Source organism: Echinimonas agarilytica (genome assembly GCF_023703465.1).
Lineage (GTDB): Bacteria > Pseudomonadota > Gammaproteobacteria > Enterobacterales > Neiellaceae > Echinimonas > Echinimonas agarilytica.
The window spans coordinates 57,672-115,342 of sequence record NZ_JAMQGP010000009.1 but is presented as its reverse complement, the minus strand read 5'-3'; the positions used below and the strand labels follow the sequence as shown (position 1 = coordinate 115,342).

The following is a 57,671-nucleotide window of genomic DNA, read 5'->3' as shown; positions in this document are numbered from 1 at the left end:
GGGATTCGAAGAATCCAGATAGCTTGTTTAACATTCGAATGTCCTTTTGATCGCTTCACTGTAGCCTGAACGAAAGTCAGGATACTTAAAAACGTAACCTGTTGATTTCAGTGCTGCGTTGATACAACGTTTGCCTAAGTTAGAGGGCGACTGATCGATAAAGTTTACTTTATTTTCAAGACCAAGTTCATGTTCGATAAAACCGTATACTTGAGCTTTGTCGGCTCCGTTGTCATCAACAGCAATGTATAGCTTCGCTAAATCGGCATTTCGTTCATCTTGGGCAATGATATGGAGTAATACTCCAGCGCAGTCATCTTCATGTATTCGGTTTGTCTTCGCCGCAGGGTTATTTGGAACTTCCACACCTTTGCGTACCTGTCGAATTAACATGTTACGGCCATTGCCATAGATACCGCCAAAGCGAATGATAGAGCAGGGGAGTAGGCTATTCAGTAATATCTGTTCACCTTCTAATATTGCCTTCCCGCTAAAGCCTGTCGGAATGGTCAAGCTTTTCTCTGTGACATCTTCACCTTCACTTTGACCGTAAACACTCGTGCTCGACACCAAAATGAAGCGTTTAAGTGACGACTTATCAACAGCTCGAATTAAATGTTGAAGGCCTTCTACATAGGTTTTTTTGTACGATTCTTCAGTTCTTTGATCGGGAGTTGCTGTATATACAATGTAATCAATTCCATTTAAATCAATATCTTGAGCTAATTCATTCAAGTCTGCACTAATATGATGCAAAACGTCTGAGGTTCCTGAGCGATTAAGGCTTATCCACAAGCACTGTTTGGCTTGCTTCACCATGTTCTTACCAATCGCACCATAGCCTGCGATTAAAATTCTTGATTGATTAGAGGGGACAGTTTGGGTCATTCCATTTCCTATGGCATTTGTTTCTTGATCATTGTTGTACGTAACAATAACGGGAATTATGCATGATTGTGAGTAATAATTTTGTATAGCCGATTAAGTGGAGCGCATGAAATGAAAATAGTTGTGTTAACAGGGGCGGGGATTTCCGCTGAGTCCGGTATTAGAACCTTCAGGGCAGCCGATGGTCTCTGGGAGGGGCATTCAGTTGAAGATGTCGCAACCCCTGAAGGTTATGCTGCCAATCCTCGACTTGTACAAAATTTTTATAATGAGCGCAGGGCGCAATTAAATTCAGATTCGGTTTCGCCAAATGCAGCCCATGACGCGCTAGTAGCATTAGAAAACTACGCATCTGAATTTCTGCTAGTGACCCAAAACGTAGATAATTTACACGAGCGGGCTGGCTCAAAACAATTGCTACATATGCATGGCCAATTACAACAGGTATGCTGTACCCGTTGTGGGGCCAGCTGGCAAGAACTGGATGATATTAGCGTTCATACGGTTTGCCAACACTGTAGCGCAAAAGGCACAGTTCGCCCCGATATTGTTTGGTTTGGTGAAATCCCCAAATATATGGAAGAAATCTCTCTAGCTCTGAGTCAATGCGACATGTTTATTTCAATTGGAACATCTGGGCATGTTTACCCAGCTGCAGGATTTGTGCAGATTGCCAGTTCTTATGGTGCACAAACATTAGAATTGAATCTGGAGCCTTCTCAAACTAATACACAGTTCGACCAGCACGTATACGGTTCTGCCTCGAAGATTGTCCCTAAATTCGTGGGCGAACTCATTGCACATAAGCTCTGAATAATCGCTCATGCAAAGCAAATGAAACTAAGTTGAGTCACCATGATTCTATCCGAATTTATCGCAATCGCAGGGATCCACTTTTTAGCGGTTGTCAGTCCAGGTCCAGACACCGCAATCGTAATAAACAATTCAGTTAAGTTTGGCCGCTCTGCTGGTATCCTAACCGCTGCTGGTGTGGGGTGTGGCATCATTATTCACGTACTATATTCGGCACTTGGTATTGGTTATATCGTTCAGCAGTCAGTGCTTTTACAACAGGTGATGATGACGATAGCGGCTATTTATCTGGGCTATTTAGGAGTAATGGGATTAAAAAGTTGGGCGTCAGCATATGATGCCGACTTTGATTCACCGCAAGGTCAAATATCGAAACGAAAACCTTTCCTAAACGGATTTATCACCAATGGCCTGAACCCAAAGGCCACTCTGTTTTTTATCGCTCTATTTACCGCAGTTGTTTCAGAACAAACCCCTTTGTTGGACAGGCTCGGTTACGGGGTATATTTGGTATTTGCTACCTTTGCTTGGTTCGCATTTTTGGCCTCAGTGATAGGGCACCCTCGAATACAAAAACAGCTCCAACAAAGTTATAAGGTTGTGAATGTAGTTATGGGTCTGTTGCTACTGCTGATTGCTTTTAGGTTAGCTTGGTCAATAGTGTATGAAATGTAACCAATAGCGCTTGAGTTCAATGTTAAGAGTCGTATACTCCCGCCTTAGTGAAGCGATAGAGGTGGATTCATTGAACTCTTTTTTCCCAGTATTAGTCATGTTCGCAACGAGCATTCTTGTAGGTTGCTCCCACTCAGATGGTAAACTTAAAAAAGCTACAAACGCTAAGGTGAATCCTCATGTTCTGGAGTCAGCAATTGTAGAACCCATCACCATGAATAGTTGGCAATACCCTATGCCAAATTTTGAGTCAATGGATAATGTCGGCCACAAAAAGTTGCTGTTTGCACAGTATTTGATGCCGTCTATTGAACGCGTGAACAAAGCAATAGTGGCACAACGAGTATGGGTCGAAGAGATGAGTCAAAAGCTCAAGTCTGGCCAAACACTCCCTGAGCAATCGATAACGCAATTAAATACTCTTGCTAAAGAATATCAAATTGACCATGCAAAACCGCGAGATATTATTGCAGAACTAGAACTTCGAGTTCACCCCATACCTGCTGAAATGGTATTAGCTCAAGCGGCTTTAGAGTCGGGCTGGGGCACATCGCGGTTTGCAAAAGATGAATTCAATTTCTTTGGCATTCGATGTTTTAAAATTGGCTGCGGTGTCAAAGCGAATCAGGCGAATGGCAATTTTTATGTACGAAGTTTTGATTCACCTTTAGATTCGGTGACAGCTTATGCAAATGCGCTTAACACACACTTAAATTACGTCGAATTTAGAAATGTTCGTAGACAACTCCATCAAGATAATCATAATGACGTCACTCAATTGATTGCTGCATTGGAAGGTTATGCTGAACATTCTGAATATCAAAAACTCGTTGCACGTGTTGTTCGACAAAATCAGCAGATTTTCGAACAAGTTATTCGTCAAGTCTAAGTTCAAATATGCTTTATATGGCGGGTTGTTGTTGGCGGCATTGCCTGGCAGCAATGCTCATGCGCTAACGTTGGAATATCACGGCTTTTACCAGTATTTGAAACCGGCAGATTCTATTGAATACAGCTACGTTCGCCCCGCATTTTTTTTAAAAAACGCAAATGGTAGTGTCAGTGACTGCGTATCTGATTCTGCAGAGATCATTACACCAAATGCGTCTTATCCATTAGTCTTTGACCGCATTAGTGGTGAGTTCTTTGTTCCTTACGATAAACGCTTAAAAGACCAAAGGGCGCGCCTACACTTTGGTGGCGATGATCATTGCACGTTAGCAGTTGCTGTGGCGGGCCGCATTGCATCCAACCAAATTTCTGCTGACGAGTTGGCGCTTATCAGTACGCAAATGTATGAATTAATGCGCGAATACGCAGGAATGATGAAGTACATGATGCCCGACTGGAGTGCCATGGTATTCCATTTTAAAAACGGCGAACAACAAGCAATTAGTAAGGTCCAGCTCCACGAAGGCATAACCTTTGATCGCACACCTTCATTTGCCACCTTACAGATGGCCCAAGAAAACTAGAGCGGGCTACCGTCAGCGCAGCGCAAAAGCTATTTTACTTCAATAATGTCAAGCTGAAGCGCTTCATCCGGTACGGATGGAATTTGTTCTAATGTAGGCGGATCAAACGCCTTGTCGCCATTTTCATCTGCAACGCCCGTTGGCTTTAGGTTTACAAAATCAAATAACTCCCGGTCAACTAGATGACTGGGAACCACATTTTGCATCGAACGGAATATTGACTCTGAGCGTCCAGGAAAACGCTGATCCCATTCATTGAGCATCCCTTTAATCGCTTGACGTTGAAGATTCTCTTGAGAGCCGCATAAGTTGCACGGAATGATTGGGAAATTTTGCAAATCTGAATACTTAATCAAGTCTGCTTCTTTGCAATAAGCTAACGGGCGGATGACCGTGTGGCGACCATCGTCAGTCACTAACTTAGCTGGCATAGATTTCAAACGACCACCGTAAAACATATTTAGAAACAGAGTCTCGATCATGTCGTCACGGTGGTGGCCCAACGCTATTTTGGTTGCGTCTAGTGCACTTGCGGTGTTGTAGAGAATCCCTCTGCGTAATCTTGAACACAGCGAACAAGTCGTTTTGCCTTCAGGGATTTTATCTTTCACGATTGAGTAAGTGTCTTCTTCAATGATTTGGAAGTCGACGCCTAAAGAGGACAAGTAATCGGGCAAAATATGCTCAGGAAAACCGGGTTGTTTTTGGTCGAGATTAACCGCGACAATATCAAAAGAGATGGGAGCTACGCTTTTGAGTTTGAGTAAAATATCGAGCATTGCGTAGCTGTCTTTGCCACCACTCAAACACACCATAACTTTATCGCCATCTTCAATCATATTGAAGTCGTCAATCGCTTTTCCGACATTGCGGCGGATACGTTTTTCGAGTTTGTTAGCGTTGTATGTAGCTTTGCGAGTCATGGCGTTTACCTAACGTAAAAATCGAGCGTATTATACGCCCGAAATGCGTGAAGTAAACGCCGGTTGGCGTATCAATCAATTGCAATAGGGCAATCAAACTCTGTCGGTTTGATGGCCAGCACATCGCAATTGAGTTGATCGATCACATGCTCCGCAGTATTACCGATTAACGCAGCAGAAATACCGGTACGCCCAATGGTGCCCATAACGACCAACTCTGCGTCTACATTGCGCGCAATTGATGGGATCACATCTTCCGGAAGTCCTTCTTTAACATGACGATTGGTTTTAGCGATACCAAATTCTTCGCCCAGCAGGTCGACTTGCGTGGTGTGATACTTCTCTACGGCTTCGGTATAGGAATCAGGATCGAAATCAGGAATTTCCACTGCAATATTAAGCGGTGTTCCCGGAAAGCTATTTACCAGGTGGACTTCCGCTTGAACCAACGCGGCCACACTTTGTGCTTTGGAAATAATCTCTTGGTTTAGGCCTTTGTGGGAGTCGTCGTCATTTCCTGCATCAATAGCAGCAATGACGTTACCATGCTCTGGCCATTCATGCTCCTTGACGAGTAAAACCGGCATCGGGGCTTTGCGAAGCAAGTGCCAATCAGTCGGTGTAAAAATAACCGACTTGAGCGAATCGTGCGAGCGTGTGGCTTTAATGATTAAATTCATCGAATGTTCAAGACCATAGCGGATAACCGCCTCAAATGGTCGATTGTGCCATTCAACATGGGTGGTCGCGGTGACGGGTACTTTGTGCGCTTCAAGTACATTTTCAAGCCATTCACTACGTGAAGAAATGACGGCTTCGCGCATCACTTCACGCTCTTGAACCGAAAGCATAGTCGTCATTTCATAAGAGAAATCATAAATACACATCAATGCATGAATTTCAGCGCCGGTCTTAGATGCTAAGTGAACCGCGCGAGTTAAAGCTGGCTGATGATCAGTGGTGGGATCGATGACGACAAGCAAACGTTTGTATTTATTCATGGCCGAGCTCCTAAGTATTGCTAGGTGTCTGCATTAACCATAGCAAGAAATTAAATAAGAGTGGCAGGAGACGGTTGAGGCGGATCAAAAAAGGCGCGAACTATGCGCGCCTTTTGTATCTAACTGTGACTTACTTAGCCAACTTGTGCTTTGTCATCAAGTGTTTGACCTGCGGCTACGCCAAGTGAGTCGAGGTCTAATACAGTAATATATTTACCTTGAACAGCAATCATGCCGCTCTTCTGGAAGCGCCCTAACAAACGGCTGATGGTTTCAACTGTGAGGCCAAGGTAGTTACCAATATCCCCACGAGTCATCGTCAATCGGAATTCGCGAGGTGAGAAACCACGTTCGCCAAATCGGTTTGAAAGCTCGAAGATGAAGGATGCTAAACGCTCTTCAGCACTCTTTTTGCTGAGTAACAACAACATGTTTTGATCAGAGCCAATCTCATCGCTCATCAAACGCATTACTTGCTGACGAAGTTTTGGCATTTTTCCGCACAAATCGTCGAGAGTTTCGTAAGGAATCTCGCACACCATTGACGTTTCTAGTGCTTCAGCAAAGCTCAAGTGGCTTTCTGAGGAAATAGCATCGAAGCCGACCAAGTCACCCGCCAAATGGAAACCAGTGATTTGTTCTTCGCCTTGCTCGGTAATTGTATAAGACTTGATAGAGCCTGAACGGATAGCAAATAAGCTGCGTAGCTCATCACCCGCTTTAAAAAGCTCGTCACCTTTATGGATAGGCTTTTTACGCTCGATGATGTCATCAAGTTGATCTAACTCATTATTGTTTAACGAGAAAGGAATGCATAAATTACTAATGCTGCAATTTTGACAATGAATCGCGCCACAGCCGCCAGCAAAAGGACGTTTATTAGTTGCAGTCATACATGTTATCCGTATTGTTTGGTTATATTCGACCCAGATCAATAATAACACAAAAAAAGGTGCATTAGAAAATGCTCAATGACATTGTAAGTATTTGGTATAGGGCGTAAATGACGAGTAAACAGCCTGATAACATCCGGAAAACAGCATGCCTTAACAGTGAATGTATGGAAGCCCCTGCGATGCCAATTCCCCACACAGCGGGGATTGTACCTGCACCAAATGCCATCATGCTCATGGCACTGAGCCAAGGATCAGCTGCTGTAGCTGAGGTAATAAGCGCACTGTACACTAAGCCACATGGTAGCCAGCCCCATATAAATCCAACAATAAGGGCTTGGTAAGCATTTTGAAATGGGATGAAGCGCTGTTGAATCGGTTTGAGTCGTCGCCACAGCGGCACTGCTAAACGTTCAACTTTCTTTAGCCCAAACCACCAACCGCCGACATACAGCCCCATTGCCAACAGCATAAAACTCGCAAAGAAACGTAATACAATAAGGCTTGATTTAGTGTCTAAAAATGATTGCGCAAACGCCAGCGAGCCACCAAACAACAATCCAATGCACCCGTATCCAACAATTCGTCCCAATTGCGCGACTAAAATTAACCATGACCGTTTAGCTTTACTGCCTTGGGTGTTCATACCAAACGCAGAAGCAAGTCCACCGCACATCGCCAAGCAATGACCAGAACCCAACAATCCAATCACAAACATGAGCAAAGGCAATGGCAGATCATTCATCGATGCGATTCGTTTCTTTGCGCTTAGTCTGATTTTCACTGTCAAACAAAACACTTGTGCCATGACGTTCTAAATCATCAAACTGCTGAGTTTTGACTGCCCAAATGAAGATGCCTATGGCGATAAACACAAAGATAATCGCAATTGGGATCAATATATAAATAATACTCATGATTGAGTTGCCACCGTTTTTCGACCAACACGTAGGGCATTTACAACAACAATTAAACTAGAACTCGACATGCCAATCACCGCAATGTAGGGAGGCAATAATCCACTCACTGCAAGTGGTAGAACCAATACATTGTATCCCAACGCCCACGCTAGATTTTGTTTGATAATCGACTGCGTACTCTTAGAAATTTGAATTGCTTTGCTAATACTCACCAATTTTGGGTTAACCAAAACGCCATCAGCACTGCGTTTAGCGATGTCAGTGCCGTCTGCAATAGCCAACGACGCATTGGCCTGCGAAAGCACGGGTCCGTCATTAATGCCATCGCCAATCATCAACACCTTTTTATGTAGACGCTGAGATTCTCGAACCCAATCCAGTTTAGTTTGTGGCGTCCGATCACCTAAAGCCGTTTCAATACTCAATGTGTGTGCAAGCGCGTCAACATGGCGCTGCTGATCACCACTGAGTAACACGGGTGTCAATGACAGCATTTTTACTTGTTCAATAGCTTGTGGTGCGTCGCCTCTGAGACTGTCCTTAAAGTCAAAGCCTGCAATGACCTGGCCTTGTTGGGCCAATACAACTCGGTGTTGGGTGTCACAGCTAACATGGCACATGGTTTCAACCCAAGCGGCTCCACCAATGACAAATTTTGAGCCATCAATGGTGCCGTAAATGCCTAGGCCTTCAACATGTTGAATATCCGTTGCGCAACTCTGCCAATTTTGTTCAGAATCTAACTGATTGATGGCATGGGCGAGTGGGTGGGTCGAGGCCTGTTCAAGCGCTTTGGCGATTGCAATGACCTTTGCGTGTTCGATCTGGGAATAGTAAGTCACATCAGATACGGTGGTTTTTCCGTGTGTAAGTGTCCCTGTTTTATCAAACACGACGGTGTCGACTTTGGCTAATTCGTTGAGTAAATCGGCGCGCCGAGCAATCACACCTATTTCACTTAACCGGCTCAGTCCGACTGTCATCGCCGTCGGTGTTGCGAGAGACAACGCGCAAGGGCACGTTGCAACCAACACTGCCAGCGTGATCCACAACGCATCGTCCGGCGATTGAAACCACCAGAACAAAGCCGTACTAACGGCGATGATGAGCAATGCCAATACAAAGTATCGTGCAATGGAATCAGCGAACGAAACTGATGCAGAGCGCTCTGCCAAGGCTTGCTCTTGTAGCCTGACTATTGATGCAACCAAGGTTTCTTTGATCTCAGTGACTTGAATCTCAAGCGGTTGGTCAAGGTTAATGGCGCCAGCGTAAATAGTTTCGCCGGTGGCCATGCGTATGGGTAAGTGTTCACCGGTCAACACCGACAAATCAACATGACTATCTCCGCTGAGAACAATTGCATCAACAGCCATTGTTTCGCCGGGTTTGAGCAACAGAGTATCGCCCACAGTAATGGACTTTACCGGCACAGTTTCTAGTCTGCCATCAACGCGGCGGTGCACCACAGCGGGTAATAATTTAACAGCATTGGCACTTTTAGCATTGGCCTTGTAGCGTGCCATTAACTCAAAGTAGCGACCCAGCAGCAGAAAAAACACGAACATCGAAATTGATTCGAAGTATACTTCGCCAGTTTCATACAGCGTAGCCCAGGCACTTGCAACGTAAGCCACAACCAGCGCTAACGACACTGGGACATCCATATTTAGCTGACCGGAGCGCAGCGCTATCAGCGCGTTTTGATAAAATGGTAATGCCGAATAAATGATGACTGGTGTTGCCATCAATAATGACACCCAGCGCATATATGCAACGTGCTGCGGTTCCATATCCACCACACCAAAGTACAAGGCTACTGCAAACATCATCACTTGCATACTGGCAAGTGCCGCGACGCCCAAGCGAATGAGATAGTTTTGTTTTTGATGCTTGTACCGTTGATCTTCATGTTCGCTATCGTACGGTAGCGCTTGATAGCCGAGCCGAGCAAGGGCAGAAAGTAAGGTGCTAAGCTGGGTTGTGTCGTTGTGCCAACGCAATAATAGGCGGTGCGTAGAAGCATTGACGGTTGCTTTGACTACGCCTACTTGTTTATACAAGGTAGTTTCAATCAACCAAGCGCAAGCGCCACATTTAACGCCGTCTATCGACAATAAGGCTTCGCGCTCGGCACCTTCAGATGTACAAAATTCACGCTGAACATCATCAATATCCAGCTGGGAAAACTGAGTTTTGAGCGCATCTGGAATAAGCTCGCCTTCAATTTTTAGCGCAACGTCGGTGCGGTGGCGGTAATAGTCTGATAGCCCTGAATCAACAATCGATTCTGCCACTGCTGCACATCCTAAACAGCACATTGAGCGAGGTGCGTTAAGAACCTCTACGTTTAAAGTGAAGCCATCGGGTATAGGCTCGTGGCAATGATAGCAATGCTTACTTTGGGACATTAGTGGCTAAGTGGATCGATATGAATCGTTTGTTCTAAAGGAAGTTTAAGCGTCTTTCTCAAACGCCATTGAGCGTCATACGGTTCAATAGTGACACGCCATTTACCTGTAATTTCTTGTGTCAGTGGAGCTTTGTATTGTCCCCGAGCATCCTTTACAGCCAACACTGTAAAATCTTTGGAGGCCAGTGTCGTGTGATAGAAGTTCACCTCGAGTGCACTGCCGTCTAAGCTAGACGCACCCGTGACAAAATCGATTGCAACGGCATCAGGTTGCAGTGCTAAATCCACCGACAACTTAAGCGCCATTGCGGCATTCTGTTTGTCTTTTTGGAAGTTAATCGCCTTACCTTTCTTATAGTAATCATCCACCACCATGTCTTGCTGCGCGCCAATGGCAATATATAACGTTGTAAAACTCGCTACCACTGCGCACATAGGTAAGAAGATAAGAAACCAAGGCCAAAACTGCTTATACCAACGACGAGTCACAATATGCTCCAATTAAAATAACGCGGCTATTGTACTGCTTTCCAAAAAAAAACGCCCCTTAATAGGAGCGTTTTTTCAATCTATAAGTAGACTTACTGATTCGGGTGAGACAAACGATAAATGTACGACGTTAAAACGTGTACTTTATCTTCACCTAAACGCTCTTTCCATGCAGGCATGACGCCAGCGCGACCATTGCGGATGGTGTCTTCAATCGCTCGACGCGAACCACCATACAACCAGGTCTGGTCAGTCAAATCTGGAGCACCGAACACTTTGTTGCCAGTACCGTCAGGACCATGGCAAGCGGCACACAACACAAACTTTTGCTTGCCTTGCTCAACTAGCTTCACGTCCAAACCACGACGGCCTGAAAGAGATAATACATATTCGATAACAGCTTTAACACCGTCGTCTCCCAATGTTTCTTCCCAAGCAGGCATGGCAGCAACACGACCTTCAAGCAACGTGTGCTTAATGTCTTCAGGCGTTCCACCCCAAAGCCATTTGTCATCAGTCAAGTTAGGGAAGCCTGTTGTACCACCGGCATCAGAACCATGACATTGAGAACAGTTTTGCAAAAATAAACGACGACCAATTTTTACAGCGTCTTCGTTGTAAGCAAGTTCCTCAACGGGGATATCTGCAAAAGCTTCAAATATAGGCGCATATTTAGCATCTGCTGCGCGAACTTCAACATCGTATTGAACGATACCCACTTCTGCGGCAGCAGCTGCTTTAGATTCAGCAATCGATTGAACGTTTTTATTGGCTGATTTCCAGCCTAAAACGCCTTCATAATTACCTAATCCTGGATACAGAACCAAATAGCCCAAGGCGAAGACAATGGTCATGTAGAACATGTATGTCCACCATTTTGGTAGACCATTGTTTAGCTCTTCAATGCCGTCAAATGAATGACCCATTGATTCGCCTTCTTCTTTGCCCATTTTATCTTTTGAGCACCAATACAGCAGAAATGTGAATGCTGCGATACTTCCAATTGTAATCAGCGTAACTGCGACGCTCCAGAAACTATTCATGCTGGGCTGGCTCCCGCTTGTGTTTGTGTTGTTTATCCTGTTCGTCGGCGAATACTAAATTCGCGGCCTCATCAAACGCTTTTTTGCGTCTGTTGCTGTAGGCCCACAAAACGATGCCAATGAAAATTGCCATTAACACCAGTGTAATTACGCCTTGAAAATCACCGTAACTCATAGCTTTTCCTTACTTAAGGGCTGTGCCTAGAGACTGTAAATAAGCAATCAGAGCTTCCATTTCAGTCTTGCCAGCAACAGCTTCTTCAGCAGTAGCAATGTCTTCGTCAGTGTATGGCACACCGAAACGATCACGGAACAATGCAAGTTTCTTCTGCGTTAACTCGCCATCGAGCGTGTTTTCCGCAAGCCAAGGGAAACCTGGCATGTTGGATTCTGGCACAACCGCACGAGGGTCGATCAAATGTACACGGTGCCATTCATCACTATAACGTCCGCCAACGCGGGCTAGATCAGGGCCAGTACGTTTTGAACCCCACAAAAACGGGTGTTCCCAAACACTTTCACCGGCTACCGAGTAGTGGCCGTAGCGTTCTGTTTCTGCACGGAATGGGCGAATCATTTGACTGTGACAGTTATTACAACCTTCACGGATATAAATGTCGCGTCCTTCCATTTGCAACGCAGTGTAAGGCACTAAGCCTTCAACAGGCTCCATTACCTCATCGCTGTAGAGCAGTGGGGTGATCTGCGCTAGGCCACCCCAAGAGATAGCAATCACAATAAAGATTGCCAAAATGCCTACATTCTTTTCTAGAAATTCATGGCTCAATTTCATCGCTAAACTCCTTACGCCGGTTGAGCAGTCATTTCTGACTCTTCAGGAACATCGTCCAAGCTACCTTTAGGCGCAGCGATGGTTTTGAACATGTTGTAAGCCATCAGCAGCATTCCACCTAAGAAGAACAAGCCACCAATAAAGCGAACTAAATAATAAGGTTTAGTTGCTTCTAACGCTTCAACAAAGGAGTAAGTTAATGTGCCGTCGGCATTTACCGCACTCCACATCAAGCCTTGCATCACACCCGCGATCCACATCGCCACGATGTATAACACAACACCAATTGTTGCCAGCCAGAAATGCGTATTGATGAGCGATACGCTATACATGCGCTTGTGACCAAACAACACTGGAATGAGGTGGTAAATAGCACCGATTGAAACCATTGCAACCCAGCCTAATGCGCCTGAGTGAACGTGTCCAACTGTCCAGTCTGTGTAATGCGACAGTGCATTGACGGTCTTGATTGCCATCATCGGACCTTCGAAGGTCGACATGCCGTAGAACGACAGAGAAACAATCAAGAAACGCAAAATTGGGTCGTGGCGAAGTTTATGCCACGCGCCTGACAAGGTCATAATACCGTTAATCATGCCGCCCCAAGAAGGTACGAACAAGATCACTGACATCACCATACCGAGTGACTGAGTCCAGTCTGGTAGGGCGGTGTAATGTAAATGGTGTGGACCTGCCCAAATATAAATCGACACCAACGCCCAAAAGTGAACGATAGACAAACGATAGGAGTAAACAGGGCGACCCGCTTGTTTAGGCACGAAGTAGTACATCATGCCCAAGAAACCAGCAGTTAAGAAGAAACCTACAGCATTGTGTCCGTACCACCACTGAACCATGGCATCAACCGCCCCGGGATAAATGGAGTAGGACTTCCAAAGCGATACAGGTATAGCAGCAGAGTTCACTATGTGTAACACAGCAACTGTGATGATAAATGCACCGTAGAACCAGTTAGCCACATAAATGTGAGACGTTTTACGCTTCACAATCGTGCCAAAGAACACAATCGCGTAAGAAACCCAAACAAGGGTGATTAAAATATCAATTGGCCACTCAAGCTCGGCATATTCTTTCGATGACGTTAGACCCATCGGAAGAGTAATGGCGGCTGCCAAAATGACTAACTGCCAACCCCAAAATGTGAAAGGTATCAACCAACCACCAAACAAACGTGTTTGACAAGTGCGTTGAACCACATAGTAGGAGGTTGCAAAAAGGGCACATCCACCAAACGCAAAAATAACTGCATTGGTGTGAAGTGGTCGGAGTCGACTGAACGTCAACCAAGGGGTGTCAAAATTTAATGCCGGCCAATATAATTGCGCTGCAATAAATACGCCGACTGCCATGCCTACAATGCCCCAGATTACGGTCATTACCGAAAACTGACGGACAACATTGTAGTCATAGTCAACGTTTGCTGACTGTGTCTCACTCATAGCTCTGCTTCCGCTGCCTGTGATTTAGTTGTTAAAATAAAAAACGGATTACCGCTGCGACCTCTCCAAACTTTTACGGTTACAATACCGCGCCGGTTCGCAATGCAGTATCAAATATAAAATTGATTCAGCACGTGCCGCTTAAAGGCGACGTGATTCTACTCGACTACACAGTAAAAAGATAGCTGAGCCACACTTTGTTTACACATGTTCTAAAGTTATTAAAAGCGTTATTTATGAACCACATGAATTCGATAACTCGTACTTTTTCGATTTGCTCCTTGTTTGTAATTATGGCGTGCCAGCCAGAAAGTGCGAACATGCAGAGCGAATACTGCCTAAATAATAAGTTAGAGTGTGTTGCGCGGGATCAACCCAATGTTGTAATTATGTTGCAACAAAGCATAAAACTTGAACAGCCTATCAGTTTTGAAATTCAGTTCCCCGAAGACTGGAATTTAGCCGAATTCGATGGACGTTTGGTCGGGGCCAATATGTATATGGGGCGGATTCCAGTCACGCTCATTCAATCGTCGTCCAATAATCTAAGTGGCGAAATGATCGTGGTGGCTTGTACTCATGCAAACATGGTGTGGAAGCTTGAGGTTGAGGTACTATTAGACAATGGCCAACGCAAGGTGATCCATTGGCCTTTTGCAATGAATGATTAGGAGTAGATGAATGCCATCGTTTGACATCGTTTCAGAAGTAGATGAAGTAGAAGTAAATAACTCAGTTGCTAACGCCTCTCGAGAACTAGAAACTCGATTTGATTTTAGGAACGTTGAAGCGTCGTTTAACTACAAAGATCTCGTAGTGACAATGAAGACCGAATCAGACTTTCAGTTACGCCAAATGGAAGATATCCTTAGAAAGAACCTCGCCAAACGGCACGTCGATCCGAATGCTATTTCACTTGGCAGTATTGACCATACTGGAAAAACTTACTCACAGCCGGTCACATTTAAGCAAGGACTAGAACAGCCTTACGCTAAAAAGCTAGTGAAACAAATTAAAGAAAGTAAGTTCAAAGTTCAGGCCAGTATTCAAGGCGACAAGCTTCGGGTAACGGGAAAAAAACGTGATGATTTACAACAGGTCATCGCTTTTTTCAGGAGCGAAGAAACAGAGCAACCGCTACAGTACGAAAATTTTCGCGATTAACGAGTTTTGATTTCAGCGTGAAAAGAAGCCAGCAGTAGCTGGCTTTTTTGTACCACATCTTTTTTCACGGCCGATTATTTCGTAGCCACATTTGTAATGGCAAATGAACAGGAAGGCTGCACTTGCATTGCTGTTGCAGGTTGTAATTACAACTGTTTTACTTAAAGTTGATGGAAATATTTCTATTGCCATGTGCCGTAAATGAATAAGCTCCTCTTTTTAGTCGCTACATTTTGGGTCGGGAATGCCTTTGCTATGACGCCTGTATTGCCCATCGAACGTATCTACTCCGACCCCGCGCTCGTGGGCAAGAGTCCTCGTCAATTGAGTGTGTCTCCTGATGGTTCACGAGTGACGTATTTACAAGGAAAGACCGAAGATTACGAACACTATGATTTGTGGGAATACAATATTGCCGCTAACCAAAGGCGTCTGCTAGTCGATTCAGCAACACTAATTAAAGGCGAGGAATCCCTTTCTGACGAAGAAAAAGCGCGCCGCGAACGTCAGCGTATTTATGGCAAAGGGATCATGGAGTACTTTTGGTCTAATGATGGAAAGTCGCTTTTATTCCCGTTAAACGGCGATATTTACTATTACAACCTTGAGCGAGGCGAAGCATCTCAGCTGACCAAGACCGATGCTTTTGAAACTGATATACGGTTTAGTCCGAAAGGCAACTACGTATCCTACATTCGCAACCAAAATATCTATATTTACCATCTAAAATCTGGTCGTGAAGAGGCCTTAACGACAGATGGCGGTGGGCTGATTAAAAACGGCATGGCCGAGTTTGTCGCCCAAGAAGAAATGGACCGAATGACCGGATATTGGTGGGCGCCTGACGAATCTAAAATTGCCTTTACGCAAGTCGATGAAAGCGCAGTAGAAGAAATTATTCGAAACGAAATATACGCTGAAGAAATCAAGCTGGTGTCGCAACGATACCCATCAACGGGTACCGCGAATGCACGCATAAAGCTAGCTGTCATGGACATCTCTAGTCAACACATTGATTGGGTCGACTTAGGCAACAATCACGATATTTACTTGCCAAGAGTTGACTGGTTCGAAAATTCAATTGAGGTCTCTTATCAATGGCAAAGTCGCGATCAGAAAACACTCAAGTTATATGCATTTAATACGATTACGAAGGCACAACGCCTGATATTGCAAGAAGACTCAAATACTTGGATTAACCTGCATCATGATTTAACTTTTTTAGAACACCAACCTGATTTTGTTTGGGCATCGGAGCGTGATGGATTTAAACACCTTTATTTGTACAGTAATAAAGGGACTCTGAAGCAGCAGCTTACTCATGGGCAATGGGTGATTGATCAGGTCGAGAAAGTTGATGAAGCATCGAAGCTTGTGTACTTCACTGGCCGTAAGGATAGCGTGTTAGAACGACATTTGTATGCGGTTCACTTAGAAACTAACATCATCTCTAAAATCAGTAAACGGCCCGGTTTTCACAGCATTAACTTCGCCAAAAAAGGCCGTATTTATGTGGATGATTTTTCATCGACGAGTGTACTGCCGCAAGTGAGTGTGCATCACCAAGATGGTCAGCGTATTGCTTGGTTAGAACAAAATGACGTGAATGAAAGCCATCCTTATTATCCATTTCAAAAGCATTATATTGGGCCTGAATTTGGTCAGCTCAAAGCCAAAGATGGCCAAGCGCTGCACTATGCGTTATACAACAATCCAAATGTTGCGGCTGACCAAGCTAAGCCCGCAATTGTGTTGGTTTATGGAGGCCCTCATGCGCAAATGGTGAAAAATAGCTTTGCGCGCGACCAATTCTTTATTCAGCACTTGGTGAGCAAAGGTTACGTTGTATTTCGACTCGATAATCGTGGCTCATACGGTAGGGGAGTTGCGTTTGAATCTCCCATTTACAAGCAACTTGGAGACGTTGAAGTTGAGGATCAAATCGCGGGTGCTAAGTTCTTACAAACATTGCCGTTTGTGGATTCATCTCGCATCGGTGTATTTGGTCATAGCTACGGTGGTTACTTAGCTCAAATGCTCATGTACAAAGCTGGCGATTATTTCTCAGCGGGGGTGAGCGGAGCCCCGGTCACCGACTGGCTTCTATACGATACTCATTACACAGAACGTTACTTAGGCCACCCCAAATCGAACGCTATCGGGTACCGAAATTCGTCGGTATTTCCCTACCTAAAATCTCTCGAAAAGCCTTTGATGATTTATCACGGCATGGCGGATGACAATGTTTTGTTTACCCACGCAACGAAGGTATTCAAAGCATTACAAGATGAAATGAAACCCTTTGAAATCATGACATACCCGGGCAGCAAGCATTCTATTCGCGGAAAAAATACGCGGATACATTTGGACAATACAGTGCTTCACTTTTTTGATCGCCATTTTGCGATGACGCCGCTTAGCAATTAACGGTGTATTGAACGTATGCCCGCACGAATGCGGGCATTTTGATAATGATGATCGAGCACCTTAAGTTGATTCGGCTTTTCGCACATCCAATGCTGATTGAATATCATTCATCGCTTTTTCATCCAGACGATACCAATACATAGCAAGGGCACCAAACACAGCTAACGCACCTGGAACTAAGGTGAACATCCATTGAATACCGGTAATCGCACTTTCTGATTGCTCAACATTCGGCTCATAGCCGAAGAATGCGAGTAAGAATCCGGTTGCAGCACCACCCACAGTCCACCCCATTTTCTGCGAGAAGGATGCACCAGCAAACACTAGTCCAGATGTACGTACACCTTTATTCGCTTCTTGGTAGTCAACAATGTCTGCGTACATCGCGAAAACTATAGGAATCGTGGGGCCAGACAACAAAGAGCTTGCGAAGTGAATCACGTAGAGCAGTGGCAGGTTGTTCGCCCCAATTAGATAAATTGAACCCATCATTATTGCATTAATAAATGCCAATACGATGTACACGTTTTTCTTGTCCCAATAACGCGTCAGCCAATTCGTGGCTCCAGCACCTATGAGATTACAAATAGAACCCCCTACTAGAAACCATTTTGCCGAAGCCTCATCGTTTAAAAAGTACTTAAAGTAGTGCATGGTGATGCCGTTTCTCATCGCAACAAACGACAATGAAAATATTCCCACAATAAATAACACTAAAAATGGGCCGGTAGAAATGAGTATCTTAAGTTCTTTCCAAAATGATTTGTGACCGGAATTCACCGGTTTAATGCGCTCTTTAGTGGTCGCAAATGTGACCATCAGCATCGCGGCTAACACACAGCCATACAACGCCATTGTGCGTTGAAACCCGAGCGCCTGATCGCCCTGTCCAAAACGTTCAACCAAATCAAATGTGAAGTGCAATACTAAAATACCTGCGCCATAAGCCCCCACAAAACGCCAAGATGAGAGCGAAGCGCGCTCCTTGGGGTCGTTGGTCATCACGCTCATCATAGAGGAATAGGGGATATTGAGTGCGGTGTATACCATGCCCACTAAAAAGTACGTGACATAAGCGTATATAAGTCGGTTCTCTGGGCTCATGTTCGGCGTAGTAAACGCAAGCGTTGCCGCAATTCCCAAGGGAATGGCACCAAACAATAAATATGGGCGAAACTTTCCCCAGCGAGTATTGGTTCTGTCGGCAAGCATTCCCATAATCGGGTCGTTCACCGTATCCCAAACTCGGGTGACTAATAACATGGTGCCAATGGCAGCGGCAGAGATCCCAAACACATCGGTATAGAAGAATATTTGGAAGTAGATAAACGTCATCCAAACAAAGTTAAAAGCAGCATCTCCCAAACCATAGCCAATCTTTTCACTGAGTTTGAGCTTTTCAGTCAGCGCCATTCGTGTATTCCTTAAGCGTCATGATAACGTTTACATAATGTGGCAAAATAGGGTGGTTAGATAGCGCCATATGATAGAGATGTGAATTAGATCAGGGATTAAATCTATGAACTTTCAGCAGAATGCCCCGCGCTAGAGCACGTTTAGCGCGGGCCACTGCGAGGTTAAACCGTGTAACGACGGCGGACCAAAAGTATGAATCAAAACAATACTTGATGGCGCTGGAACCGCCACAGCGATACCTAAAAACTCGATATCGTCATTGCCACCAGACGTCCCAATCATAAAGGCCGATCCGCTAAATGTCGGGTTAAGTTGAAACACAGCCTCTCAATGAAAAGCCGGACCTTTAATACCAAATTCAGTGTCTCCGAGCTCAAGTTGGCCAGCACCTAGTACGTCCACATATGAAACATTGAAGTCATCATTACTACTCAAATCGCCCACAAAAATATCAAACAAGTTAACGCGTCTATCAAATACAAACAGTAGGTCTTCATTAGGATCAGTGGCATATTCATTGGCATCACCAGCATCTAAATCGTTGCCGTCTGTGTCATTGGAAATAACGCCTAAACCGTCGTAGCTCGATGTCCAAGCAGTCACCGACAATGACAAATCACCATCGGTCAGATTCAGCTTTTGTGAGATGGTTGTGCCGAAGTTGTCCCATAACGGGAAAACACGTAATTCACCAGCACTGGCGTTAAACGATAGGAGCATGTGAAACATGGTTAACAATGCAGATACTGCAATTTTCATAAAATACTACCAATTGGATTTAGAACAAGAAAATCTCTTCGAAAGCTTGGTGAGCAAGCTTTAATCTACATAGATATATGTAATATTTATCAATCCATTAGAATGATAAGTAACGGCAATGTTATGGATTGTGTAAATAAAGCAGACGCAGGAATTTTAACCCGTTGATACACTCTGCTACTAAATAATCCGTTAAAATATGATTATTACGGATTATTATTTCCGGATTATGGTACCCTGTTTCGGTCATGACTCGAATACTTGGTTTACTATGTGTGTGACTAAACAAACCTGTATTTTGAAATCTGAGGCTCTGTGGCTTCAAAACTTCTCAGATTTTAATGTAACGCGCGATCAACCACTAAATACGTCATACAATCTCATTAATTCACTCAACTTTATTTGGATGTTTGCGGTATGGCTAAAAAATCAGGACAAGCTCGGGTTCCAACATTAGAAGCGCAGCGCCGTCTGTTCGATGCGATTCAAGAACACCGGCATCCTGAAAAAAATACCGCAATTATGCGGATATCGTTTTGCTTAGGTTTACGTGTACAAGAAATCTCGTTATTGCAGCTCAAGGAAGTCTGCAAACTTGCACCGTTTAAAGTCGACCAGAGCCGAGATTTTAAGTTGTATGAAGTGATGAGCTTACCTGCGGCCTACACCAAAGGCGCTAATGCGCTTAAACGCTCCCGTTCCGAATACAAGCGAACCAAAATCAGTTTTACCGTCACAGAGTTTGAACGCGTCGTTCAGCAAATCGAAAAGTTGGCCAAAGCTGGCGCAGACATTAACGCCACGGATTTCCATCCTGATTTAGTATCACACAAAGGCAAATCTCGAGACTTACCTATGGTGGATGAATCATTACGCCAAGCACTCATCGACTATATTGAAGTTAGATTGGCTAAAGATCCGTCGGCATTGCCATCTGATCCCTTATTTATCACACAAAAAGGTGGTAGTTACAGCCCCAATACTTTGCAAGAACACATGGCGTTAATGCTGCGTGATTGGGCGGGAATTGAGAAGGCAACATCTCACAGTGGTCGACGCACCCTACTCACCGACATCATTCAGAATCAGAACGAAGGGCTCAAAGTTGCGCAATTAGTGGCGGGACATGTGAGTCCTGCAACAACGGTCATTTATTCGCAGCCCACCGAAAAAGCTGTCAGCCGAGCACTAAAAAATAGAAGTAAGGAATAAGCGAATATTCAACTTGTTAGCTACACTGGAATATAGAATATGCGTTAAAGCTCTAGTTGTGTAGATGCCACTGAGAGACATTAGCAACACCCAAAAGTCGATAGCCACACGATTATTCCAAGTGATTTTGGTTTCCGCCTTGTTGCTCATCAGTACTTTTATAGGTGTATTAATTCAGGAACGTTATACACAAAATCAGCTCAAAAACTTTGAAGACAACTGGTTTCCCGCCGCCACACAGGCAAATACACTGCTCCAAGAAATCAACGAACTTTCTCTTCTACAACACTCATCGTCCGATGGCAATCCAGTTGCCAGTGACATTTATACCGCCAAAATCACACTCATAAGAGAGCATCTCAACCGGTTAATTCAGACCGCAGGGTCTGAACAAGTGTTATCCAGTGCAGAAGCTCTCAAGATGTTGATTGACGATTACGAATATCATACCCATAAACGTATTATTGAAGAGCATCGCATCAAGTCTATTTCGAGTGCGATACAAATTTTGATAGATTCTATTAAAGTGAAAGCTGTTCACCACGTTGTAGAGACGCCAACGCAGGAATCTTTGAGCAAATTGACTAGACCTAGGCTTTGGTCAGACATCAGAAGAATACAATTTGCATATCAAAATGAGGCTAACAGCGCGGTAAAATTGGCGATGCTAAGAGCTGCTCACAAACTCGTCCATCAATATCGCACCGAAGACGGACCTCGGTTGTTTGGCGTTGATGAAAACGGAGAGCCGAAACTCGTCATGTTTTTCGTACACCTCATCGACCTAACTATCGATAGCACTATCAGCAAGTTAGCTCATGAAAATAGCACTAAATTGATTTCTGTAGAGATCCATAATCATATGTTGTTGATGATGAAGGAATACGAAAAGCAACAAAACGAACACTTTTCGGTGCTTCAGAATGCATTCGAATATTCGTTTTATGCCATCACGATGATGCTATCTATTTCGGTCGTGGTTGGGCTAATTTTGTATTGGATTATTCATCGCACACTCATTTCGCGATTGAAGCGGCTAATTGAATACCTCTATTTAGACCCAAACCAGCACGATCAGGTCAAATGTCGTGTTCAAGGAGATGACGAATTGAGTCTAATGGCGCGAAAACTTGAACAGCTAAGATCGTATCAAGTTAAAATTACTGAGCAATCAGTAGCACTCAAACAATTGACTGAATTACAAAAGGACCTCATTAGTATTTCCAGTGAGTCTCATTTTGAGCTAGACCACGATGATATACTCATCACTTTGTATGCCCGCGAAGGTGCTGACTCAGTAAGCGATATCTTAGGCCTTCACATAAATGATGCAACCCGACTCGCAATTCACCCTAACAGCCTAAGTCAGGCTGAACTATTTATGGCGCTTATCGCCCAGCGGCAACCGGTTGTTGATTTGAAACTGCAAATTGCTCGAGATAAGTTTCCTATGCTTGGCTGGTGTATGCTTCAGGCAAAGCCATGTTTTGACGAAAACGGCGACTATAACGGTTATCGCGGTATCATTCAGGACGTCAATACACGCCACGAATTAGAGCGCCGCCTTGAAGCCGAAGCCACAACAGACTTTTTGACGGGTATCAACAACCGGCGTGCGTTTCTTAGACAATCGAAGGCGTATTTTAGCCGCATGAAACGCCAAAACACTGCAATGTGCTTTGCAATTTTGGATATCGACAACTTTAAAAGAGTAAACGACACTCATGGCCATGATGTGGGTGATGTAGTGATACAACATTTGGCTAACTTTCTCGTAGAACACTTTAGAGCGTCTGATCTGGTTGCCCGTTTTGGCGGAGAGGAATTTGGGGTTCTACTGCCTGACACGGCCAAAGATGCTGCCTTCAATATGCTCGAACAAAGACGTCGCCAGCTCGAAGCGGAAAGTGTGACACTCGGCAAACAACAAACACTTAAATATACTGTAAGCATAGGCGTGAGCGAAGTCACTCCAATCGAAACAACGCTCGATGATGTATTTAAACGAGCAGACAGAGCGCTCTATATCAGCAAACAAAGCGGCAGAAATCAAACCACTCTGTTTGATTAATGGAAAGATAAAAGTTACCAAATTTGTCTAAAGAAACACAACAACGAGCCGATATGTGTCACAAAGGTCCGTCATTCGAGGTATACAGTGACAACAGTTAGTAGTGAATTATCAGCTCAAACAGCGGCTATTCAGTCTGCTCTGGCGCAAAGCCAGCAACTCCAGCAAGGGCAATTGTCGCTCGCCCTCATCGCTTCTGCCACAATTACACCCCCGAGCGAGAATAGCGTAGCGCCAATTTCCGATAGAATCGGGCAAACCATATCAACATCAGCGTAGATGTGCGCTCATTTCTAATAAAACACCAATTAGTGCTATATATCCCGTTGGTTTTTAGGCAAAATTAGTGGTTAGTTTCTATCATTGTCTTGACGCTAACTTTTCTATTGAATTTGAGAATGTAATGCCAGCTCTACTTGTAAATTTCCGCTTATCGAAGCCTACGACTGATCCCGATTACGCTAAAATAATAGGGGTCATCAAGCAATACAGTTACAGTATGTTGGGTGAAGGAGCGGTTGCAATTGCGACCAACGAAAGTCCAGCGATGGTGTTTACTAAGTTCAAGCCTTACCTAGGTGAACGCGATATTTTGCTTATCACAAGTTTAAATAAGCCGCATTATGGATTACACAAGCCTAGCGTCATCCAATGGATTGAAGAAAATGCGTCTAGTAGCACTGCAACAGGCAATGGTGAATGATGGCATCTGTGCACCCTTTCCCACTATTTAACCTGCAAGACTCTCACAATGAAGCAATTAGCTTTGGCCAAACGAGCGTCAGTAGCGGCCTGTCATTAGCCTTTAAGCTACAATCCAGCATTTGTTTAGCAACCGTAGAGGGAATTGCTCCCCTGGACGTTTGCCGTTTAATTGCAGACAGCTCTGAACAAACATTGACTGAGTGCACGCTTGCTACGATCGAATCCTTGCTTGGCCAATATAGTTATAACAACGATCAATGGTCGTTCAATCCCGGTTTATTAGCCCGTAAGGGCGAATATATAACCGTGTGGGCCAACCAGTTGCTTGAAGACCCGCAGCTCATCACATCGCTGGCGGCTAGCGTGAGTACCGGAACGATTCAAGTACCACTTGCGCACTTGCATCGAGGTGTGCCCTTCACGGCTCAAACGTTGCTTGTGGGTTCAAACATCATCGTTCTTGGCAGCCATGTTGAATTGGCCGAATTAGAAACGTATTGGCCCAACCTTTATCAAGACATCAATCTGACCGCAGAGTTTTATGATCGTATTGCTGTTGAAGATGCGCAAAATTACGTCGGTTTTTTAAAAGGTATCGCTAAGTCTTCACACCAAACAACACTGAATGCTGATGCAATCGACCGACTACTTCGCCTCAGCAGCCGTTGGGCAGGGCATAGCGGTTGTTTGTCCTTACAGACGTCTAAATTCAAACATCTTTTGCGCGAAGCAAGTGCGTATTCTGACCAATCATCGTTATCAGCCCAAGACATACAAGTCGCCCTTTCAAATATTGAAAAAAGAACACTGCAGCTAGCTCGAGATAGTTATCGTGATTTTGTTGAAGGCACCATGAAACTGCAAGTAACGGGCGATATTGTTGGCCAAGTGAATGGCCTCACCGTGGTCGAGGTAGGTGATATTGCCTATGGAGAGCCCGCTCGGATTACCGCTACAGTGCACTACGGTGACGGCGACGTTATCGACATCGAACGAAAAGCAGAACTGGCCGGAAATATTCATGCGAAGGGCACAATGATTTTAGCCGCTTACGTGGCTCAAATTTTCGGTAAAGATGCCCCACTCCACCTATCAGCCAACATCGTGTTTGAACAAAGCTATTATGAGGTCGATGGCGACAGCGCATCACTTGCAGAGCTAGTCGCTTTGATGAGTGCGTTAGCTCGAATTCCTGTGCATCAGTCTATGGCTGTGACGGGTGCAATCGATCAATTTGGTTACGTTCAAGCCATTGGTGGCATCAACGAGAAGATTGAAGGCTTTTATACTGTCGCTTCAATGATGGCGCCAAACCATTCTTTTTCGATCGTGATGCCAAAAAGTAACTTAATTCAACTCAATCTAAATGACACCTGTGCTGAAGCCGTCCAAAATGGTCGGTTGAAGATTCACACCGTCGAACACGTTTCAGAGGCTGTCGAACTTTTGATGAGCACTCCATCGGGAGCCGGTGCTGAAAATGAAGTCCACCAGTACCCCAAAGGCACAGTGTTTGCCAAAGTTCACCATCGTTTAGGCGACTTAGCGGAGCCAGATGATGAGCGAATTGGCCTTTTAGGACTAATAAGATCATTTTTCTCACGATAAATTGCCAGATCGGAGTTGTTAAGCGTACACGTGTTCGCTAACCTTCCGTGCTCTGATCAGGATTGACTAATAGGATTATCATGCAAGCTTCTTTTGATAAAGCCGATTTGCTTAAATGCGCACACGGTGAAATGTTCGGCCCAGGTAACGCACAGTTGCCCGCTCCCAATATGTTAATGATGGATCGCATTGTTACCATCACCGATGAAGGCGGCGAATACGGTAAAGGCCAAATCATTGCAGAACTCGATATCAATCCAGATTTGTGGTTTTTTGCATGCCACTTCCCCGGAGATCCAGTGATGCCAGGTTGCCTTGGCTTGGATGCAATGTGGCAGCTCGTTGGCTTTTTCCTCGGTTGGACCGGTGGCAAAGGTCGCGGACGCGCTTTAGGTGTGGGTGAAGTGAAATTCACGGGGCAAATCTTACCAACAGCCAAAAAGGTTACATACAAGATCGACCTTAAGCGTACAATTAACCGTAAGTTGGTCATGGGGCTTGCTGACGGTGTGGTTGAAGTCGATGGCAAACCCATCTATGCAGCTAAAGATTTAAAAGTTGGATTATTTACTGATACGTCAGGCTTCTAACGCAAAACGCCCCCATTGAAGGGGGCGTTTCTAATTCTTTTTCAATTAAACTGCTTAATGTCAGCGAAAGAGTCCTTCAGCCCTTTCATTCATCGCCGATCGCCAACCTCCGAACCAACTAGACCTAGCATTGAGCCCTTGATATGGACAATCATCTCGTGAACGTCCTAATAAGCCGGCCTTGTGTCCCAGTGCTTCCGCACGTTGAAGGCGATCGCGCTTTTGTCTCTTCATATAGTCTTCCTCTTGCAGTTAACTAATAGCGACGAGAAACCGAGGTCTCTTCGTCAACTCTAGAATCGAACAGTCAGAAGCAAAGGTCAAATGGTAACCTGTTAGGATAGTCATTGACTTTTCCTAACAGGCTAAAAAGGATGAACTTTTTATTAAAGATTTTTTACTGCAGTTTGAAGGTTTTTTTATTACTTCCGGTTATATCGGCGACGCATCCACCAACCCATTGGTAACAATAAGGAAACAAGCCCAAAACCAGCGCCTTGACGATCGTGGTCAGGAAACGCTTCATCAGCATTTTCACAATCTTGAAGTTCACCGTCGGGGTTGAATGTCAGTGCGACGGCTCGAGCCACCACACGTAGCACCTCATTACCATCTTCATCAACTATTGGGTTGCCGTCATTGTCGACAATTGGAATGTTCTTCGTCGCAGTCGCCAAGATCACACCGTCATCTCGAATAGTGCTGGCTTCAACAATATTCCATTCAGAACCGCACTCAATTGCATTATTTAAATCCACAAAAGAGTCGTCACCAATCTTATATGCATATGCGTGCATTCGGCGTTGAACACCGCCTGGGCGTGGTTCCCATTCGTATTCTCCCACCATCACATTGTCATTGTTGATATCTTTCACAGTCATTGCTGAACTGTTAAAGAAGCTTGGGATCTCAGTGGTTGTTGGGATATCTTCGTCTACTTTCGCATAGAATACTTTCGTTCGTGTGACGCCGTTGATATTTCGGTATCCCATACCAACCGCGTAGTTATTGTTATTAATGTCGATAGCGATGGACCGGAAGTACTCATCGCGATCGGTGATATCTAAAATGACATCTTCACCGTCTGGATCAAAACCGTTGACGAAATGACGATAAATTGCAGCGTAGTAATTGAGGTTTACTTCATCTTTTTCTTCGAGATCTCGGTAAGACACCGATTCACCCACCACGTAACCATTATCATTCACCGCAAATGCACGTGAATAAATACTTGCGTTCGTTACAAATGTATCCGAGGGCTCAAACATGAGGCCTAAAGCGAGTGAGTCTACTTCTGTTAAGTTCGAATCGACTTGCCACAGGTATGCTTCAACGTTATAGGCTGAGAATGTATGGCAATATTCTTCTGGAACTTCGAGTTCAGATTCTAAGCATTCTAATACGCTCTGCTCTGATGCTTCGGTTAGCGAAACGGAACTTGATCCCACCACAACCATATCACCTTGCGCAGGGCCATCTAGAACCTGATTACTAATTGCATAAGCTTCGCTAAAACCGCCATATGTGCTTTCACCAGGCATTAAAGCAACACGCCCAGTCTCTTCATCATCGCCAACCCGGTAAGCGAACGCGCGTGAGTCAAAGTCACGTTGAATAACGCCAAACTCGTTGTCATCATCATCAGTCCAGCGCAATACATAATAAGGCGCGCTGCCTGTTCCGGTAATGACGAACGAGTCGTTAGTTCCGTACACATAGTCATTTGCTGTGCCACGATACTCACCATCATCAAGGACTTCATTGTCCCATACGCGAATACGTGTCCACGCAGGGTTGGTACTGAGTAAAGAGTCATGGTAGAGCGCATAATAAGTACCACGATATTGTGTAAATTCACGCAAGTCCTCATCAGTGATGCCTTCTTCGGCTTCATTGTCGTCGTCATCATCGTCGTCACCCGGGTCGGTAATGATGTCATCGTCTTCGTTGTCATCATCATCGGGATCAATATCATCTTCATCAAAGATAATTTGACCCACGATGCTTCCCATCCCCACGACCAGACCTGAGTCTGCCTGAGGGCTCGTACCACCTGTGGCGTAATTATGCACTTCTGCATCGTCCGTAACACCAAGTTCTGTCAATTCATATAAAGGTGCTGCTTGTGCGCTGAGGCAACAAGCTGACAATACTGCAATGCTCAATGGCTTTAGTGTCATAGACAACTGCTTCATGTTAGTCCTTGTTCGTGTTGCTCAATTCTTCAAGTTCATCCCAACGTGCGTAAACAACATCAAGCTCTGCTTGGGCTTTGGTCAGTTGTTCTAAAATCGGCGCAGTTTGCTCTTGGGGTAGCGTAAAGAACTCAGCTGAGTTCACTTGCTGCTGCAAGTTTTCTAAATCTGTTTCAAGCTTTAGGATTCTATCTGGCAACTCTTCTAGTTCAAGCTTTAACTTGAATGAAAGCTTGTTATTTTGTTTTTTATTGACGGGTTTAGCGCTTTTGCTCTCTACCGTCACTGGCGTTTCGACCCGCTTTTTAACTTTTTGTTCCAAATATTGATTAATTTCGTTAAATCCGCCGTAGATTTCTGTGAGTACGCCCTCGCCTTCGAACAACCAGCAAGAGGTTGCAACACGATTCACAAACTCACGATCATGACTTACCAATAGAATCGTTCCTGCATAGTTACAAACTAATTCCTCGAGTAAGTCGAGCGTTTCAATGTCCAGATCGTTGGTCGGTTCATCGAGTACTAACAAGTTACTCGGTTTCAAGAACAGCTTGGCAAGTAATAGTCGATTCTTTTCGCCACCCGACAAAGCTGATATTGGCGAACGTGCCCGGGCAGGACTAAACAAAAAGTCTTGTAAATAGCCCAGAACATGACGCGGCTTTCCGTTCACCTCAAGCTGCTGCTTACCGTCACCCACAAAATCGGCCACTGTAGCCTCTGGTGGTAACTGGGCACGGTGCTGATCAAAGTACGCGACTTCCAAGTTTTGAGCTCTTTTAACTACACCATCAACATCTTGATGATCACCCAACATGGTTTTAATTAACGTAGATTTACCACAACCATTTGGCCCCACCAGCGCTAAGCGGTCGCCCTTTTGTATAAGGCTTTCAAAACGGTCAATGAGTAACTGTTCGCCCTGCTTGACTACAATATTTTGAAGTTCGAACACAATCTTGCTTGACGCTTCAGCGACCGCAATTTTGCCACGTGCGGTGCCCTGCTTATTTAACCGTGCCTTGCGTTGCTTACGAAGTTCTTCAAGCGCTCTGACTCGCCCCTCATTGCGTGTGCGGCGCGCTTTGATACCCTGTCGAATCCAGACTTCTTCTTCGGCTAGCTTTTTGTCGAACAAAGCATTGTTACGTTCTTCTTCTTCAATGAGCTTTGCCTTGCCTTCAACATACGCATCGTAATTACCGGGAAAAGACACCAACTGGCCCCGATCTAAATCGATAATTCGTGTCGCCATCGAACGAATAAATTGACGATCGTGGCTGATAAAAATCAGTGTAATATTCAGACTAACGAGGAATTGCTCAAGCCATTTGATGGCATCAATATCCAAGTGGTTAGTCGGTTCATCAAGCAACAAAATGTTAGGTTGAGTCACTAGTGCTTGCGCTAACGCGGCTCGACGTAACCAACCACCAGACAACGATGATAGCTGCATATCCGGCTCTAGGTCGAGCTTTTGAATGGCTTGTTTTGCTTGCATTTCCCCTTGCCACGCACCGGACACTTCCATTTCAGATTGAAGCGTTTCGAAGCGCCGCATTGCTGCTGGATCATCTGAGATTTTATCGATAATGGCATCGTATTCTGACAATTGCGCTTGCCACTTAGGCTCTCCGGCAAGGACGTAGCTGAGTACGTCTTGCTTGGTTTTGGTTGGAGGGTCTTGAGGTAAATACGCAATTTTGGGTGTACCAATAAATTTAATGGCACCATCATCAAGTAGGATGTCGCCTTTAATCACCTTCATCAAAGTACTTTTACCGGTACCGTTACGGCCGACAATACACAAACGTTCGCGCTCTGCGATTTGCAGATCTGCGCGGTCTAAAAGTGGCGTGTGGCCAAATGCCAGCGAGGCATTGTTCAAACTCAATATGGTCATAAATTCATTACGTCTTGCAGCCACGTATTGAGCTGCTCAAAATTAAAAGGCCAACCCAATTGCTGGCCACTATTGATATGTTCTAACACTGGAATTCGCTCACCGAACGCTTCAATTAAAGCGTCGCTTTCAGCGATATCTACGAGCTCACAACCGTACGTGACAACATGGGTTTGCTGCAGCAATTGTTTGGCTTGCTCACACAAGTGACAGCCATCGCTTTCCAGTAGGCGAAACACTATGCGTTTTTCTCGAGTAGCCAACAATGATGAATGTTTGGATTCCGTTTAAAATCTTCCGGTAATGTGAAACGATTCCAGTCTTTAATGGTGTAGCCCATCGCTTCAATCGCAGTAGAGTCGAGTTTAAAGCGGCGATTGTTATTGGAAAACATGACCACCCCGCCAGGCTCCAACACACCATCAACCAGCGTTAATAGGTCGATATGATCACGCTGAATATCTAAGGTATCTTTCATGCGCTTAGAATTACTAAACGTAGGTGGATCGCAAAACACTACATCAAACTTATCATGTGTATGTTTCAGATATTTAAGTACATCGGCGTGTTCAAATGTGTGCTTCGGAGAAATGAGTCGATTAATGACCAAGTTCTCTCGAGCCCACTCTAAATAAGTCTTTGACATGTCCACACTCACCGAGTGCGTTGCTCCCGCATTGACCGCATGCACTGTAGCAGATCCGGTATAGCAAAATAAATTTAAGAATCGTTTACCGCTAGCCAGTTTTGCAAATTCATGCCGAGTCACTCGATGGTCGAGGAACAAACCAGTATCAAGATAATCGGATAAGTTCACTTTAAACGCTAAACCGTATTCGTGAACCACTTGCCATGCATTTCGAGTGGATACTTTTTCATATTGATTGCTACCCGATTGACTCTTTCGGCGTTTAATAAACACGTTTGCAGTGTTGATTCCGGTTAGTTCAGGTGCAATTAAAATCACATCAAGCAAGCGTCGAGCTGCCTTTTCGGCATCGATTGATTTTGGCGGAGCGTATTCTTGAATCACCAACTTATCCAAGTATTTATCGATTGCTACGTTATATTCTGGCAAGTCAGCGTCATACACGCGATATGCATCTGTAGGGACTTTTTTTGCCCATTTATCGATGCGCTGTAAGTTCTTCTTCAATCGGTTCGCGAATTCGCTCCCATTTGGCGTCACACTAAACGATGGCTCGCGATTGCTTGGCTTCACGCTAAATTGCATCAACTGACACGGCAATTTACCGTTCATGACTTGCCATGTTTTGTCACTGCGTAATTTTAATGCCGGAACATAGTCGTCAGCAGATGTTACCAGTAACGCGTGTCCATTAAAGTTTTGGCGCAGTTTCTCACCCAATTGAAAGTACAGTGCGACAATCTCTGCTTCATCGCCTAATCGTTCACCGTAAGGCGGATTACACACGATAAAACCCAGTTCACCATCGGTTAACGGGTTGTCTGCAAGTGACAATTGTTTGAAATTAATTAAATTTTCGACACCCGCACGACGCGCGTTGGCACGCGCTTGAATAATTACTTCTGGGTTTTGATCTTGGCCCGACACCTCAATGTCGACTTGATTAAGCCCTCGGCGACTCTTCACTGTGGCTTCTGACAAAGCTTCTTGCCAAATTTGTTCACTGTGCATGGGTAACCGATGCACCGAAAACTCTGGGTTTTCAATGCCGGGGGCAATGCCTGCAGCCATCGAAGCGGCTTCGATTAACAAGGTTCCAGAGCCACACATAGGGTCAAGTAACGGAACCGAGGTATCTTCCAACCAACCGCTGCGAATAATCATGGCTGCCGCTAGAGGCTCTCTTAAGGGGGCTGCTCCCGCTTCTGTGCGGTAGCCTCGTAGATGCAAGCTTCGGCCGGTTAAATCGAGCATAAGCGTCAGTTTGCTGCCGCCGATTCGCGCGCGAATGATCGCCTCTGGATCACGGTTGTCGATATGAGGCCGAGCAAAACCTTCATCAGCAAATAACTTACTAATGCCGTCCTTCACGCATTGAGCGCCATAACCTGTGTTACGAATATCGCGGTTACTTCCGACAAATTCAATTGTAAACGGCCGTGTGGGTCGGATCAGCATGGTCCAATCTTGTTCATAGGCCAACTGAGCGATGTCTTCGCCAGTTTGTGCTTTGCCTTCTGCAACGACTAATAACACGCGTGACGCAACACGGCTCCATAACAAAATGCGATAGAGCGCAGGTAACTCTGCTTGAAAGGCGACGCCGCCCTGATGACTCACCACATTCGATGCGCCATGTTGAATGAGTTCTAATTCGAGTGGATACTCGAGACCTAGGTTGCAAGTAGCAAATAAATTATGCACGTTTTCGGGCCAGTTGATTTTGGTGTGCCGCGATTATAGCCGACTAACGCTCTGTAATAAATTTGAAAAACACCTTGCTATGTTCAGGGCTCCTCTATAATATGCGCCTCCGTTGTCGCGGGATGGAGCAGTCTGGTAGCTCGTCGGGCTCATAACCCGAAGGTCGTAGGTTCAAATCCTGCTCCCGCAACCAATTTACTTCTTAGTAGGTAACCTCCTCTGCAATAGAGGACTCGGTAGACAACAACAATCGGACGCGGGATGGAGCAGTCTGGTAGCTCGTCGGGCTCATAACCCGAAGGTCGTAGGTTCAAATCCTGCTCCCGCAACCAATCCGATTAACTCATCAAACATGTGCTTGTTTCGATGTATTTACTCCTTAAGCACAATCGGACGCGGGATGGAGCAGTCTGGTAGCTCGTCGGGCTCATAACCCGAAGGTCGTAGGTTCAAATCCTGCTCCCGCAACCAATCCGATTAACTCATCAAACAAGTGCCTGTTTCGATGCATTAAACTTCTTAGGCACAATCGGACGCGGGATGGAGCAGTCTGGTAGCTCGTCGGGCTCATAACCCGAAGGTCGTAGGTTCAAATCCTGCTCCCGCAACCAATCCGATTAACTCATCAAACAGTCCCCTTTGGGCCATCGCTTCATGAGTACAGACGGCTGATTAAGTGCCTTCTAGCGATCGTCCCTCTATCAGGCAACTCAAACGATTTAGAGCGTGGGCGGATTTTTCCGTTGTGCCAAAGGTAAAGGCCTCGAGCTTGATCGGTACTCACATTCACGACTAAACCGACTGCAGCCCCAGTCTCGTCGTTAACAACTTTCATTTGTACCCCAGCACCGGAAAGTTCAAGGTGCTCACTTTGAACCTTGCAGCCTCGCCCAACAAAACCGACTTTGTTGTGTCTTGCTCTGATAGTAAGTAATTCATTCTATCAGTGGCTGCGAGGGCCTGCTCAAAGCTGTTTGGGGCACCACTAATGTTCGCTATTAATTTTGATTCAAAGCCCGACACTGAGACCCACAGGGCCATAATTGTTAACAATAGGCTCCCACATCACAAATTTCACGCACAAAAAAAGCTGCAACCCGAAGGTTGCAGCTTAATAGTCTTTCTAATTGGTATTAAGAATTAGAAGTTAACGCGAACGCTTGCACGGTAGTTACGGCCAACGGCGTACTCTTGGTGCGTACGAGAATCGGTCGCATTACCAGACAATGCACTTCCTTCGTCTAACACTTCGCCACCTAAGTCGGTGAAACGGCTTGTGTAATACTGGCGGAAATTCTCATCAAGCAAGTTCGTTGCTTGTACTGTGAACGACACATAGTCGTTGTATTTGTAAGTGCCTGAGAAGTCGAGTTGGTCACGACCTTCTTCCCAGAGAGAACCGAGCTTGTACGAACGTTGTGCAAGTTGGTCAGAGGTACCTTGATACGACAGACGTAATTGGTGACCGTTTTGTTCCCAGAAAGCAGAAACGTTGTAGCTGTGCTCTGGCGTGTAAGCAACTTCAAGTGCTGGCAGCTTCACGCTGTCATCGACTGAAGATACTTCTTGGTCATACTCACTATCTTGATACGTGTAGTTAGCTTGCAAGCCTAAACCTGACATCCAACCGGGTAAGAAATCGTAAGTTTGCAAGTATGAAAGTTCTACACCCGCAATTGACGCTCCTTTACCATTGACAAGAGATGTTGTTTTGAACTTCGCACACATTTCATCAAGTTGACCATTCTGTACCCAGTCTTCATTAAGCTCAGTAGCATTTTGGATACGTTTTGGCATACAACCTTGAAGGTTTGTTTGCGGGTCATCGCCTGGCAACAAGACTAAATCATCGTTGTTGTATTGTGGGCTATCGGCAAGCATCTCGTTTCTCAAGTCATCCATGTATGTGATGATTGTTTGAGACTCCTGGAAGTTACTCATGTCTTTGTAGAAAAATCCAGCTGCAACCATAGCGCTGTCGTCGAAATACCACTCTAACGATAAATCTAAGTTGTTCGACTCAAGCGGATCAAGCTTGGTGTTGAAGAACTGCATTGTGTTGTTACGGTTGTCGAAGCCCCATTGAGTTTCGACAACAGTAAAGCCTGGACGCAATGCGTCAATTTCTGGACGAGACATCGTTTTAGAGGCTGCAAAACGCGCAATCTTAGTGTCGTCGATGATGTAGTTGAGGTTTAAACTCGGTAACCACATATCGTAGTCATGCTCGGCACTGGTTTTTTGAGAACGGTCTTGACGATCTTCAGTGGCCAACAGCATTGTGCCATCTTCTGAGATCTGACGGTCGCCGTACACATAGTTTTTCTCCGTAGAGATATCGCTGTGACGCCACAACCACCAATCGCTCAAGCTCGCCTGTTGTGTAGGATCGGCATACCAGTCATAACACACTCCATCCGCTGCTGGGATTGGCGTATCATCGCGGTAATCCGCAGTACCTTTGGTTTCATAACCGTTACCGTCTGTACGTGCCCAACGAACCGCTTGGTTGTAATCGGTACCCTGGAAAGGAACCGCCGCACAATTTGGGTTACCTGCAGTCGCATCACCAACCGCTGCGATATGGAATGGGTCAAAGAGTCGGCCATTGTTACTTCCATCGAAGGCAAATTTAACACCGTTTGCGCCAAATGATTCAACATCAGTTTTAACATAACGAACACCAATATCACCTGTTAGCGAACCGTCCAGCAGCTCGAAGCTTGCTTTTAAGTATGTTGCGATGTTGTCTAGTTCACTACGACGAGTGTTTGTGTCTGAAGGTGAGAATTCAGCTTCTGTTCCGCCCAGTGCTGCGTCCATTGCAGCGAAAGCTGAGAACGTAGGGAGACCTGTTGTGAAGTTATCGCGCTCGTAATCGAGCTTCTTCATGAAGTCGTCAGCTGGGAAGTCTTCATCGTCGTTGCGGAACAAACTAGCGTCTATCGATTGAATACCAAATGGTAAGTTACGGACTTCGCCCGTTTCTGGGTCGTACAATACAACACCTTCACCAACAGTAGTGAATTGACCGGTTTGATCATCAACATACTTTTCGCGGTTTGAGTATTTAGCACCAAACTCAATCATTGTGATTGGGCCAAATTCAACGGCGTAGTCAAAATCGACGTTTACAGATTTATTGGTATCTTCAACAGCAGTGAGTGTGCGGCTCATATAAGACAAATGCTGAGCTTCAATTTCATGCGGGTTGAATTTGGTGGTAGAACGGTTGTCGTCCTTAGCGAGCGGATCATTTGGATCGGTATTTGCACCGTAATCAATGAAGCCATCACCACCGACTAATTTACAGTTTTTAGAAGAGGTACAATCATAACCAACGGGTTCTACTTCGCCACTTGGCGTGTGAACCATCTGCCAGTTGCTAAATGTCTGATAGCTTTCTAGCACGATGTAAACACTGTTATCAGGTGTACGCTCTGATTTAGAGTAACCGATACCAGCATTCATGGTTAAGTTGTCACCAAATTGCTGCTCAATATCATATGCAACAATTAAATTTTCGTTGTCATATGCATTTTCTGACTGAAGGAAGCTACCATCACCGTAGCGGTTTAGGTTCTTCACGTATGTGTTTGTATTAGTGTCGATTGTGTGCCAGTCGCGCTCTGGGTCAGTCTCAGTCGCTGGGCCTTGACCCAAGCCAGGATCCACACCTTCTACATGGTTAGGATGGCTAGGTACTGTGCGTGTTCTAATGCCGTGCATTGAACTGTCAACTTCTTGCTTAGACCAAGTCAAGTTGAGGTTCATTTCAGTGCTGTCTGTTGGCAACCATTGAAGACCTAAGTTAGCGCCCATACGGTCACGGTCATTCAAGAACGTTTCGTAACGAGTTTCCTGCGGCGTTAGAGCCCAAACGTCATTTAGGAGTTCGCCGTCAGTGCTCATCGCTTCGCGAGATTGACTTGCATTCCAGTTATCAGTTACGAACTGGTCACGGCGGTAAGAATTGGTTTCTGTGTACGCAGTTAAAACTACGCCGAATGTTTCTTCGGCAAACTTCTTAGAAATAGTACCGGATACTTTGTAGTTTTCGTCTTCTGACAAGTCGTTATAACGACCTTCAACGGTCAAGTTACGAATCTCATAACCTAAGTCCAAAGGCTTGTTAGTCAAAAGGTTGATGTTCGCACCAAGAGAACCTTCTTCATGGTCAGCACTTGGCGTTTTTACGACTTCAATTTTTGAAAGAATATCTGAAGAGTATTGAGATAAATCAACACCTTGGTTGAAGTCAGTTGAGCTCAACTGAACACCGTTCATGCTGATATTGTTTTGGTTGGAGTTTGCACCACGAACAGAAATTTTCGCGCCTTCACCCTCAGATTGTTGTACCGAAACGCCCGTTACACGGCCTAATGCATCAGCAATGTTTTGGTCAGTGGTTTTACCAATGTCTTCCGCGTTAATCGAGTCGGCAATATTTTGCCCAAAACGTTTGTCGTTAATTGTCTTTTTCAAGCTACCGCGTAAGCCGGTTACTGTAATGACTTCAACGTCACTATTCGCTTCAGCTTTTTTAGCAGGTTCAGCTTCTTGTGCACTAATGCTCAGTGGCACAGCAGCAAGGATTGCTATGTAAACTGGGTTCAGTCTGAACCGCTTGGTTTGGTTTGGCATTTCGTCTCCCCCGAGAGTCAATTTTATTTATGATGTGTAATTAGTGAAGCAACGGTTAATTAAATGTTACGTACTTCAATCACAACGCCACACTACTCTTTCAGATTTAAATTAGACAAGTGTTTTTTGTTAACAATGACCAATAAGGATAGCTACTTCACATAATCAGCGAATCTGTTAGGAACTAAACAAATGTTTAATATTCCAGCTAAATTGCCTGAAATCGTTTCCATAACTGCTGGTAGTAGTCGTCTAAAAGGAGAGCTAGCTGTTGTATATACAACGGCAAGTACCGCTTATCAGTGCTCTGTGGCTACTTTGAGGACAATAGCAGAACGACTGTGTTGAATGAGCTAAAGGGTCGGTCAAAATTTTGAATTTAACGTCTAAGTCACAGAGTTATAACGAGGGTAATTTGTTTGAGTTGAAACATAAATCTGAAAAGTTCGAGTAAGCACATCAGTTGCTCATTGAAATCACAGACAGTTTGATGGCGCAGAGTCGAACACAAAAAACCGCAGACTAGCTGCGGTTTTTTAACATAAACACGTAAATGAAGACTTAGAAGTTCACCCGCGCGCCAAGCCTAAAGTTGCGGCCCACATTGTATTCACTGTAGGTACGAGACTTAGACGCGTCGCCGTCCAAAGGATTACCTTCTTCAAAGATTGGAGCATCAACACTATCGCCCATCTTCACGAATCGACTGGTGTAGTATTTACGCACATTCTCATCGGTAATATTGGTCGCTTGGAATGTTAAAGACACCATGTCATTCACTTTGTAAGATGCTGAGAAATCTAACGTGTCACGTCCTTCTTCCCATAGGCTTCCGCTTTCAAATGAACGGTCAGATAACTGATCAGAAGTACCTTGATACGACAAGCGAACCTGGTGACCATCCTGCTCCCAGAATCCAGTCAAGTTGTAGCTGTGTTCTGGCGTATAAGCAACGGGTAGCTCCGGCAGATAAACAGAGTCGTCAACTGAAGAAACTTCTTGGTCGTATGAGCTGTCTTGGTACGTATAGTTGGCTTGAATACCGAAACCTGATAACCAACCTGGCAAGAAATCATAGGTTTGTAAATACTGGAGTTCAACGCCAGCAATACTTGCACCCTTGCCGTTCACGATACTCGTGGTCTTGAACTGAGCACACATTTCAGACAAGTCACCAGACAGGAACCAGTCTTGATTCATTTCAGTCGAACCTTGAACACGCTTTGGCATACAACCTTGAAGATTTGTTTGAGCATCATCTCCAGGGAGTAAGATTAAGTCATCATTATTATAAGCGGGGCCATCTGGCAACATTTCATTGCGCAAATCATCCATATAGGTGATGACTGTTTGAGATTCTTCAAAGTTAGTCATGTCTTTGTAGAAGAAGCCCGCCGATACCATACCGCTTTGATCAAAGTACCATTCAAATGACAAATCTAAGTTGTTCGATTCGAGTGGATCGAGCTTAGTGTTGTACATGGTGATGGTGTTATTACGGTTAAATTCACCCCATTGAGTTTCTTTAATAAACACATTTGGACGAAGCGAATCAATTTGTGGGCGCGACATTGTTTTCGACGCGGCAAATCGAGCGATTTTGGTATCGTCTATGGCGTAGTTCAAGTTGAGGCTTGGTAGCCAAACGTCATAGTCGTGCGTATTGGACGTGTTTTGCGTGCGTTGGCTTCGGTCTTCAGTGGCTATTAACCCACCATTTTCATCATATACGCGCTCACCATACACATAATTTTTTTCAGTTGAAATGTCGCTATGGCGCCACAACCACCACTCAGCGAGTTGTTGGTCTCCCCCCACAGCATAAGGGTCATAGCAAGCACCGCCATTAACTGCCGCAATCGGTGTATCGTCACGATAGTCAGCCGTGCCGTTAGTGTTATACCCTAACCCATCTTGACGAGCCCAACGGGACGCCTCGTTGTAGTCAGTCCCCATAAATGGAATAGCACCACAGGCCGGTAGGCTTGAGTCCCCTGCTTCCATAATTGCGAACGGGTCAAAGATGCGCCCTAAATTAGCCGTATCGTAGGCAAATTGAACACCATTTGCACCATGCGATTCCACTTCGGTTCGGACATAACGTACGCCTATATCACCGGTTAGATCGCCATCAAGTAGATCGAAACTGCTTTTAGCGTATATCGCTATATTATCAAGCTCAGTGTTACGCGTTTGAGCATCCCAAGGCGTGAACTCCGCCGCTGAACTCCCCAAGGCAACGTCCATCGCTTTGAAAGCTGAGAACGTATTCCAGCCATTAGTGAATTGATCACGACCATAGCCAAGGCCCGACATAAAGTCATTCACTGGAAAATCTTCACCCGTCGCGAACATATCGGCAGTAATTGAACCAATACCGTGCGGCAACGTGCGGACTTCACCCGTATCTGGATCGTAAACCACGACGCCTTCGCCAACGGTATTAAATTCTCCACGTTGATCATCAACATACTTTTCACGGTTCGACCACTTCGCCCCAAATTCAATGAGTGAGACAGGACCAAATTCAACATGCCAATCAAAATCAACATTTGCAGACTTTTGGGTATCTTCCACCGCAACTAACGAACGAGACATATACGAGAGGTGTTGCGCATCAAGTTCTTGCGGGTTAAACATGGTGTTTGAGCGGTTGTCGTCTTTGCTAGCGGGATCATTTGGATCAGTGTTCGCCCCGTAATCGATGAAGCTTGTTCCCCCCACAAGTCGACAATTACTTGAACCTGTGCAATCGAAGCCAACAGGTTCAACGTCAGCTGTTGGCGTATGAATCATCTGCCAAGCCCCCATGGTGTGATAGCTCTCTAGCACCATGTATACAGAATTGTCAGGTTCTTGCTCAGATTTGGAGTAACCGAGTCCAGCTTTCATACTCAAGTCATCTGAAATGTTATGACTGAGCTCGAACGACACCAATTTGTTTTCATTACTGTATTTGTTTTCGGACTGCAGTAAGCCGCCACTGCCGAAACGATTCACGTTTTTTACATACGTCTGCGTATTCATGTCAATCGTGTGCCAACTACTTTCCGGATCTGTTTCAGTCGCAGGTCCTTGCCCTAGCCCAGGGTCTACTCCTTCAACTAGGTTGTCATAAGTAGCGAAGCGTGTTTGCACACCATGCATAGAGTTTTCGACATCTTGTTTGGCCCAGTTCAGATTCAGATTTAACTCTGTATCCTCAGTTGCCAACCATTGCATCCCTAAATTAATGCTTGTCCGGTCGCGGTCATTATTAAAGGCTTCGTAACGGGTGGTTTGAGGTGAAAGCGCCCAAACGTCTTCGACTAAGTTACCTTCAGTATCTGTTGCTTGGTTTGAATGTTGCGCCACCCAGTTTTCAGCAACATACTGATCTTTGCGGTAGGAATTCGTTTCTGTGACAGCAGTTAAAATTACACCAAAGGTTTCATCTAGGAATTTACGAGAAAAAGTTCCGGAAACTTTATAGTTTTCATCTTCGGACAAATCGTTGTAACGCCCTTCAACTGCCAAGGTATTAATTTCATAGCCCAGGTCGAGTGGCTTATTGGTTAGCAGGTTGATGTTAGCACCCAAAGAACCTTCTTCATGATCGGCACTTGGCGTTTTAACGACTTCAATTTTTGACAGAATATCAGATGAGTACTGCGATAAATCGACACCTTGGTTAAATTCAGTAGAACCAAGCTGTACGCCATTGAGACTGATATTGTTTTGGTTTGAGTTCGCGCCGCGAACAGTAATTTTTGCACCTTCGCCATCAGAAGTTTGTACAGACACCCCAGTCACGCGAGACAATGCTTCAGCGATGTTTTGATCGGTTGTTTTACCGATATCTTCAGAGTTAATTGAGTCTGAAATGTTTTCGCCAAAACGTTTGTCATTAATGGTTTTCTTTAAGCTACCACGTAAACCTGTGACTTGAATGACTTCTACATCACTATTGTCACTTGATTTTTCAGGTACTTCTTGCGCTTGAATTGCGAGCGGCAAGGATGCCAGCAAAGCGAAACAGATTGGATTGAGTCTGAATTGACTGCGTTGAATATTCATCATTCTCCCCCGAGAATTTACAACTAGAAGATTCTGTAAGAACAGTATTGAATTTGAGCTTGTTCTATGAGGAGTACATTACGCTTACGACACTTACCTTACAATGACATATTGTTAACAATCTTCAATTATAGCTACAACTCACATAATGGAAAATATCCTTACATATTAACATTTTGGCTACAATTTTAATCGTTTTAATTGACTCAGATCATGGCGGTTAATGGCTTGTTAATGTTGATTAGATACAAGGTTAATTAAGCTTGCGACGAGTGTTAAATTGGGTCACTTCTTGTTGGTCATAATCTATTTCCGACAAGCGATATCCCGAGAGTATTGCTCACTCAAATAGAAACCAATGCGTTAACCCATCATGCTATTTAGCCATTGCGATGTATTAGCATCCAAATCGAGACAGAGTTTATGCTAGCCCTTCACCAATATCCTCAACACCAAGTCTGCCGCTATGTCGTTTACCAGTGACTTGAAAATCTACTCAGCTCACATTTGTCGAAAGATAAATCAATATTGCAAACTGTTAACAATGTCACGGTAGTTAGGTCATTTTGATTAATTTAATGGATTATGTGGCTAACCATTTGGTGATCAATAGTGGGAATTTTAAGATTGTGTACAATATTCTAGACTGTTTAATTACACGATTAATTAAAAAATAGAAGCTTGATAATGTTATCAACCCAAATGAATCAGCGTAATTAACTGTGATTTATATGCTTGATATAATTTGTTTTTTGCATGGTCCCTTTAATGAAACTTGGCTTTCAGGCAAAATACACATTGTATACATTTACGCTCTTAAGGTTTTTACTTTTACGTTTTTTCGTTCTTTCGTTAACAACTTTGCTTAAGAATTGAAGTGTACTGTTAGTAAACTAAATCCAACGTCACGGTTTATTGTTTTTTATTTACAATACGTCGCCGACTAATTGTAATAATGCACTGAAATGACTAGTATGACGGCATTATTGATCAGATTGGAAGATATATGGCCCTCGCAAAACCAGCAAAAATTTTGTCAGTAAAAGATCAGATAGCTGATCAAATTCGCTCAGACATCATTGCCGGCGATCTTGCGCCAAATACGAAGCTCAACGAAAAAGAGCTTGCCGAACGGTTTGGCCTGTCGCGTGGCCCCATTCGTGATGTTATTTTACAACTCACGAAAGAAGGTTTACTCATTTCTAAAAACAATTGCGGTGCGTCGGTCAACAGCGTGCTAGAGCCCAAACTGCAAAAGTTAATGATTAACCTCAGACGCAACATTGAAGTCTATGCCATTGAACAGGTAAAAGATTCAATGACTGATGAAGACTTTGCAGAACTCGACAACATTTTGGCTGACTTGCAAGATGCATTCGAGCGAGAAGACTTCACCGAAGTAACCAAGTTGGATATTTCGTTTCACAATGCAATTGTATACAAAGCAGGTGGTGATGAGCTTGTGAACATATGGTACCCGTATGTGATGCGTATGCGCCTAAATTATAAGCGTGTTGCTACCGGTAGGCAGTGTGTTGACGAACATCGAGCAATTGCTGACGCAATGCGTAACGGTGATACCGCCCAAGCGATTAAGGCTCTCAAAGCAAATATTAAATAATCTTCTCATTTTAAAGCCCCCTTTTGCTCACTGCTGTGGGGCTTTAAAATCAAGAGACTGTAATACTCACTTTCCCATAAGTCGTTCAACCTCTAGTTTGCGTAACGCCTGCTCTAAACTCATTTCTTCGTCTTCAGCCATATAGTGGTTTACACTTCTGCGAATGAAGGCGGCGTCGAACTTGTATTGTTGTGCCAACGATTTGCATTTTGTCTTCATTTCTTTCTCGGCTAGCGCTGCTAAAACTTGTTGTTGGTACAACGAAATGACCTGATCAAAATTGTTGTTGTGTTCCTTTAGTAACATCTTCAATTTTGCTTTTGGAATACGGTAGCTAGAACTTGTGTGGTTTAAGGCCGATTTAAAATCTGTGAACTGCGTCCCTGCCACACAATGTACTTCGACTGGTGAATGTGGAGAATCAAATCGATGTCCATTAACTTCGTATACAAAACCTTTATAACTTAAACGTTGAGTTGCTTCTTCACCCAACTTTAAACCTGCCGCCACACTTTGTTGCAACCTGTGTTCTAACTCATTTAATTCGGACGCATCCCACATTTGATAGACAGAAATGGCGCGAGCATATTTTTTGGCTAATTTATCTTTGACCACATCGATTCTGCGTCCAAGTAAACCTGACGGTTCATGTTTCAAAAGCTGGTGGCATTCTCGGCACGCTGGAATTTCCAAATTATCGGAATGAGGCTGGATCACATTTCGGATTGAAGTTGGCGGCGCGAGATCATATTCAGTAGCAACGCATCCGCAATAGAAGCAACAGTTAAAGTCTTCGCTGTTAATCGCAATTAAACGTTGATAATTTGCAGGTGTGATATGCATATAAAGCTCTTAAGTGAAATGCCCATTCCATTCTCGCAGACATAAAAAAAGCCCCTATGCATAGGGGCTTTTTCCGTATTAAAACTTCTAAGCGCGCAGTAAATCGCGGTTCATAGCCAGCGCATTCATAGATGCATATCGAGCGATACGGTCATTCATAACGCGAAGCATACTTCCTTGAACCATATTTTTGTGTTCGGTCAGACAAAGTTTTTCGGAAATTAACATAATTAGCGACGTCGACTCATCACTAGCCACAGTAATAAACAAACCCGTTTGTTCAGGAGTATCCAACTCCACGACCATCAGCTCAGTGAGCGTTAAATTGGCAGATGACGGTAAGAAAAACCAACTTTGCGGTAACACTGGCTTAAAGAACTTACGCGCCGACACAGCGCTCATTGCGTGGTTCATTGCAATCGTGTCATCAAGCCCGCATTGCTCTGTGAGAATTTCATACGTTGAATGTAGAAATGATAAATCTTCTATCGCCAAGCTCTGTTTTCGCATAGCGTCGCCGCACAGCTGAGCCTTGCGTAACCCCGTTGAGTAGCAACTATCGACATCCGAACACACTTCCAGCGTGTTGGTAACTTCATTGTATTGCCAATGCCAATCCTTTCTGGCGATGTTCATTGGTTTGTTCCTGTCCGATCAACCGCGATCAATGTACACCTTTTCATCAATGATGTGAATATGACGCATGTCAAATTAACGTAAATTTTTCACCAAGTTATGAATCAATGGTGGTCCTTTGTAGATAAACCCTGAATAGATCTGCACTAAATCGGCGCCAGCGCTCATTTTTGCTTCGGCCGATGCTAATGAATCAATACCACCCACACCAATAATCGGTAGCTTGCCATCTAACTCTGTCGATAAGCGTTGTACAAACTCAGTCGATCTCAATTGTAAAGGTTTGCCACTTAACCCACCGGCCTCGTCACAATGAGGTAGTCCTTTAATTTCTTCTCGAGATAAGGTTGTGTTGGTTGCAATAACACCATCGATAGAATGACGCACGAACGAATCTGCTGTTTGAGCAATTTCTTCATGAGTCATATCCGGTGCAATTTTCACAGCAATAGGAACATATCGATTGTGTTTCTTTTCAAGCTCAGTTTGGCGTTCTTTAAGACTCGCGAGCAAGTCGTCTAACGCATCGCCGTATTGCATCGAGCGTAAGCCCGGAGTGTTGGGCGAAGAAATATTGACCGCCACGTAATCTGCATGTTCATAAACCTTATTTAAACAAATTAAATAGTCGTCTTTTCCATGCTCGACTGGCGTATCTTTGTTCTTACCAATGTTAATACCGACTAAGCCAGTGCGATGTTTTACCTGCTTAACCTGCTCTACTAGATAATCAACGCCCTTGTTGTTGAACCCCATGCGGTTAATGATCCCTTCGGCGTCCAACACACGAAACAAACGGGGTTTATCATTGCCACCTTGAGCCAAAGGTGTGACCGTACCAATTTCTACAAAGCCAAACCCTAATGCAAACCATGCATCTAAACATTCGCCATTTTTATCTAACCCTGCGGCTAAACCCACTGGGTTGGCAAAATCGAGCCCCATCACATTACGAGGCGAACCTTGTACACGACCGTCCAACATTGCGCGCAATGGAGTTTTACCAATTTTTTTGAGCATACCAATGGTAATGTCGTGAGCTTTTTCGGGGTCTTGTGCAAACAAAATTTTTCGGGTCAGATCGTAATACATAGCGCTCTTAGTCTGAAAACACACCGCCGCTATGGCGGTGTTTGATGTGAGATTGGCTTATTGTAACGGATCGCTGGTATGACTTAACAGCATGAGTTCGCGTAAAGCGACGGAGAATTTGGCATATTCATGCCCTCTGACCGTCTTAAACTCGTTCAACATCTGTATCCAGCGCGAGATTGATGCCCGATGCTCTTCAAACCAACGATCCACCATACTCTGAGCCTCGCAACCGTCTTGGCAATAACGATCAACGGCCAGAGTTAGAGCACGTTGTTGCCAATCGAGTTCTTCTCTAAAAGACGCGCGAGCCAACGCTTGCCAATGATTAGCGACAGGTTGCTCACTAATTTGCTCTAGGAACCAATGCAGTTCCAATTGAGCGCCCAACTTGAAATAGATCTCTGACACCAGTTCAATAGGTCTATTTTGAAGTTGTGCAATCTGAGCAATATCTAATGTTGAAAATAAAGTACTCAATGTCGCCATTTTTTCAGCAAGTGAGGCTGGTAAACCTTTTTCTTGATAGTCCTTTGATTGTTGTTGCAATACTTGCCATTCCGCAGGCACCAAACTCGTTTCCAAATGATTTAATACACTTTCAAACGCGGGTAAATAAAACATCACTGAATCGTTAATCGACATCGCCCGGTTACGGTGGCGCACAAACCAGCGAGTTGCGTGGCGCAAGATGCGTCTAATTTCGATCATGCACTCAAGTTGAGTAGAAGCTGGAACCAAATTGTCGCGAGATTGCAGTTGTTCCCGAATCTCGGTAGCTTTGAATACTTCCCGCGCCAGCGTGTAGCTCGATGCAATTTCGTTAATCTCTGCACCCGTTTCATCTTTCATTCGATTGACAAAATTGAGCCCCATGTCGTTGACAATTTGATTCGCAATTTGAGTCGAGATAATTTCAGAACGCAACGGGTGATCGAGCATTTGCTTGTGGTAGGTGTTTTGCAAGTACTTTGGAAACGCCTTGGCCATTGTGGATGCGTGAAAGCTATCGCTCGTAATGACATCGTTATTAAGCGCTTCTTTTAACACCATTTTGTCGTACGAAATCAAAACTGATAGTTCCGGGCGCGTTAGCCCTTCACTCATCGCTTGGCGCTGGGATAACTCCTCATCACTAGGCAAAAATTCGAGACTGCGATCTAAGATCCCGCGCCGCTCTAAGTCTTGTATCAAACGTATTTGTTCTTTCAATAGCGCGGCCCCACGGGACTGCGTGACGCTAATGCTTTGCGTCTGTAAATAGCAATCGTCCAATACCATTTCTGATACTTCATCTGTCATTTCGACCAGCAACTTGTTGCGTTGCTTGCGTGTCATCTCGCCAGCTTGTTCAACCAGCGTTAATAGAATTTTGATATTAACTTCATTGTCTGAGCAGTCGACCCCCCCAACGTTATCGATGAAATCTGTGTTCACTCGGCCCCCGTTACGAGCAAATTCAATCCGCCCCAGTTGTGTAGCCCCTAAGTTGCCACCTTCACCTAATACTTTGGCTCTCATCTCAGTACCGTTGATACGCACGGCATCGTTTGCCCGATCCCCCACATCTGAGTGACTTTCAGATGCAGCTTTGAAGTAAGTGCCAATCCCGCCATTCCAAATTAAATCAACCGGTGCCTTGAGGATCTGCTGCAACAAATCATTGGGTGTGAAAGTTGTAGACGCCAGCCCTAGGGCTAGTTTCGCTTGTTCAGATACCGTAATACTTTTAGCTGATCGTTCATAAATACCCCCCCCCTCTGAGATAAGGGAGTAATCGTAATCAGTCCAGTTCGAACGCGGCAAATTAAACAAACGCTCTCGCTCTGCGAAAGATGCTGAGGCATCTGGATTTGGATCGATGAAAATATGTAAGTGGTTAAACGCCGCCAATATTTTAGTATGCTTAGACAGCAACATACCGTTGCCAAATACATCACCTGCCATATCGCCAATACCAATGGCTGTAAACTCGGTGTTTTGACAATCAATGTCCATTTCTCGGAAATGGCGTTTCACTGACTCCCAAGCACCTTTTGCTGTAATCCCCATCTTTTTATGGTCATAGCCCTGACTACCGCCAGAGGCAAAAGCATCACCAAGCCAAAAACCATATTCTTCAGCGATTTCATTGGCAATATCAGAGAAAGTCGCAGTGCCCTTGTCTGCCGCAACCACTAGATAAGAGTCGTCTTCATCATGGCGCACAACAGACTGCGGTGGGACTAATTGCCCTTTTACCATGTTGTCTGTGATATCCAGTAATCCACGAATAAAAATTCGGTAGCACGCTTGGCCTTCAGCAATAAACTCATCGCGCGATGCGCCGGTTTTTTGTTGCTTGCACACAAAGCCGCCTTTGGCACCAACCGGCACAATCACCGTGTTTTTAACTTGCTGAGCTTTCACCAAGCCCAATACTTCAGTGCGGAAATCTTCGCGACGATCTGACCAGCGCAAGCCTCCCCTTGCAACTTTGCCGCCGCGCAGGTGAACGCCTTCCACCCGCGGTGAATAGACGAAGATTTCAAACTCAGGCAGCGGTAAAGGAACGTCTGGAATCAGATGCGGCAACATCTTGAAAGAGACATACGGCTTGTGCTCACCTTGCTCAATTGTTTGATAAGCGTTGGTGCGAACTGTCGCGGAGATGAGTGCCATGTAACGACGAATTATTCGGTCTTCATCTAGATTTGATACTTCGTCGAGTAGCGATTCAACTTCGGCAACGCAAGCCTCGTGATTGGAATCACGATCAGCTTGTTTGTGTTCAATATTAAATCGTTGATCAAATGCTTTAACCAACAGAGCTGCCACAGCCGGATAACGATTCAGCGCATCCTCTATATACTGTTGGGAAAAAGATACGCCCAATTGCCGCATGTATTTGGCGTACGCCCGAAGAATAGACACCTGACGAGCCGTTAATTTGGCACCAAGTACTAAGCGGTTAAAGGAGTCGTTTTCATAGTCGCCACTCCACACCCCACCAAGCGCTTGTTGGAAACGTTCTTGGCATTGTGCCAAGTCCAATGACTCGTTCCCCAAATGGAGCATGTTAAATTCGAGTATCCAACTCACATTGCCATCTGTATCTCGAACCTCATACGGACGCTCACCAATAACTTTCAACCCGAGGTTTTCAAGCACTGGTAACACATCTGATAACGGGATGGGTTGGTCTCGATGAAACAATTTTAAACAAACGCGGTCGGTACCTTTGTCTTCTTGTGGCTGGTAAAACAGCATGCCCAGGTGGTCGGCATCGTTGAGCTGTTCAATTTTATCAATATCGACCAGCGCGGAGTTAGGAAGCGTTCGTTCTTTATAACTCGGCGCAAATCCATTTTCATATTTCACGGCGAGCTGACGGCCATGGTTATCGCCAAATTTTCGCGTAAGAGCCTCTCCGAACCTGTCATCCCACGAACGTGCGGCTTCAATCAAATTATTCTGTATCTCGTTCACATCAACATCCTGCTGGTTATTGTCAACGTGGACAATGTAGTGGGTTCGGGCGAGTTCTGACTCGGAGAAAAAGGTCGTAAACTCAACCGTTGATCGACTCCCAAAACTTGCTTGTAGAATGGCCTGAGTATGGCGGCGAAGCTGAGTGTTGTAACGCTCTTTAGTCACATAAACCATGCAGGAGTAAAACCGCCCAAACAGTTCTCGGCGGACAAATAAGCGCGTCATGTCGCGCTCTTGCATTTGCAACACTCCGACCCCCACTTCAAGTAACTCTTGTTGTGTGGCTTGTATCAACTCGTCGCGCGGATAGGTTTCGATGATGTTGAGTAAAGCTTTATAGGCGTGGGATCCTTTGATCAAGCCTGACATACCCATCACTTGATCAAGTTTGGTTTTTAGTAACGGAACGTGCTGAGCGCTGTTGTTATAAAGCGCTGAGGAATACAACCCTATAAAGCGGTGCTCACCAATGACTTTGCCCTGTGCATCGAATCGCTTAATGCCAATATAATCTGGAAAAGCATTGCGGTGAACTCGGCTCTTTTGATTGGTCTTTGTTAAAATTAATACTTCTGGTGAAACGGCTGCTTCTTGACCAGAGGAAATCATATCGCTCAAGCGGATCACCGGATTCACAGGGTTAAGCTTGAGAATACCAAGCTCGGTTCCAGCAATAACGCGCACTTCATAGTCACCCGCGATTGGGACTATATCGGTTTGGTGATACCCCATTAGTGTGCAATTGCCCTCTGACACCCACTGTAAGTAACGTAGCACCTCTTCTTTGGGTAACCCTGAATCGGGATAGTCAGTGTTTCGAACCTCTTGAATGACGCTCTCAAGCTGCCCTAACATAGGTTTCCAATCGTTTACTGATGCCGCCACATCAAGCAATACACTTTCAAGTTCTGTCAGTACCGCATCTCGTGATTCAGTGCTAGATTGACGATCAATTTCGATGTGGAATAGTGTTTCCAACTCAGACTGTGAGGCATCGACATTCTCCTCAATTCCGGTGACCTTGCCGGAGTCATCACGAGAAACGAGCACTGGGCTATGTAACAATAAATGACATGTAATTCCGAGCCTTGTGAGCGCCATGCGCACTGAATCAACTAAAAACGGCATGTCTTGGGTGACAATTTCTATCACGGTATGATTAGAATGCCAGCCGTGCTGTTCGAGCTCAGGGTTTAAAATGCGAATATGTGCTTTTTCGCCATCGTAATCATTGGCCAAATTCCAAAGACTTAACAGCGCTCCATACAAGTCGCTATCACTGCGCTTGCTTAAGTCCTCTAAAGACACCCGCCCGTAAATCAATTGTGCGAGATTCCGAACTGAATCAGGCCCGCTTTTTACGTTTTGGCAAATTAAATCAAATACTCGGTCGAGTAATACGGGCGTATTTTGGGAGCCAGTGTTCGGCATGCGTGTAAACCCTTTTTGCGTGATGATAAAGAATCAATCTCAAACTGGCTTTAAGTGTATCTCTAGATCAAGCTTTTCGCGAGTTCAGCATAAACCCAATTGAAGAATGAAATCAGACTGTTATGTGGAAATTTGTCATGAAATGCTGACAGCCAATGTGATGCTGTCAGCATATTTGGAGGTCGGTTCGAAGAAAGTGTTAACTGTGTCCTTTTTTACGCCAAAAGATCGATGCGAGTGCCGGCAAAATGATGACCGCTGCAAGCATGTTCACCAAGAACATAAAGGTTAAAAGAACGCCCATCGACACCTGATATTTCAATGGCGAGAAGAACCAAGTAGAGACGCCTACGGCAAGCGTCACTCCAGTAAACAACACCGCACTGCCGCGCTCAGACAACGCGTACCGATAAGCCTCTGCGATTGGCTCACCTTTGCGAATGCGCTCACTCATGGTCGACAAGATATAGATGCCATAGTCAACACCAATACCAACCCCTAGCGCAATTACAGGCAAGGTCGACACCGTCAGACCAATACCGAGCTGTGTCATTAAACCCTGTGCTAAAACAGACACCAAATACAGCGGCAAGACCACTGCGGCAGTCGCTTTAACTGACCGGAAACTCAGTAGACACAGCACAATCACCGCACCGTAAACATATAGCATCATCGGTACTTGCGCATCAGCAACCGCTTCATTTTTGGCCGCCATGACACCCACAGGGCCAGATGCTAAACGAAATTTAAGTGATTCCGTTTGGTACATGGTTTGCGCTTCTTTGACTGCCGCGATCACAGCTTGAATTGTTTCGGCGGTATGATCTTCCAAAAACAAATACACCGGCATTACGCTACAGTTTGAATTGAGTAACCCCGTATTGGTGGGTACCTGAGCAATGGACTGAACTAAGGCAGCCTCATTTCGCGGTAAAACCCGCCATTTGGGATTCCCTTCATTGAACCCAGCGTTATAAAGCTTGGCCACAGTGGGCAGTGAAATGGAGGACTGCACACCGTCTACTTGCTCTAACCTCCACTGGAACTGATCAATTGTATTCATCACTTCGTGATTTGCGCATGATTGCGGCTCAGCTTCCACAATAATAGACATCACGTCGGTGGTAATCGAATAGCGATCAGTAATGAGGAAGGTATCTTGGTTATACCGAGCATCGGCATGAAGCGCGGGCGCTCCCGGTTGAAACGAGCCAATACGCATTTGACTTGCCTGCCAATAGCCGCCAATAAACAACAACACTGCCACCGCTAAAATACCGTATGACACAGGTCTTGTAGCGCACAGCGCGAGTTTATCCCAAAGGCGATTTGCAATTGGACTGGGTTGCGATAATTTGGCGACTGCCGCTGGGCTAAATTTTACATAGCTGAGCAATACCGGCAACAATACCAAATTGGTAAGAATAATCACCGCAACACCAATACTAGCGGTGATCGCCAATTCTCGAACAATCCCAATGTCGATGCTGAGAATCGTCATGAATCCAATTGTGTCAGACAGCAGCGCGATGCCGCCAGGCAGTAGCAAATTACGGAAACTATTTTGCGCCGCTTCTTTACTTGTTAAGCCCAAACCAACCGACTTCGCCATGGCATTAATCATTTGTACGCCATGCGATACGCCAATCGCAAACACTAAAAACGGCACCAACACCGACATTGGGTCAATTCCAAAGCCGAGTAAAGGCAACGCGCCTAACTGCCAAACCACAGCCATGATCGAGCATGAAAGCGGCAATAGCGTCAGTAGGATTGAATGGCTAAAGAAATAGACCATCAACGCTGTGATGACCAAAGCGATAGTGAAGAACAATAAGACCGAGCGCGCGCCGTCCGCGACGTCACCAATCATTTTGCTAAAACCGATAATCTGAATCGAGATATCGTTCGTTTCGAACTCGCCTCGAATACTATCTTCAAGCAACTTGGCTAATGCCAACGTATCGAGTTTATCGCCGGTTTCTGGATTGAACTCTTGTAGATTCGCTCGAACCATTGCAGAGCTATAGTCATTCGAGACTAAGCGCCCCACAATACCGGCTTTGCTAATATTGCTTTGGACGATACCGAGGCCCGTTGCATCCGGTTTAAAGTCGGCAGGAATCACCGGGCCACCGGCAAAACCATCTTCAACCACTTCGGTAAATCGGGTACTCGGACTATACAGCGATTGAACCGATGGCCTGTCTACGCCCGGAATAAAGAATAACTGATCGTGTACACTTTTAAGTTTCTCGAAAAACGCTTCGGTAAACATGTCGCCATCATTAGCAGTCACAGTCACCATCACTGAGTTTGCCCCACCAAAATCTTTTTGATGGTCCATATAGGTTTGCATGTACGAGTGATTCAGCGGGATATTCTTGGTAAATGCGGCGTCCATTCGCAGCCCAGTCGCGCTCCAAAGTAATCCGACAGTAGCGATAAGAAAAACGGCAATGACGCATGTGCGATGCCGGAAAATAAAACGTTCTACAGCGTCAATGACTGGTGTAATTAACATGGTTACAGCCTCACCAGTTTAAGATACGAATACCATGATCACTCACGATATAGTGTTGATGATTGAATACGTCGCCAGCTAATGCTGACTCCCCTTGCTCAAGTTGATGAGTTGTAAATGTGGCGCCTTGATCAGAACTCACGAGAAATACGCCATTGCTGGCCAAAGCCATAATGTTATCGTCCTCAACAGATAGCAAACCATTGATCGTAGCTAGGCTATTTGTGCGACTTTCTTGCCAGCTCTGTCCATTGTCATCGGAGTAAAAGACGTGGCCGCGAAGCCCAGCTATAACAAGGCGCTTGCCGATTTGAAGGCTATCAAAAAATGAACCGTAATAATTTGTTTCTTGACGCGTCCAAGTTAAACCGCGGTCGTCGCTCAACGCGACCAAGCCAGCTTCTCCAACAAGCATGAGTTTGCCTTGCCCTAAATGAGTAAGCTGATTGAGATGAGGAAGCATGGCCGACAATTCATATTCGTATTCCTCAATGCTCTCTTCTTTTAGCTCTTCCAAGTACTCAATATCTTCCGCAAGCAACAAACCTTGGTGTAATTCATGTTGCCAAGTGTTGCCACCATCTTGAGTTCGTAAAAACAATCCATAAGCACCAATGGCGATGCCTTCGGAACCATTCAAAAACAAGATGTCGAACAAAGGCATTTGTTCTTGGATGTTTTCTCGTACGAGCTCCCAAGAATCTTCACGCTTAGTGAGGATTACTCCATCGTGGCCCACAGCCCAAAGCTGCTGAGATGGGCTTTCATGAACGCGAGTTAAAGCTGCATCCGTTCCAGATGCTTGAGACAACCACTGGCCGCTGGACATATGGTATATGTGCCCCCTGTCACCAACCGCATAGAGAGCGCCGTCACTGGTGGCCGTTATATCGAGAAATAAAGACGACAGAACCTTATCATTGTCAGAAACAATTTCGGCGTGAACTGAGAAAGCCATCCCGAACAGACAGCATAAAAAAAGATTTAAATACTTCATGAATACCCGTTTAAAACAAAAAGGCGCTCTTAAGAGCGCCTTAATACAGCGTTATCGTCTACCTTCTTTTCGCAGTGCTGCTGGCGTGAAATCTTTGTCACGAAGCGTTGCACCGAAGTCGTACATTTTCTCTTGATTGTCTAAACCAATGGCAATGTAACGTCTAGCTTGCAGGTCATGAAATACTTCAAGAGTAGACCAAAGCGCTGGCACTTCGTAATAATTTAACGCGTGAGCCATAGCGACTCTGTAAAGTTGATCACGGTTATCATAAATGTCTGCAACACTCACTTGCCACGAATCTTCGTCAATGTAAAAACGACGCTTTTTGTAGATGTGACTAATGCCAGGTTTAAGCTGAGCTTCAACAACCCATACGCGATGTTTTTCATAACGAACCAATTCTGGCTCAATATGACCCGGCTTGAGAATGTCATCATTTTTCAACGTATCACTGTGTAACTTGTAGCTGTTATACGGGATCAGCAATTCTTGTTTGCCAATCAAATTCCATTCATAACGATCAGGAGAGCCGTTGTACATGTCATAATCGTCCGTGGTCCGTAAACCGTCGGATGCTGTGCCTGGTGTATCATAGGCAACGTTAGGAGCACGGCGCACTCGACGCTGCCCAGTGTTGTAAGTCCAAGCTTGGCGAGGCTGCTTGACCTGATCCATAGTTTCGTGCACAAGCAATGCTGTACCCGCCAAACGAGCTGGCTGTGTCACGCTTTGCTTGAACTTGAAGACCATGTTGGTTTGTTGCAGCTTCTCGGGTGTGACATCTTCAGCCGAAGACAAAAATTTAATCGACTCTTTGAGCTGAATATAAGTGTATGCGCCTGACTTCATTGGAGCAGCCTGCCCCGCGGAGCGACCTACATCAACGCCACGAAAACGGAAAATGTGGTTCCAAATCACTTCCAATCCGCTCTTCGGAATTGGAAATGGAATTCCGGCCCCTGCGCCAACAATTCCATTGCCGCTATCGGCTAATGAAGAACGTGTTGCATTTGCAATAGTTCCATCATAAATGTACTGCGGAAATGACGCTGAACGATGAGTTTTGTAAACGTTCATTTTAAACGTATCTGGATACGTTTCGAATAGCGCTTTTTGTCCATCCGTCAGAACCGCATCATAGTCTTTATAATTGGCCGCAGTAACCGTGTATTCGATTTTATCTGCTGCAAATGGGTCTGGGTGATGGTCGCCTTCGGAATATCCCGCAGGAGCAGCGGTGATACCGCCGGTCCATGCTGGAATAGAACCATCGCTATTAGCACCAACCACCGCGCCCAAAGGCGTTAAGGATTTGCCCAGTTCAGCCGCTTCTTCAGCTGTTACTGCAGCCAAAGTTGAGCCCGAAACCGCCACTAAGGCGAAAGTAAGAGCCGAGGTTAGGGTTTTGTATTTCATCATGATTCAGTCCTCGGATTAAATTGAGTATTTAACATTAAAACTAACAAAGTCACGGTCATCTAAAAGATTCGTTGTGCCTTGTCCTCCCCAATATGCGTTGTAATTGAAACCTGCACTCCATTGCTGCAAATAATCAAAGTTGACGCCAACACCGAATGATTTGCGATCTTCAACAAATACTGCAATAGGATCAGGCGTAATACCGCTTACATCATGAGCAAACGCAATCCGAGGAGATACGTTTACACCCCAAAACGCGTTGTTATAGTCGAGCTTAGCCAATAGTCGATAACCCCACGAAAAATCATCGGGAAATGGGTTACTTTCAGGACCATTATGTAATGCAATCTCGATGCCTTCTTTACCGGGGATACCGCCACTACGACTGGTGCCCGGACCGTTAAGGCGTAGCTCGTCAAAACCTGGCATATCAGAAATATAGATACCACCAAATTCTGCAACCGCAGCTAAACTGTCAGAGCCAAACTGAGGGCCAAACAAATGAGCAACTGTGGCTTGAATTTGTGTCGTATCGCGTTCGATATATCCTTGTATGAACCCACCTGGTTCTGGCGTATCGAGTTGCGATATACCTTCAAGTTCTGGACGAATACCGGCCGAAGCGAGTTGTTCTGGCATAAAGGCAAATAGCAATTCCACATCATCGATTTGAAGCGGCTCGTCCATCCGATATGCGATCTCACCCGCAAAAGAAGTATCACCTAACGCCGAGTTAAATGAGAAGCCAATCATTTGAAGGTCTTCAGGGTAATCGAGGAAACCACTGGTGAATGCTTCTAAGTCGTTCACTGTGTTAGCGTCGATACTCTGACTGGCGATCTTATTTAAGTCCGACAAGACAGCTGTCGGGGTAAAATTAGATGCGTTACCGCTGATCAGCGGACGGCGGCTGTGGTAGTTCATGTAGTACAAACCAAACTCAGTATCGTTGAGTTCTGGCATGAAGTAAGTGAACTTCAAACCATATTGACCACCGTTATCGGGTTCATTGGGGCTTTTCACAAGCGCTTGAGTACCCGGTGATGCAATATAGATACCCGCGATTGCAGAATAAAGTTGAGTCCACTCAGCGCTACCAGGTGTCATTGAACCTAGCTGTGCAAGTAGTGTAGATAGGTCGGCCCCCGTTGCTGCCATATAATCGGCATCAATGTTGTTTAAGCGACCAAGCAAAAAGTCTAAGTCTTGATCCGGATTGGCAGTAAAGCCGAGCTGTACTGTATTGAGATAGCCGCCTTCGCCGGTAAAATCATTGGTTGAAAAATAAGTACCAGCGGTTGGTAGGCGGATTCCTTCCCATTCGTACTGATAGAAACCTTCAATGGTGAGGTTTTCGGTCAGCCCCACTGAAGCCCATGCCATGCCTTGAGGAATGAAGGCTTCTTTAAGTTCAGCACCAGGCGCTTGCAAGCGAGCAACGTCAACCGCATTCACAACACCAATACCGTGTGGAATAAATGTACTTTCCCCCCAAGAGATCACTTGATCACCGATACGAAATGACACGGGTATCTCACCATCAGCGATGTCGAAGTCGGTGTAGAAGAAATAATCAAGGAGGCGAATATCTTTACATGAATAGTCGCTGGCAGTGTTATCTCGACAAGGGTCGAAGTTTGCGCCGCTGGTTGGATTATCCCAAGCGCTGTTGCTATCGTTCAAAGCAAAGTCATAGAAATACATCCCACGGACGAAGATGCCCATGTTTTCATAACGTAGATCTAATTCATGAAGGCCTTTAAATACCGCGGAGAAGCTGTCGCCCTTATCAAACGACAAATTACCGTTATCTCCATTGGTTGAATAGCCACCATCGGGGAAGGCAAAGATATCACTAGAACTGTATTTCTTATTAATCGCAGGGTTGTAGCCACTCCAGTCAAACGCCGGTTGGTTAGACTTGCCGATCAGATCTAAGTTGCGGTCTTCGACACGCCAAGATTGACCATAGGAAAAGGTAGAATCGAATGTTCCCTCAATTTCACCCCAATTAAACGAAACAGCATTAACTTGTCCTGACAGTGTGAGCATAAGAGCCGAACTCACACCAGCCGCAAGTGGACAAATTCTGAATCGACGACTTTGAGCCATCATTTTATTCTCCCCTTTGTATGCAGCGTTTTATTATCGAAAAGATGAAAGCGTTATACGCCAAGTGTAGTTGCTGCATTAGGTTTAAATAATTGCAGCTAAAATGTATATTGGCAAGTGACACAGATCGCGCAACATGCTGTTTTTTATTATAAAAAACTGAGATTTAGCGCACACATTTGAATTCGGGTTGCAAGTTTTAAGTTTTAACTCTAGGAGAGAGGAGTCACGGTACCGAAACGTAACCCCATGTTTTCAGTTATATTTAAATTTTATAACCGTCGGTTTGTTCAAATCGGCAGTTTAAACTAAACGTTTTAAGTATTTACTCTAACCCTCAGTTTTAGTCAGAGAAATAAATTTCCCTTCAATTGAAGTTTTAAGCAAAAATTTACCGTGAACGCCGTTATGAGACAAAAATGGCTTCAATTTAAGCGCGGGTAGCGAAATGGTCCGGCCATACATGTCCTGCACAATTACACGTTGTGCTCGGCCCTTATAAAGGGCCTGCATTTCATGATAAGACAGCGACACTTGAAATTTGAAATCAGCCATTTAAACTTTTTCCAATCACTTCCTTTAGGTCTTTTGATAAAGCGTCAATCGTCCAAATAGACGTCAATGACTGTTTCA

47 protein-coding genes and 4 tRNA genes (2 of these 51 cut by a window edge) are annotated in these 57,671 nt (G+C 44.9%); 17 read left to right on the top strand and 34 right to left on the bottom strand.

Annotated elements, in window-relative coordinates; translation table 11 throughout:
* Both NAF29_RS16260 and NAF29_RS16255 read right to left on the bottom strand, forming a co-directional pair.
* On the bottom strand, nt 1-34 hold the beginning of the coding sequence (locus tag NAF29_RS16260; RefSeq protein ID WP_251262685.1) for a tellurite resistance TerB family protein. Its footprint begins 425 nt before the window's first position; the window shows 34 of its 459 coding nt (coding positions 1-34); its start codon is at nt 32-34; the stop codon falls past the left edge of the window.
* The gene (locus tag NAF29_RS16255; RefSeq protein WP_251262684.1) at nt 28-888 is read right to left on the bottom strand and encodes a sugar nucleotide-binding protein; all 861 of its coding nucleotides are present in this window, start codon (nt 886-888) and stop codon (nt 28-30) included. The genes NAF29_RS16260 and NAF29_RS16255 overlap by 7 nt, the downstream gene beginning before the upstream one ends.
* Nucleotides 889-999: 111 nt before the next feature.
* On the opposite strand from NAF29_RS16255, the gene cobB reads away from it, so the two are divergent.
* The 4 genes from cobB (at nt 1,000) to NAF29_RS16235 (ending at nt 3,851) form a co-directional block, all read left to right on the top strand.
* Nucleotides 1,000-1,701, top strand: a complete 702-nt coding sequence (cobB, locus tag NAF29_RS16250; protein WP_251262683.1) for a Sir2 family NAD+-dependent deacetylase — start codon at nt 1,000-1,002, stop codon at nt 1,699-1,701.
* 42 nt (nt 1,702-1,743) lie between these two features.
* Complete coding sequence (locus NAF29_RS16245; RefSeq protein ID WP_251262682.1) at nt 1,744-2,376, top strand: LysE family translocator; 633 nt, start codon at nt 1,744-1,746, stop codon at nt 2,374-2,376.
* Nucleotides 2,377-2,446: 70 nt separating this feature from the next.
* Complete coding sequence (locus NAF29_RS16240; RefSeq protein WP_251262681.1) at nt 2,447-3,265, top strand: glucosaminidase domain-containing protein; 819 nt, start codon at nt 2,447-2,449, stop codon at nt 3,263-3,265.
* A complete protein-coding gene (locus NAF29_RS16235) occupies nt 3,177-3,851 on the top strand; it encodes a DUF2987 domain-containing protein (RefSeq protein ID WP_251262680.1) in 675 nt (224 codons plus the stop codon). The genes NAF29_RS16240 and NAF29_RS16235 overlap by 89 nt, the downstream gene beginning before the upstream one ends.
* A 29-nt stretch (nt 3,852-3,880) precedes the next feature.
* Here the strand turns inward: NAF29_RS16235 and ttcA are convergent, their stop codons facing one another.
* From ttcA to ccoN, 11 genes are all read right to left on the bottom strand, one after another.
* A complete protein-coding gene (gene ttcA, locus NAF29_RS16230; protein ID WP_251262679.1) occupies nt 3,881-4,774 on the bottom strand; it encodes a tRNA 2-thiocytidine(32) synthetase TtcA in 894 nt (297 codons plus the stop codon).
* Between the two features lie 71 nt (nt 4,775-4,845).
* The gene (uspE, locus tag NAF29_RS16225; protein WP_251262678.1) at nt 4,846-5,775 is read right to left on the bottom strand and encodes a universal stress protein UspE; all 930 of its coding nucleotides are present in this window, start codon (nt 5,773-5,775) and stop codon (nt 4,846-4,848) included.
* 134 nt (nt 5,776-5,909) lie between these two features.
* Complete coding sequence (locus NAF29_RS16220; protein ID WP_251262677.1) at nt 5,910-6,668, bottom strand: FNR family transcription factor; 759 nt, start codon at nt 6,666-6,668, stop codon at nt 5,910-5,912.
* 64 nt (nt 6,669-6,732) lie between these two features.
* Nucleotides 6,733-7,413: a sulfite exporter TauE/SafE family protein gene (locus tag NAF29_RS16215; protein ID WP_251262676.1), complete on the bottom strand. Its 681-nt coding sequence runs from the start codon at nt 7,411-7,413 to the stop codon at nt 6,733-6,735.
* Nucleotides 7,406-7,585: a cbb3-type cytochrome oxidase assembly protein CcoS gene (gene ccoS / locus NAF29_RS16210; RefSeq protein WP_251262675.1), complete on the bottom strand. Its 180-nt coding sequence runs from the start codon at nt 7,583-7,585 to the stop codon at nt 7,406-7,408. Before ccoS ends, NAF29_RS16215 begins: the two co-directional genes overlap by 8 nt.
* Nucleotides 7,582-9,999, bottom strand: a complete 2,418-nt coding sequence (locus NAF29_RS16205; RefSeq protein ID WP_251262674.1) for a heavy metal translocating P-type ATPase — start codon at nt 9,997-9,999, stop codon at nt 7,582-7,584. The genes ccoS and NAF29_RS16205 overlap by 4 nt, the downstream gene beginning before the upstream one ends.
* The gene (locus NAF29_RS16200; RefSeq protein WP_251262673.1) at nt 9,999-10,490 is read right to left on the bottom strand and encodes a FixH family protein; all 492 of its coding nucleotides are present in this window, start codon (nt 10,488-10,490) and stop codon (nt 9,999-10,001) included. Before NAF29_RS16200 ends, NAF29_RS16205 begins: the two co-directional genes overlap by 1 nt.
* 92 nt (nt 10,491-10,582) lie before the next feature.
* Nucleotides 10,583-11,533, bottom strand: coding sequence for a cytochrome-c oxidase, cbb3-type subunit III (gene ccoP, locus NAF29_RS16195; RefSeq protein ID WP_251262672.1), 951 nt, complete (start codon nt 11,531-11,533; stop codon nt 10,583-10,585).
* Nucleotides 11,526-11,708, bottom strand: coding sequence for a cbb3-type cytochrome oxidase subunit 3 (locus tag NAF29_RS16190; RefSeq protein WP_251262671.1), 183 nt, complete (start codon nt 11,706-11,708; stop codon nt 11,526-11,528). The genes ccoP and NAF29_RS16190 overlap by 8 nt, the downstream gene beginning before the upstream one ends.
* Before the next feature lie 9 nt (nt 11,709-11,717).
* Nucleotides 11,718-12,326 (bottom strand): cytochrome-c oxidase, cbb3-type subunit II, encoded by a 609-nt coding sequence (ccoO, locus tag NAF29_RS16185; RefSeq protein WP_251262670.1) that lies wholly within the window; start codon nt 12,324-12,326, stop codon nt 11,718-11,720.
* An 11-nt stretch (nt 12,327-12,337) separates the two neighbouring features.
* A complete protein-coding gene (gene ccoN, locus NAF29_RS16180) occupies nt 12,338-13,786 on the bottom strand; it encodes a cytochrome-c oxidase, cbb3-type subunit I (protein WP_251262669.1) in 1,449 nt (482 codons plus the stop codon).
* Nucleotides 13,787-14,106: 320 nt separating this feature from the next.
* Here ccoN and NAF29_RS16175 point away from each other — a divergent pair, with 320 nt between their 5' ends.
* The 3 genes from NAF29_RS16175 (at nt 14,107) to NAF29_RS16165 (ending at nt 17,377) form a co-directional block, all read left to right on the top strand.
* A complete protein-coding gene (locus NAF29_RS16175; protein WP_251262668.1) occupies nt 14,107-14,457 on the top strand; it encodes a hypothetical protein in 351 nt (116 codons plus the stop codon).
* Nucleotides 14,458-14,467: 10 nt separating this feature from the next.
* The gene (locus NAF29_RS16170; RefSeq protein WP_251262667.1) at nt 14,468-14,950 is read left to right on the top strand and encodes a YajQ family cyclic di-GMP-binding protein; all 483 of its coding nucleotides are present in this window, start codon (nt 14,468-14,470) and stop codon (nt 14,948-14,950) included.
* A 201-nt stretch (nt 14,951-15,151) separates the two neighbouring features.
* Entirely contained in the window at nt 15,152-17,377 is a 2,226-nt protein-coding gene (locus NAF29_RS16165; RefSeq protein ID WP_251262666.1) for a S9 family peptidase, read from the top strand.
* A 60-nt stretch (nt 17,378-17,437) separates the two neighbouring features.
* Here NAF29_RS16165 and NAF29_RS16160 read toward each other — a convergent pair whose 3' ends face one another.
* From NAF29_RS16160 to NAF29_RS16150, 3 genes are all read right to left on the bottom strand, one after another.
* Nucleotides 17,438-18,790, bottom strand: coding sequence for an MFS transporter (locus NAF29_RS16160; RefSeq protein WP_251262665.1), 1,353 nt, complete (start codon nt 18,788-18,790; stop codon nt 17,438-17,440).
* 132 nt (nt 18,791-18,922) lie between these two features.
* Nucleotides 18,923-19,075: a hypothetical protein gene (locus tag NAF29_RS16155; RefSeq protein ID WP_251262664.1), complete on the bottom strand. Its 153-nt coding sequence runs from the start codon at nt 19,073-19,075 to the stop codon at nt 18,923-18,925.
* A 45-nt stretch (nt 19,076-19,120) separates the two neighbouring features.
* Nucleotides 19,121-19,552 (bottom strand): hypothetical protein, encoded by a 432-nt coding sequence (locus NAF29_RS16150; protein ID WP_251262663.1) that lies wholly within the window; start codon nt 19,550-19,552, stop codon nt 19,121-19,123.
* 417 nt (nt 19,553-19,969) lie between these two features.
* On the opposite strand from NAF29_RS16150, the gene NAF29_RS16145 reads away from it, so the two are divergent.
* The 5 genes from NAF29_RS16145 to fabA all read left to right on the top strand — a co-directional run bounded on the left by NAF29_RS16145 (nt 19,970) and on the right by fabA (nt 25,738).
* Nucleotides 19,970-20,764, top strand: coding sequence for a site-specific integrase (locus tag NAF29_RS16145; RefSeq protein WP_251262662.1), 795 nt, complete (start codon nt 19,970-19,972; stop codon nt 20,762-20,764).
* 64 nt (nt 20,765-20,828) lie between these two features.
* Nucleotides 20,829-22,835: a sensor domain-containing diguanylate cyclase gene (locus tag NAF29_RS16140; protein WP_251262661.1), complete on the top strand. Its 2,007-nt coding sequence runs from the start codon at nt 20,829-20,831 to the stop codon at nt 22,833-22,835.
* Nucleotides 22,836-23,238: 403 nt separating this feature from the next.
* Entirely contained in the window at nt 23,239-23,538 is a 300-nt protein-coding gene (locus NAF29_RS16135; protein ID WP_251262660.1) for a hypothetical protein, read from the top strand.
* On the top strand, nt 23,535-25,148 hold the full coding sequence (locus NAF29_RS16130; RefSeq protein ID WP_251262659.1) for a S16 family serine protease: 1,614 nt from the start codon (nt 23,535-23,537) through the stop codon (nt 25,146-25,148). Before NAF29_RS16135 ends, NAF29_RS16130 begins: the two co-directional genes overlap by 4 nt.
* Before the next feature lie 80 nt (nt 25,149-25,228).
* Nucleotides 25,229-25,738, top strand: coding sequence for a 3-hydroxyacyl-[acyl-carrier-protein] dehydratase FabA (fabA, locus tag NAF29_RS16125; protein WP_251262658.1), 510 nt, complete (start codon nt 25,229-25,231; stop codon nt 25,736-25,738).
* Nucleotides 25,739-25,798: 60 nt separating this feature from the next.
* Here the strand turns inward: fabA and rmf are convergent, their stop codons facing one another.
* From rmf to rlmKL, 5 genes are all read right to left on the bottom strand, one after another.
* Nucleotides 25,799-25,972, bottom strand: a complete 174-nt coding sequence (rmf, locus tag NAF29_RS16120) for a ribosome modulation factor (protein ID WP_251262657.1) — start codon at nt 25,970-25,972, stop codon at nt 25,799-25,801.
* A 188-nt stretch (nt 25,973-26,160) separates the two neighbouring features.
* On the bottom strand, nt 26,161-27,933 hold the full coding sequence (locus NAF29_RS16115) for a DUF3466 family protein (protein WP_251262656.1): 1,773 nt from the start codon (nt 27,931-27,933) through the stop codon (nt 26,161-26,163).
* Nucleotide 27,934: 1 nt separating this feature from the next.
* Nucleotides 27,935-29,836 (bottom strand): ATP-binding cassette ATPase Uup, encoded by a 1,902-nt coding sequence (uup, locus tag NAF29_RS16110; RefSeq protein WP_251262655.1) that lies wholly within the window; start codon nt 29,834-29,836, stop codon nt 27,935-27,937.
* Nucleotides 29,833-30,075 carry a glutaredoxin family protein gene (locus tag NAF29_RS16105; RefSeq protein WP_251262654.1) on the bottom strand — a complete coding sequence of 81 codons (243 nt, stop codon included), beginning with the start codon at nt 30,073-30,075 and terminating at the stop codon, nt 29,833-29,835. Before NAF29_RS16105 ends, uup begins: the two co-directional genes overlap by 4 nt.
* Nucleotides 30,075-32,189: a bifunctional 23S rRNA (guanine(2069)-N(7))-methyltransferase RlmK/23S rRNA (guanine(2445)-N(2))-methyltransferase RlmL gene (rlmKL, locus tag NAF29_RS16100; RefSeq protein ID WP_251262653.1), complete on the bottom strand. Its 2,115-nt coding sequence runs from the start codon at nt 32,187-32,189 to the stop codon at nt 30,075-30,077. The genes NAF29_RS16105 and rlmKL overlap by 1 nt, the downstream gene beginning before the upstream one ends.
* Nucleotides 32,190-32,305: 116 nt before the next feature.
* On the opposite strand from rlmKL, the gene NAF29_RS16095 reads away from it, so the two are divergent.
* From NAF29_RS16095 to NAF29_RS16080, 4 genes are all read left to right on the top strand, one after another.
* Nucleotides 32,306-32,382 (top strand) — tRNA-Met (locus tag NAF29_RS16095).
* Between the two features lie 62 nt (nt 32,383-32,444).
* Nucleotides 32,445-32,521: transfer RNA gene (locus tag NAF29_RS16090), tRNA-Met, on the top strand.
* Nucleotides 32,522-32,583: 62 nt separating this feature from the next.
* Nucleotides 32,584-32,660 (top strand) — tRNA-Met (locus NAF29_RS16085).
* Nucleotides 32,661-32,723: 63 nt separating this feature from the next.
* A tRNA-Met gene (locus tag NAF29_RS16080) sits at nt 32,724-32,800 on the top strand.
* 41 nt (nt 32,801-32,841) lie between these two features.
* Here the strand turns inward: NAF29_RS16080 and NAF29_RS16075 are convergent.
* The 3 genes from NAF29_RS16075 to NAF29_RS16065 all read right to left on the bottom strand — a co-directional run bounded on the left by NAF29_RS16075 (nt 32,842) and on the right by NAF29_RS16065 (nt 40,892).
* Nucleotides 32,842-33,024, bottom strand: a complete 183-nt coding sequence (locus NAF29_RS16075; RefSeq protein ID WP_251262652.1) for a hypothetical protein — start codon at nt 33,022-33,024, stop codon at nt 32,842-32,844.
* 305 nt (nt 33,025-33,329) lie between these two features.
* Nucleotides 33,330-36,833 (bottom strand): TonB-dependent receptor, encoded by a 3,504-nt coding sequence (locus NAF29_RS16070; RefSeq protein ID WP_251262651.1) that lies wholly within the window; start codon nt 36,831-36,833, stop codon nt 33,330-33,332.
* A 561-nt stretch (nt 36,834-37,394) separates the two neighbouring features.
* Nucleotides 37,395-40,892: a TonB-dependent receptor gene (locus NAF29_RS16065; protein WP_251262650.1), complete on the bottom strand. Its 3,498-nt coding sequence runs from the start codon at nt 40,890-40,892 to the stop codon at nt 37,395-37,397.
* A gap of 1,003 nt (nt 40,893-41,895) precedes the next feature.
* Between NAF29_RS16065 and NAF29_RS16060 the strand changes: the two genes are divergently transcribed.
* Nucleotides 41,896-42,510, top strand: a complete 615-nt coding sequence (locus NAF29_RS16060; RefSeq protein ID WP_251262649.1) for a GntR family transcriptional regulator — start codon at nt 41,896-41,898, stop codon at nt 42,508-42,510.
* Between the two features lie 66 nt (nt 42,511-42,576).
* Here NAF29_RS16060 and NAF29_RS16055 read toward each other — a convergent pair whose 3' ends face one another.
* The 10 genes from NAF29_RS16055 to pepN form a co-directional block, all read right to left on the bottom strand.
* Entirely contained in the window at nt 42,577-43,353 is a 777-nt protein-coding gene (locus NAF29_RS16055; RefSeq protein ID WP_251262648.1) for a hypothetical protein, read from the bottom strand.
* Between the two features lie 87 nt (nt 43,354-43,440).
* On the bottom strand, nt 43,441-43,989 hold the full coding sequence (locus NAF29_RS16050; protein WP_251262647.1) for a cell division protein ZapC domain-containing protein: 549 nt from the start codon (nt 43,987-43,989) through the stop codon (nt 43,441-43,443).
* A gap of 75 nt (nt 43,990-44,064) precedes the next feature.
* A complete protein-coding gene (gene pyrD, locus NAF29_RS16045) occupies nt 44,065-45,081 on the bottom strand; it encodes a quinone-dependent dihydroorotate dehydrogenase (RefSeq protein WP_251262646.1) in 1,017 nt (338 codons plus the stop codon).
* Between the two features lie 57 nt (nt 45,082-45,138).
* The gene (locus NAF29_RS16040) at nt 45,139-49,983 is read right to left on the bottom strand and encodes an NAD-glutamate dehydrogenase (protein WP_251262645.1); all 4,845 of its coding nucleotides are present in this window, start codon (nt 49,981-49,983) and stop codon (nt 45,139-45,141) included.
* Between the two features lie 199 nt (nt 49,984-50,182).
* Complete coding sequence (locus NAF29_RS16035; protein WP_251262644.1) at nt 50,183-52,507, bottom strand: efflux RND transporter permease subunit; 2,325 nt, start codon at nt 52,505-52,507, stop codon at nt 50,183-50,185.
* 10 nt (nt 52,508-52,517) lie between these two features.
* Nucleotides 52,518-53,504, bottom strand: a complete 987-nt coding sequence (locus NAF29_RS16030) for a WD40/YVTN/BNR-like repeat-containing protein (RefSeq protein WP_251262643.1) — start codon at nt 53,502-53,504, stop codon at nt 52,518-52,520.
* Between the two features lie 51 nt (nt 53,505-53,555).
* Nucleotides 53,556-54,926 carry a DUF1329 domain-containing protein gene (locus tag NAF29_RS16025; RefSeq protein WP_251262642.1) on the bottom strand — a complete coding sequence of 457 codons (1,371 nt, stop codon included), beginning with the start codon at nt 54,924-54,926 and terminating at the stop codon, nt 53,556-53,558.
* A 15-nt stretch (nt 54,927-54,941) separates the two neighbouring features.
* A complete protein-coding gene (locus NAF29_RS16020; protein ID WP_251262641.1) occupies nt 54,942-57,041 on the bottom strand; it encodes a DUF1302 domain-containing protein in 2,100 nt (699 codons plus the stop codon).
* A 327-nt stretch (nt 57,042-57,368) separates the two neighbouring features.
* On the bottom strand, nt 57,369-57,593 hold the full coding sequence (locus NAF29_RS16015) for a DUF2835 family protein (RefSeq protein WP_251262640.1): 225 nt from the start codon (nt 57,591-57,593) through the stop codon (nt 57,369-57,371).
* Nucleotides 57,586-57,671, bottom strand: partial view of an aminopeptidase N gene (pepN, locus tag NAF29_RS16010; protein WP_251262639.1) — the final stretch only. 2,518 nt of this gene lie beyond the right edge of the window; 86 of the gene's 2,604 nt are visible here — the last part of the coding sequence; its start codon lies beyond the right edge, outside the window; it ends in the stop codon at nt 57,586-57,588. Before pepN ends, NAF29_RS16015 begins: the two co-directional genes overlap by 8 nt.

Excerpts from the sequence above, each read along its gene's own strand:
- NAF29_RS16255 (WP_251262684.1), bottom strand. The coding sequence starts at position 888 with ATGACCCAAACTGTCCCCTCTAATCAATCAAGAATTTTAATCGCAGGC.
- NAF29_RS16245 (WP_251262682.1), top strand. The coding sequence starts at position 1,744 with ATGATTCTATCCGAATTTATCGCAATCGCAGGGATCCACTTTTTAGCG.
- NAF29_RS16075 (WP_251262652.1), bottom strand. The coding sequence starts at position 33,024 with ATGAAAGTTGTTAACGACGAGACTGGGGCTGCAGTCGGTTTAGTCGTG.
- ccoO (WP_251262670.1), bottom strand. The coding sequence starts at position 12,326 with ATGAAATTGAGCCATGAATTTCTAGAAAAGAATGTAGGCATTTTGGCA.
- pyrD (WP_251262646.1), bottom strand. The coding sequence starts at position 45,081 with ATGTATTACGATCTGACCCGAAAAATTTTGTTTGCACAAGACCCCGAA.
- ccoN (WP_251262669.1), bottom strand. The coding sequence starts at position 13,786 with ATGAGTGAGACACAGTCAGCAAACGTTGACTATGACTACAATGTTGTC.
- NAF29_RS16055 (WP_251262648.1), bottom strand. The coding sequence starts at position 43,353 with ATGCATATCACACCTGCAAATTATCAACGTTTAATTGCGATTAACAGC.
- rmf (WP_251262657.1), bottom strand. The coding sequence starts at position 25,972 with ATGAAGAGACAAAAGCGCGATCGCCTTCAACGTGCGGAAGCACTGGGA.
- NAF29_RS16020 (WP_251262641.1), bottom strand. The coding sequence starts at position 57,041 with ATGATGGCTCAAAGTCGTCGATTCAGAATTTGTCCACTTGCGGCTGGT.
- NAF29_RS16170 (WP_251262667.1), top strand. The coding sequence starts at position 14,468 with ATGCCATCGTTTGACATCGTTTCAGAAGTAGATGAAGTAGAAGTAAAT.
- NAF29_RS16035 (WP_251262644.1), bottom strand. The coding sequence starts at position 52,507 with ATGTTAATTACACCAGTCATTGACGCTGTAGAACGTTTTATTTTCCGG.
- NAF29_RS16160 (WP_251262665.1), bottom strand. The coding sequence starts at position 18,790 with ATGGCGCTGACTGAAAAGCTCAAACTCAGTGAAAAGATTGGCTATGGT.
- NAF29_RS16065 (WP_251262650.1), bottom strand. The coding sequence starts at position 40,892 with ATGATGAATATTCAACGCAGTCAATTCAGACTCAATCCAATCTGTTTC.
- NAF29_RS16175 (WP_251262668.1), top strand. The coding sequence starts at position 14,107 with ATGCAGAGCGAATACTGCCTAAATAATAAGTTAGAGTGTGTTGCGCGG.
- ttcA (WP_251262679.1), bottom strand. The coding sequence starts at position 4,774 with ATGACTCGCAAAGCTACATACAACGCTAACAAACTCGAAAAACGTATC.
- NAF29_RS16235 (WP_251262680.1), top strand. The coding sequence starts at position 3,177 with ATGCTGAACATTCTGAATATCAAAAACTCGTTGCACGTGTTGTTCGAC.
- NAF29_RS16205 (WP_251262674.1), bottom strand. The coding sequence starts at position 9,999 with ATGTCCCAAAGTAAGCATTGCTATCATTGCCACGAGCCTATACCCGAT.
- uup (WP_251262655.1), bottom strand. The coding sequence starts at position 29,836 with ATGACCATATTGAGTTTGAACAATGCCTCGCTGGCATTTGGCCACACG.
- NAF29_RS16050 (WP_251262647.1), bottom strand. The coding sequence starts at position 43,989 with ATGAACATCGCCAGAAAGGATTGGCATTGGCAATACAATGAAGTTACC.
- NAF29_RS16140 (WP_251262661.1), top strand. The coding sequence starts at position 20,829 with ATGCCACTGAGAGACATTAGCAACACCCAAAAGTCGATAGCCACACGA.
- NAF29_RS16150 (WP_251262663.1), bottom strand. The coding sequence starts at position 19,552 with ATGAAAATTGCAGTATCTGCATTGTTAACCATGTTTCACATGCTCCTA.
- NAF29_RS16135 (WP_251262660.1), top strand. The coding sequence starts at position 23,239 with ATGCCAGCTCTACTTGTAAATTTCCGCTTATCGAAGCCTACGACTGAT.
- NAF29_RS16025 (WP_251262642.1), bottom strand. The coding sequence starts at position 54,926 with ATGATGAAATACAAAACCCTAACCTCGGCTCTTACTTTCGCCTTAGTG.
- fabA (WP_251262658.1), top strand. The coding sequence starts at position 25,229 with ATGCAAGCTTCTTTTGATAAAGCCGATTTGCTTAAATGCGCACACGGT.
- ccoP (WP_251262672.1), bottom strand. The coding sequence starts at position 11,533 with ATGAATAGTTTCTGGAGCGTCGCAGTTACGCTGATTACAATTGGAAGT.
- NAF29_RS16015 (WP_251262640.1), bottom strand. The coding sequence starts at position 57,593 with ATGGCTGATTTCAAATTTCAAGTGTCGCTGTCTTATCATGAAATGCAG.
- uspE (WP_251262678.1), bottom strand. The coding sequence starts at position 5,775 with ATGAATAAATACAAACGTTTGCTTGTCGTCATCGATCCCACCACTGAT.
- NAF29_RS16215 (WP_251262676.1), bottom strand. The coding sequence starts at position 7,413 with ATGAATGATCTGCCATTGCCTTTGCTCATGTTTGTGATTGGATTGTTG.
- NAF29_RS16030 (WP_251262643.1), bottom strand. The coding sequence starts at position 53,504 with ATGAAGTATTTAAATCTTTTTTTATGCTGTCTGTTCGGGATGGCTTTC.
- cobB (WP_251262683.1), top strand. The coding sequence starts at position 1,000 with ATGAAAATAGTTGTGTTAACAGGGGCGGGGATTTCCGCTGAGTCCGGT.
- NAF29_RS16115 (WP_251262656.1), bottom strand. The coding sequence starts at position 27,933 with ATGAAGCAGTTGTCTATGACACTAAAGCCATTGAGCATTGCAGTATTG.
- NAF29_RS16060 (WP_251262649.1), top strand. The coding sequence starts at position 41,896 with ATGGCCCTCGCAAAACCAGCAAAAATTTTGTCAGTAAAAGATCAGATA.
- NAF29_RS16165 (WP_251262666.1), top strand. The coding sequence starts at position 15,152 with ATGAATAAGCTCCTCTTTTTAGTCGCTACATTTTGGGTCGGGAATGCC.
- NAF29_RS16130 (WP_251262659.1), top strand. The coding sequence starts at position 23,535 with ATGATGGCATCTGTGCACCCTTTCCCACTATTTAACCTGCAAGACTCT.
- NAF29_RS16155 (WP_251262664.1), bottom strand. The coding sequence starts at position 19,075 with ATGATTGGGACGTCTGGTGGCAATGACGATATCGAGTTTTTAGGTATC.
- ccoS (WP_251262675.1), bottom strand. The coding sequence starts at position 7,585 with ATGAGTATTATTTATATATTGATCCCAATTGCGATTATCTTTGTGTTT.
- NAF29_RS16220 (WP_251262677.1), bottom strand. The coding sequence starts at position 6,668 with ATGACTGCAACTAATAAACGTCCTTTTGCTGGCGGCTGTGGCGCGATT.
- NAF29_RS16190 (WP_251262671.1), bottom strand. The coding sequence starts at position 11,708 with ATGAGTTACGGTGATTTTCAAGGCGTAATTACACTGGTGTTAATGGCA.
- NAF29_RS16070 (WP_251262651.1), bottom strand. The coding sequence starts at position 36,833 with ATGCCAAACCAAACCAAGCGGTTCAGACTGAACCCAGTTTACATAGCA.
- NAF29_RS16145 (WP_251262662.1), top strand. The coding sequence starts at position 19,970 with ATGGCTAAAAAATCAGGACAAGCTCGGGTTCCAACATTAGAAGCGCAG.
- NAF29_RS16040 (WP_251262645.1), bottom strand. The coding sequence starts at position 49,983 with ATGCCGAACACTGGCTCCCAAAATACGCCCGTATTACTCGACCGAGTA.